Origin of the sequence: Rhodanobacter sp. C06, from assembly GCF_002001105.1 — a bacterium.
In the GTDB taxonomy this organism is placed as follows: Bacteria; Pseudomonadota; Gammaproteobacteria; order Xanthomonadales; family Rhodanobacteraceae; genus Rhodanobacter_A.
Genome location: NZ_MUNP01000065.1, coordinates 1 through 45,404, shown reverse-complemented (window position 1 = coordinate 45,404; position 45,404 = coordinate 1). Strand labels below are relative to the sequence as shown.

At 68.7% G+C, this 45,404-nt stretch carries 42 protein-coding genes, 1 tRNA gene and 1 riboswitch; of the genes, 22 read left to right on the top strand and 21 right to left on the bottom strand.

Features of this window, described 5'->3' with window-relative positions; genetic code table 11:
• Positions 1-448: 448 nt before the first annotated feature.
• Both B0E52_RS14115 and B0E52_RS14110 read right to left on the bottom strand, forming a co-directional pair.
• A complete protein-coding gene (locus B0E52_RS14115) occupies positions 449-4,033 on the bottom strand; it encodes a M1 family aminopeptidase (RefSeq protein ID WP_077484829.1) in 3,585 nt (1,194 codons plus the stop codon).
• Between the two features lie 22 nt (positions 4,034-4,055).
• Positions 4,056-4,940 (bottom strand): ABC transporter ATP-binding protein, encoded by an 885-nt coding sequence (locus tag B0E52_RS14110; protein WP_077484828.1) that lies wholly within the window; start codon positions 4,938-4,940, stop codon positions 4,056-4,058.
• Between the two features lie 215 nt (positions 4,941-5,155).
• Between B0E52_RS14110 and aceF the strand changes: the two genes are divergently transcribed.
• Together aceF and lpdA are read left to right on the top strand one after the other, a co-directional pair.
• Positions 5,156-6,514, top strand: a complete 1,359-nt coding sequence (aceF, locus tag B0E52_RS14105; protein ID WP_256363988.1) for a dihydrolipoyllysine-residue acetyltransferase — start codon at positions 5,156-5,158, stop codon at positions 6,512-6,514.
• Between the two features lie 101 nt (positions 6,515-6,615).
• Positions 6,616-8,460, top strand: coding sequence for a dihydrolipoyl dehydrogenase (lpdA, locus tag B0E52_RS14100; RefSeq protein ID WP_077484825.1), 1,845 nt, complete (start codon positions 6,616-6,618; stop codon positions 8,458-8,460).
• 80 nt (positions 8,461-8,540) lie between these two features.
• Here the strand turns inward: lpdA and B0E52_RS14095 are convergent, their stop codons facing one another.
• The gene (locus B0E52_RS14095) at positions 8,541-9,362 is read right to left on the bottom strand and encodes a hypothetical protein (RefSeq protein WP_139351701.1); all 822 of its coding nucleotides are present in this window, start codon (positions 9,360-9,362) and stop codon (positions 8,541-8,543) included.
• Between the two features lie 65 nt (positions 9,363-9,427).
• On the opposite strand from B0E52_RS14095, the gene dapB reads away from it, so the two are divergent.
• Positions 9,428-10,228 carry a 4-hydroxy-tetrahydrodipicolinate reductase gene (gene dapB, locus B0E52_RS14090; RefSeq protein ID WP_077484822.1) on the top strand — a complete coding sequence of 267 codons (801 nt, stop codon included), beginning with the start codon at positions 9,428-9,430 and terminating at the stop codon, positions 10,226-10,228.
• Positions 10,229-10,243: 15 nt separating this feature from the next.
• On the opposite strand, the gene B0E52_RS14085 is transcribed toward dapB, so the two are convergent.
• From B0E52_RS14085 to B0E52_RS14070, 4 genes are all read right to left on the bottom strand, one after another.
• Complete coding sequence (locus B0E52_RS14085) at positions 10,244-10,939, bottom strand: hypothetical protein (RefSeq protein ID WP_077484820.1); 696 nt, start codon at positions 10,937-10,939, stop codon at positions 10,244-10,246.
• Between the two features lie 95 nt (positions 10,940-11,034).
• The gene (locus B0E52_RS14080) at positions 11,035-11,718 is read right to left on the bottom strand and encodes a hypothetical protein (protein ID WP_077484818.1); all 684 of its coding nucleotides are present in this window, start codon (positions 11,716-11,718) and stop codon (positions 11,035-11,037) included.
• An 85-nt stretch (positions 11,719-11,803) separates the two neighbouring features.
• Positions 11,804-12,271, bottom strand: coding sequence for a hypothetical protein (locus B0E52_RS14075; protein WP_077484817.1), 468 nt, complete (start codon positions 12,269-12,271; stop codon positions 11,804-11,806).
• Complete coding sequence (locus B0E52_RS14070; protein ID WP_077484815.1) at positions 12,268-12,843, bottom strand: sigma-70 family RNA polymerase sigma factor; 576 nt, start codon at positions 12,841-12,843, stop codon at positions 12,268-12,270. Before B0E52_RS14070 ends, B0E52_RS14075 begins: the two co-directional genes overlap by 4 nt.
• Before the next feature lie 118 nt (positions 12,844-12,961).
• On the opposite strand from B0E52_RS14070, the gene B0E52_RS14065 reads away from it, so the two are divergent.
• From B0E52_RS14065 to B0E52_RS14050, 4 genes are all read left to right on the top strand, one after another.
• Positions 12,962-13,288: a DUF6249 domain-containing protein gene (locus B0E52_RS14065; RefSeq protein WP_077484813.1), complete on the top strand. Its 327-nt coding sequence runs from the start codon at positions 12,962-12,964 to the stop codon at positions 13,286-13,288.
• A gap of 111 nt (positions 13,289-13,399) precedes the next feature.
• Positions 13,400-14,023, top strand: a complete 624-nt coding sequence (locus B0E52_RS14060; protein WP_077484811.1) for a trimeric intracellular cation channel family protein — start codon at positions 13,400-13,402, stop codon at positions 14,021-14,023.
• 99 nt (positions 14,024-14,122) lie between these two features.
• Positions 14,123-15,088: an ATP-binding cassette domain-containing protein gene (locus B0E52_RS14055; RefSeq protein ID WP_254426806.1), complete on the top strand. Its 966-nt coding sequence runs from the start codon at positions 14,123-14,125 to the stop codon at positions 15,086-15,088.
• On the top strand, positions 15,085-16,401 hold the full coding sequence (locus B0E52_RS14050) for an ABC transporter permease (protein ID WP_077484807.1): 1,317 nt from the start codon (positions 15,085-15,087) through the stop codon (positions 16,399-16,401). The genes B0E52_RS14055 and B0E52_RS14050 overlap by 4 nt, the downstream gene beginning before the upstream one ends.
• A 22-nt stretch (positions 16,402-16,423) precedes the next feature.
• Here B0E52_RS14050 and dinB read toward each other — a convergent pair whose 3' ends face one another.
• Positions 16,424-17,503: a DNA polymerase IV gene (gene dinB / locus B0E52_RS14045; protein WP_077484806.1), complete on the bottom strand. Its 1,080-nt coding sequence runs from the start codon at positions 17,501-17,503 to the stop codon at positions 16,424-16,426.
• A 160-nt stretch (positions 17,504-17,663) separates the two neighbouring features.
• Here dinB and B0E52_RS14040 point away from each other — a divergent pair, with 160 nt between their 5' ends.
• Positions 17,664-18,143: a nuclear transport factor 2 family protein gene (locus tag B0E52_RS14040; protein ID WP_077484804.1), complete on the top strand. Its 480-nt coding sequence runs from the start codon at positions 17,664-17,666 to the stop codon at positions 18,141-18,143.
• A 50-nt stretch (positions 18,144-18,193) separates the two neighbouring features.
• Here the strand turns inward: B0E52_RS14040 and B0E52_RS14035 are convergent, their stop codons facing one another.
• Together B0E52_RS14035 and B0E52_RS14030 are read right to left on the bottom strand one after the other, a co-directional pair.
• On the bottom strand, positions 18,194-18,544 hold the full coding sequence (locus B0E52_RS14035) for a gamma-glutamylcyclotransferase family protein (RefSeq protein WP_077484802.1): 351 nt from the start codon (positions 18,542-18,544) through the stop codon (positions 18,194-18,196).
• On the bottom strand, positions 18,544-19,440 hold the full coding sequence (locus tag B0E52_RS14030; RefSeq protein ID WP_174575571.1) for a hypothetical protein: 897 nt from the start codon (positions 19,438-19,440) through the stop codon (positions 18,544-18,546). Before B0E52_RS14030 ends, B0E52_RS14035 begins: the two co-directional genes overlap by 1 nt.
• Before the next feature lie 11 nt (positions 19,441-19,451).
• Positions 19,452-19,527: riboswitch (S-adenosyl-L-homocysteine riboswitch) on the bottom strand.
• 141 nt (positions 19,528-19,668) lie between these two features.
• Here B0E52_RS14030 and B0E52_RS14025 point away from each other — a divergent pair.
• Positions 19,669-20,433, top strand: a complete 765-nt coding sequence (locus tag B0E52_RS14025; protein ID WP_077484798.1) for a TMEM165/GDT1 family protein — start codon at positions 19,669-19,671, stop codon at positions 20,431-20,433.
• Positions 20,430-20,636 carry a hypothetical protein gene (locus B0E52_RS14020; protein WP_077484796.1) on the top strand — a complete coding sequence of 69 codons (207 nt, stop codon included), beginning with the start codon at positions 20,430-20,432 and terminating at the stop codon, positions 20,634-20,636. The genes B0E52_RS14025 and B0E52_RS14020 overlap by 4 nt, the downstream gene beginning before the upstream one ends.
• Here B0E52_RS14020 and B0E52_RS14015 read toward each other — a convergent pair.
• Complete coding sequence (locus B0E52_RS14015; RefSeq protein WP_077484794.1) at positions 20,633-20,959, bottom strand: hypothetical protein; 327 nt, start codon at positions 20,957-20,959, stop codon at positions 20,633-20,635. The genes B0E52_RS14020 and B0E52_RS14015 overlap by 4 nt on opposite strands.
• Before the next feature lie 111 nt (positions 20,960-21,070).
• On the opposite strand from B0E52_RS14015, the gene B0E52_RS14010 reads away from it, so the two are divergent.
• The gene (locus B0E52_RS14010; RefSeq protein WP_077484792.1) at positions 21,071-22,402 is read left to right on the top strand and encodes an amino acid permease; all 1,332 of its coding nucleotides are present in this window, start codon (positions 21,071-21,073) and stop codon (positions 22,400-22,402) included.
• Between the two features lie 57 nt (positions 22,403-22,459).
• Positions 22,460-24,583, top strand: a complete 2,124-nt coding sequence (locus B0E52_RS14005) for a beta-galactosidase (RefSeq protein WP_077484790.1) — start codon at positions 22,460-22,462, stop codon at positions 24,581-24,583.
• Here the strand turns inward: B0E52_RS14005 and B0E52_RS14000 are convergent.
• On the bottom strand, positions 24,504-25,727 hold the full coding sequence (locus B0E52_RS14000) for a YbfB/YjiJ family MFS transporter (RefSeq protein WP_077484788.1): 1,224 nt from the start codon (positions 25,725-25,727) through the stop codon (positions 24,504-24,506). The two genes, B0E52_RS14005 and B0E52_RS14000, sit on opposite strands and share 80 nt — an antisense overlap.
• A 93-nt stretch (positions 25,728-25,820) precedes the next feature.
• Here B0E52_RS14000 and B0E52_RS13995 point away from each other — a divergent pair, with 93 nt between their 5' ends.
• From B0E52_RS13995 to ligB, 3 genes are all read left to right on the top strand, one after another.
• On the top strand, positions 25,821-26,744 hold the full coding sequence (locus B0E52_RS13995) for a LysR substrate-binding domain-containing protein (protein WP_077484786.1): 924 nt from the start codon (positions 25,821-25,823) through the stop codon (positions 26,742-26,744).
• Between the two features lie 3 nt (positions 26,745-26,747).
• Positions 26,748-27,524, top strand: a complete 777-nt coding sequence (locus tag B0E52_RS13990) for an NRDE family protein (protein ID WP_077484784.1) — start codon at positions 26,748-26,750, stop codon at positions 27,522-27,524.
• A 95-nt stretch (positions 27,525-27,619) separates the two neighbouring features.
• Positions 27,620-29,302 carry an NAD-dependent DNA ligase LigB gene (gene ligB / locus B0E52_RS13985; protein ID WP_077484782.1) on the top strand — a complete coding sequence of 561 codons (1,683 nt, stop codon included), beginning with the start codon at positions 27,620-27,622 and terminating at the stop codon, positions 29,300-29,302.
• 103 nt (positions 29,303-29,405) lie between these two features.
• Here the strand turns inward: ligB and B0E52_RS13980 are convergent, their stop codons facing one another.
• The 6 genes from B0E52_RS13980 to dinG all read right to left on the bottom strand — a co-directional run bounded on the left by B0E52_RS13980 (position 29,406) and on the right by dinG (position 34,064).
• Positions 29,406-29,807 carry a YchJ family metal-binding protein gene (locus tag B0E52_RS13980; protein ID WP_077484832.1) on the bottom strand — a complete coding sequence of 134 codons (402 nt, stop codon included), beginning with the start codon at positions 29,805-29,807 and terminating at the stop codon, positions 29,406-29,408.
• A gap of 38 nt (positions 29,808-29,845) precedes the next feature.
• Positions 29,846-30,442 carry a DUF938 domain-containing protein gene (locus tag B0E52_RS13975; RefSeq protein WP_077484831.1) on the bottom strand — a complete coding sequence of 199 codons (597 nt, stop codon included), beginning with the start codon at positions 30,440-30,442 and terminating at the stop codon, positions 29,846-29,848.
• Between the two features lie 10 nt (positions 30,443-30,452).
• Positions 30,453-30,650, bottom strand: coding sequence for a hypothetical protein (locus B0E52_RS13970; RefSeq protein ID WP_077484780.1), 198 nt, complete (start codon positions 30,648-30,650; stop codon positions 30,453-30,455).
• Between the two features lie 97 nt (positions 30,651-30,747).
• Positions 30,748-31,326 carry an NnrU family protein gene (locus B0E52_RS13965; RefSeq protein ID WP_077484778.1) on the bottom strand — a complete coding sequence of 193 codons (579 nt, stop codon included), beginning with the start codon at positions 31,324-31,326 and terminating at the stop codon, positions 30,748-30,750.
• A 68-nt stretch (positions 31,327-31,394) separates the two neighbouring features.
• Positions 31,395-31,946 (bottom strand): HutD family protein, encoded by a 552-nt coding sequence (locus B0E52_RS13960; protein WP_077484776.1) that lies wholly within the window; start codon positions 31,944-31,946, stop codon positions 31,395-31,397.
• Between the two features lie 3 nt (positions 31,947-31,949).
• A complete protein-coding gene (gene dinG / locus B0E52_RS13955) occupies positions 31,950-34,064 on the bottom strand; it encodes an ATP-dependent DNA helicase DinG (protein WP_077484774.1) in 2,115 nt (704 codons plus the stop codon).
• 194 nt (positions 34,065-34,258) lie between these two features.
• Between dinG and B0E52_RS13950 the strand changes: the two genes are divergently transcribed.
• Both B0E52_RS13950 and B0E52_RS13945 read left to right on the top strand, forming a co-directional pair.
• Positions 34,259-37,210 carry an EAL domain-containing protein gene (locus tag B0E52_RS13950; RefSeq protein WP_077484772.1) on the top strand — a complete coding sequence of 984 codons (2,952 nt, stop codon included), beginning with the start codon at positions 34,259-34,261 and terminating at the stop codon, positions 37,208-37,210.
• Positions 37,211-37,575: 365 nt separating this feature from the next.
• Entirely contained in the window at positions 37,576-40,524 is a 2,949-nt protein-coding gene (locus B0E52_RS13945) for a GGDEF domain-containing protein (protein WP_077484770.1), read from the top strand.
• A 30-nt stretch (positions 40,525-40,554) separates the two neighbouring features.
• Here B0E52_RS13945 and crp read toward each other — a convergent pair whose 3' ends face one another.
• Positions 40,555-41,250: a cAMP-activated global transcriptional regulator CRP gene (gene crp, locus B0E52_RS13940; RefSeq protein ID WP_077484768.1), complete on the bottom strand. Its 696-nt coding sequence runs from the start codon at positions 41,248-41,250 to the stop codon at positions 40,555-40,557.
• Between the two features lie 431 nt (positions 41,251-41,681).
• Between crp and speD the strand changes: the two genes are divergently transcribed.
• Both speD and B0E52_RS13930 read left to right on the top strand, forming a co-directional pair.
• Positions 41,682-42,467: an adenosylmethionine decarboxylase gene (gene speD / locus B0E52_RS13935; RefSeq protein WP_077484766.1), complete on the top strand. Its 786-nt coding sequence runs from the start codon at positions 41,682-41,684 to the stop codon at positions 42,465-42,467.
• A 36-nt stretch (positions 42,468-42,503) separates the two neighbouring features.
• Positions 42,504-42,833, top strand: a complete 330-nt coding sequence (locus tag B0E52_RS13930) for a low molecular weight protein tyrosine phosphatase family protein (protein ID WP_077484764.1) — start codon at positions 42,504-42,506, stop codon at positions 42,831-42,833.
• A 10-nt stretch (positions 42,834-42,843) separates the two neighbouring features.
• Here the strand turns inward: B0E52_RS13930 and coq7 are convergent, their stop codons facing one another.
• Positions 42,844-43,485, bottom strand: coding sequence for a 2-polyprenyl-3-methyl-6-methoxy-1,4-benzoquinone monooxygenase (gene coq7 / locus B0E52_RS13925; protein WP_077484762.1), 642 nt, complete (start codon positions 43,483-43,485; stop codon positions 42,844-42,846).
• Positions 43,486-43,683: 198 nt separating this feature from the next.
• Between coq7 and rplM the strand changes: the two genes are divergently transcribed.
• From rplM to B0E52_RS13910, 3 genes are all read left to right on the top strand, one after another.
• A complete protein-coding gene (rplM, locus tag B0E52_RS13920; protein WP_077484760.1) occupies positions 43,684-44,112 on the top strand; it encodes a 50S ribosomal protein L13 in 429 nt (142 codons plus the stop codon).
• A gap of 9 nt (positions 44,113-44,121) precedes the next feature.
• On the top strand, positions 44,122-44,514 hold the full coding sequence (gene rpsI / locus B0E52_RS13915; protein WP_077484758.1) for a 30S ribosomal protein S9: 393 nt from the start codon (positions 44,122-44,124) through the stop codon (positions 44,512-44,514).
• A 54-nt stretch (positions 44,515-44,568) separates the two neighbouring features.
• Positions 44,569-44,642: transfer RNA gene (locus tag B0E52_RS13910), tRNA-Gln, on the top strand.
• Positions 44,643-44,879: 237 nt separating this feature from the next.
• Here B0E52_RS13910 and B0E52_RS13905 read toward each other — a convergent pair.
• Positions 44,880-45,290, bottom strand: a complete 411-nt coding sequence (locus tag B0E52_RS13905) for a hypothetical protein (protein WP_077484756.1) — start codon at positions 45,288-45,290, stop codon at positions 44,880-44,882.
• Positions 45,291-45,404: the final 114 nt, after the last annotated feature.

Here is a 45,404-nt window from a genome sequence, read left to right as displayed (position 1 = left end):
TCCCTCCCCTGCACGCAGGGGAGGGAGACGGCGAACCGCGAGCCTGCAGTGCTCTGCTGTTGCTGTTGTTGTTGCTTCTGGCGCGCACGACGCGCGCCTGCTTTTCCGGGGCCCCTGGGCGGCGGCGAAGCGGGGACGACCAGGCCGAGCAGTGGGCGAGCCCATGTAAGGGCTCGCCTTTTCGCGCGGGCAGGCGACGGCATGGATGCCGGAGTTGAGGCAACGCAGGAGCGGTTGCCCGAGCCTGCTCGAAAAGCCCGGCACCGCTTCACGAACTTTCCGTCCATGGAAGGACGGAAATCGCCAACCGGGGTGGCCTTCTCTTTGGGTTACTTTTCTCTTGGCCACGCAAGAGAAAAGTAACCCGGGCGCCGACAGACGCTCGAAACCGCTTTGTCGATCGCGACCTGCCTCGTGATCCGGGCGCGCGCGCCTCAAGTCGCCAGCCCTATTGCAGCGTCACCGCCTTGCGGTTGTCGTCGGGCACCCGGTCGATCAACTCGTTGTACGGGTCGATGCCGGCGATCGCGGGCTTGCCGTCCACGGTGACGGTGATCGTGCTGTCGCCGTCGGGCAGCAGGCGCTTTTCGAGGTACAGCGGCTTGCCATCCCTGCCGTCGCCGGGCGAGGCGGCGAACACGCCGATGGCGATCGGGATGTTCGGGGCGGCCTTGGTCTCCTTGCCCTTGCCGTCGGCGTACATCATGCCGGCGTGCACCTTCATCGTCACCTCGTACCTGCCGTCGGGCAGCTGCTTCGCGCTGGCGTCGAGCATGCGGTCGTCGAACAAGGTGATCTTCCAGAAGAAGTCGTCCAGCAACGGCTGCCACTTCGGTCCCAGCGTGGCGGACAGCGCGTCGACGAATTCCTTCGAGGTGGTGTAGGGCGGTTGCTGGAAGCCCTGGTCGAGCAGGAACTGCTTCAGCACGGCATCGAGCTTGTCCTCGCCCACGTAGTCCTGCAGCGCGTAGAAGACCAGCGAGCCCTTGTTGTAGTGGATGTACTGCTCGTTCTCCACCTTTGCCAGCGGCTCCTCGGCCACCTTGTCGCTGGCGCGGCCCATCAGGTACCTGTCCAGCTCGTACTTCAGGAACTTGCGCATCTGGTCGGCGCCGTACTTGTGCTTCATCACCATCAGCGCGCTGTACTGTGCCAGCGATTCGCTGAGCATGGTCGAGCCCTGCATGTCCGCGCCGATCACCCGGTGCGCCCACCACTGGTGCGCCACTTCGTGGGCGGTGACGTAGTACACGTAGTCGATCCTGCTCTGGTCGCGCAGGTCGGCGATGAAGCCGATGCTCTCGGAGAACGGAATGGTATTGGCGAAGCTCTGCGCGAAGGACATGTAGCCGGGGAACTCCAGGATGCGCAGCTGCTTGAACTGGTACGGCGTGTAGTGGCTGTCGTAGTACGCCAGCGAATCCTTCGCGGCCTCCAGCATGCGACCCACGTTCCAGGCATGCGCGGGGTTGTAGTACACCGACACCTTCACGCCGGCCGCGTCTTCGCTCTTCACCGCATAGCGCGCGGACAGCCAGGAGTAGAAGTTCAGCATCGGCTGCTGCATCGCGTAGTGGAAATAGCGGCGGCCACCCGCGGTCCATTCCTTCTGCAGCGTGCCGGGCGCCAGCGCGATCTGGTCGGCGGCGGTGGAGACGGTGGTGTCGAAGCTGATCCAGTCGGCGTCATTCGAGATATAGGTGTTGGCGCGTGCGGCCTCGTCGCCCAGCGGCGGCATGCGCGGCACGTCGAGCTTCAGTCCGTACTTGCGGCGGTCGTTGCGGTCGGTGAGCTGGTTGTCGGGCTGGTAGCCGAGTTGCGGCAGCTTGCCGCTGTTGAAGAACGTGCCGTTGTGCACCAGGAAGGTTTCGCCGCTGTCGTTGGTGAAACCCTTCGGCGCATAGTCGATGTCGAAGTCGAACGGCATCGAGGCGCCGGGCGCCAGCGGCGTCTTCAGCTTGTAGATCGCCACGCCGAGGCGACGGTCGAAGCTCACGGTGTCGTGCGGCGCGAAGGCCAGCGCCTGCGGCACGAAGTGGTCGGCGTAGTTCACCAGCAGCTCGGTCACCGGCACCTCGTGCCGGTTGACCAGGGTGTAGTGCGCGCGGATGTGCAGCTTGCGCCGGTACGGGTAAATGTCCACGTCGGCTTGCACCGCGGTGATGCGCGGCTGCGGCAGCCCGGCGTATTGCGCGTACTGCTTCTCGTAGTCGGCGCGCTCGCGCTTCTGCGTCGTACCGCTCGCGTAATGGTTGAGCACGTTGGCGTTGTAGTAGATCCAACCGCCCAGGCCCGCGAATCCGAGCAGCGCGGCGGCCAGCACCGCCGCGAGCGCGGGACGCAGCCGCGCACGCGCCTCGCGCAGCCGCTCGCGCCAGCCCTGGCCGGTACCGCGCACCCACAGCAACGCGGCCAGCACCAGCAGCGCCAGCGCGAGGCAGGCCCAGTAGGCGTCGAACCACAGCGCGCCGACGAGAAAGTGGCCGAAGCCGTTCAAGTCCGAATACGGCACGTCGGGCGCCGCGGCGTAGTTGTAGAGGTTGTGGTCCCAGTGCAGCCAGGGGAAGGCGAGCTGGCAGACGAACCAGACGATGACCAGCAGGTAGCCGAGGTAGCGGTTGTCGGTGGCCACCTGCAGGAACAGCGCCAGCACCGCCAGCAGCGCGAACGGGATCGCCTGCAACGCCAGCGTGCCGAGATACAGCCCCGGCTCGATATGGGTGTAGCCGTGGGCCAGCTGCCAACCGATGCCGAACACGGCGCCGGCGAGCAGGTACGTCACGATCACCGCCAGCAGCGCGCCGAGCTTGGCGGCCAGCGCGATCCAGTCCGGCAGCGGTAACGCGTCGCTGACTTCGGCGCTGCGCTGTGCGCGCTCGCGCCACACCAGCTCGCCGGCGTAGAACATCACGATGATGTACAGCAGCCATTGCGAGCTGCCGGCGATCAGCTCCAGCACGCCGTGCGTCACCGGATACGTGGCGGTGCCGTAGATGCGCCCGGACAGCGCCAGCGAGAACGCCAGGTTGACCAGGCCGAACACCAGCATCACCAGGAACGGTACGCCGCGCAGCACGCCGGCCGTGTCGAACGCCAGCAGCCGCCACAGCTGCACCAGGCGTGCGCGCCAGTCGGCGGACAATCGCACCGCGGGCAGCGTCAACGTGGTGGCGGTGGCGGCCGGCCGCAGCAGCGGTGGTTCGGCACGCTGCACGCGCCGGCGCAGCCGCAGGCCTTCGCGGTCGGCGCGGAACAGCGCGAACGCGGTACCGGCCAGCAGCAGCGCGACACCGCTCCACAGCAGCCGGTTGAACAGCAGCAGGCCGACCAGCGGTGGCAGCTGGCGGTTGATCTGTTCCGGCGCCCAGTAGCGCGTGACGATCTGCAGCGTGCGGCCGCCGAACGGATCGAGGATCGCCGCCAGCGCGTGGTTGTTCACGTCCTGGGTCAGCAGCCTGGCGATCGAGAGCAGCACGATGAAGGCGATCACGCCGATCAGCGTGGCCAGCAGCGAGCGCGTGGCGGTGGCGAGCAGGAACAGCACCGCGGCGATGAACAGCAGGTTCGGCAGCACCATCACGCCGAACGCCCAGGCGTAGCCGTGCCAGTTCGATGGCCCCAGCCGCGCGGCATCGACCCAGGGCATGCTGCCGCCCGCGGCCAGTCCCAGCGCGCACAGCAGCATGATCGCCACCATCACCAGGTAACCCGCCGCGAAGCGTCCGCCCAGGTAGGCACGCTTGCGCAGCGGCGTGGCGAACACCAGCTCGGCGGTGCCGTGGTCGAAGTCGCGCAGTGCGGCACCGGCCACGAAGGCCGCTGCCAGCAGCAGGCACAGCGGCGCGAGGTTGTCGAGCAGGCGCACGATCACCAGCGGCGCGTTGCGCAGCACGTTGCCGCTGGCGCCGCCGACCACCACCGCGTCGGTGCTGGCGAACACGAAGGCCAGCGCCGCGAACACGAAGGCGATGATCCAGAACAGCGGCGCCTTCAGTTGCTGGCGCAGCTCGAAGCGGAGGATTTCGAGAAACATCGCTCGTCCCTGTCGTCGGCGGTCAGGCGGCGCGCGCCGTGGCCTGCGCGCGCAGGCGGCCGAAATACACGTCCTCCAGGTCGGGGGCGACCGGCTCGAAGCCCGTCTCGGGCAAGCCGTCGGCCAGCACATGCAGCAGGGTGCGGCCGCCGGCGAGGCGGGTGGAGAGGATGTTCATGCGGGCGCGGTAGCCGTCCAGTTCGGCCTTGTCGATCGTGCGCCGCCAGACCCGGCCCTCCAGCGCGCGGATCGCCTCGCGCGGCTCGCCGGCCAGCAGCAGCTGGCCCTGGCCGATGATCGCCATGCGCTGGCAGAGGTCGGTGACGTCTTCCACGATGTGGGTGGACAGGATCACCACCACGCGCTCGCCGATCTCCGCGAGCAGGTTGAGGAAACGATTGCGTTCCTCCGGGTCGAGGCCCGCGGTGGGCTCGTCCACGATCACCAGGCGCGGATCGCCGATCAGCGCCTGGGCGATGCCGAAGCGCTGGCGCATGCCGCCGGAGTAGCTGCCCAGCTTGCGCTTGCGCACATCCCACAGGTTCACCTGGCGCAGCAGCGCCTCCACCAGCTCGCGCCGCTCGCCCTTCGCGGTGACGCCCTTCAGCACCGCGAAGTGGTCCAGCATCGCCTCGGCCGAGACCTTCGGGTACACGCCGAATTCCTGCGGCAGGTAGCCCAGCAGGTGGCGGGTGGCCTGCTTGTCGGCCATGAGGTCCATGTCGTCCAGCCGGATGCTGCCCTCGTCCGGCTCCTGCAGCGTGGCAATCGTGCGCATCAGCGTGGACTTGCCCGCGCCGTTCGGGCCGAGCAGGCCGAACATGCCGTTCGGGATGTCCAGCGAGATGTCGCGCAATGCGCGCACGCCGTTGGCGTAGGTCTTGGACAGCTGGCGGATGCGGAGCATGGCTTCCTTGTGCCGTGGCGGCGATGGCAGACAGGCACAGTGTGGACGAGCCGGTCCGGCTACCGCATGGGCCTCACGTCACGGGACTTTCGTCACGTGACGCATACGCATGCATACGTATGCGCATGCATCTCGGATGGCCTTGAAAGCTGCCGCGACGGCGCCCCGTTCGCTATGATGGAAGCCTTGCGGCCGCCCCTGTCCCCCCGCGCGGTCTGCCCTCGCCATTCGCAGGAGACACCATGGCCGACATCCAAGAAGCCCGCGTACCCGACATCGGCGGCCACGACAACGTGCCGGTGATCGAGGTGATGATCAAACCCGGCGACCGGGTGGAGAAGGAGCAGGGCCTGGTCACGCTGGAGTCGGACAAGGCCACGATGGAAGTCCCCGCGCCGTTTGCCGGCACCGTGAAGGAAGTGAAGCTCAAGGTCGGCGACGAGGTCTCCGAGGGCGCGCTGATCGCGCTGATCGAGGGGGCGGACGGCGGTGCGGCCGCGCCGGCCCCAGCGGCACCGGCGCCGGCCAGGACGGAGGCCCCGATGGCGGCGGAAGCGCCTGCACCGAGTCGTCGCGCCGAGCCGGGCCATGCGCCGGAAGGCGACGTGCCGCCGCAGGCGCGCCCGCCGTTCGACGCGAACATCGTGATGCCGGGCGACGCACCCTACGCCAGCCCTGCGGTGCGCGCCTTCGCGCGCGAGTTGGGCGTGGACATCCATCAGGTGAAGGGCAGCGCGCGCGGCGGCCGCATCGTGCGCGAGGACATCAGCGCATACGTCAAGCACGCGCTGGCCTCGGGCGCTCGCCCGGTCAGCGGCGGCGCCGTGGCGGCCGGCGGCGGGCTCAACCTGCTGCCGTGGCCGAAGGTGGACTTCGCGAAGTTCGGCCCGGTCGAGGAGAAGCCGCTCTCGCGCATCCAGAAGATCTCCGGCGCCAACCTCGCGCGCAACTGGGCGATGATCCCGCACGTCACCCAGCACGAGGACGCCGACATCACCGAGCTGGAGGCCTTCCGCAAGAAGCTTGGCGAGGAGAACAAGGAGCTCAAGATCACCCCGCTGGTGTTCCAGATGAAGGCGGTGGTGGCGGCGCTGAAGGAATACCCGCAGTTCAACGCCTCGCTGGACGAGACCGGCGAGAAGCTGATCCTCAAGAAGTACTTCCACGTCGGCATCGCGGTGGACACGCCCGACGGCCTGGTGGTGCCGGTGATCCGCGACGTGGACAAGAAGGGCCTGCTCGACCTCGCCCGCGAGCTGGGCGAGATCTCGAAGAAGGCGCGCGACAAGAAGCTGGGCCCGGCCGACATGTCCGGCGGCTGCTTCTCGATCAGCTCGCTGGGCGGTATCGGCGGCACCGCGTTCACGCCCATCGTCAACGCGCCGGAAGTGGCCATCCTCGGCGTCTCCAAGGCTTCGATGAAGCCGGTGTGGAACGGCAAGGAATTCGCGCCACGCCTGATGCTGCCGCTGTCGCTCAGCTACGACCACCGGGTGATCGACGGCGCGCTCGCCGCCCGCTTCGCGGTGTTCGTGGCCAGGCAGCTCGGCGACATTCGCCGCCTGCTGCTCTGACGCCCTGCTTTTCCCTCTCCCCGGCCGGGGAGAGGGCAGGGTGAGGGGCGGGTGCTCGCGGCACCGCTCCATCGAGCGAAAAGATTGACGAAGGATTCCCCATGGCGAACACGATCGAAGTGAAAGTCCCCGACATCGGCGGCCACGACAACGTGCCGGTGATCGAGGTGCTGGTGAAGGCCGGCGACACGGTGACCAAGGAACAAAGCCTGATCACGCTGGAGTCGGACAAGGCCACGATGGAAGTGCCATCGAGTGCTGCCGGCACGGTGAAGGAACTCAAGGTGAAGGTGGGCGACGAGGTGTCCGAGGGCGCGGTGATCCTGCTGCTCGAAACCGCCGACGCCGCTTCTGCCTCCACATCCGCCGCGAATGCCGCCGCTCCACTCCCCTCTCCCTCCGGAAGAGGAGCCGGGGGGGAGGGTTCGGCCTCGCCGAGCGCTTCCGCAAGCCCCGCCCCCTCACCCCAACCCTCTCCCCAGAGGGGAGAGGGGGCAAAGGCGCCGCAGCCGTCCGCGGCGTCCGGTAAGAAGGCCGATATCGAGTGCCAGCTGGTCGTCCTCGGCTCCGGCCCCGGTGGTTACTCCGCCGCGTTCCGCGCCGCCGACCTCGGCCTCGACACCGTGCTGGTGGAGCGCTACGACACGCTGGGCGGCGTGTGCTTGAACGTGGGCTGCATCCCCTCCAAGGCGCTGCTGCACGCTGCCGCGGTGATCGACGAGGCCGAGGCGATGGCCGCGCACGGTGTCAGTTTCGGCAAGCCCAAGCTCGACCTCGACAAGTTGCGTGGCTTCAAGACCAAGGTGGTGGGCCAGTTGACCAGCGGCCTCGCCGGCATGGCCAAGCAGCGCAAGGTGCGCACCGTGGTCGGCACCGGCAGCTTCGTGTCGCCGCACGAGATGGAAGTCCAGACGGCCGAAGGCGTGAAGCTGGTCCGCTTCGAGCAGGCCATCATCGCCGCGGGTTCGCAGGCGGTCCGCCTGCCGATGTTCCCGTGGGACGACGAGCGCGTGATGGATTCCACCGGTGCGCTGGAAATGAAGGACGTGCCCGGCAAGCTGCTGGTCGTGGGCGGTGGCATCATCGGTCTGGAGATGGCCACGGTGTATGCCGCGCTGGGCAGCGAGGTGACCGTGGTCGAGTTCATGGACCAGATCATCCCCGGCGCCGACGCCGACCTGGTCAAGCCGCTGGCCAAGCGCCTGGGCAGCAAGGTCAAGGGCATCCACCTGAAGACCAAGGTGGTCGCCGCCAAGGCCACGAAGAAGGGCATCGAGGTGGGCTACGAGGGCGAGAGCGTTCCCGAAACCACCGTGTTCGACCGCGTGCTGGTGGCGGTGGGCCGCTCACCGAACGGCGGCAAGATCGGCGCCGAGAAGGCCGGCGTGGCGGTGACCGAGCGCGGCTTCATCAACGTCGACACCCAGCTGCGCACCAACGTGCCGCACATCTTCGCGATCGGCGATCTCGTGGGTCAGCCCATGCTGGCGCACAAGGCGGTGCACGAGGCGCACGTGGCGGCCGAGGTCGCGGCGGGCCACAAGGCGCACTTCGACGCGCGCGTGATTCCGTCGGTGGCGTTCACCAATCCCGAAGTGGCCTGGGTGGGCGTCACCGAACGCGAGGCGAAGGAAAAGGGCCTCAAGGTCGGCGTGGGCAAGTTCCCGTGGGCGGCCTCCGGCCGCGCGATCGGCATCGCGCGCACCGAGGGCTTCACCAAGCTGATTTTCGACGAGGCCACCCATCGCATCGTGGGCGGCGCCGTGGTCGGCGTGAACGCCGGCGACCTGATCTCCGAGCTGGCACTGGCGGTGGAAATGGGCGCCGAAGCAGCGGACATTGCGCTCACCGTGCACCCGCATCCCACGCTGGGCGAATCGGTGGGCATGGCGGCCGAGGTCTACGAAGGCACCATCACCGACCTCTACATTCCGAAGAAAAAGTAAGGCGCGCGCTCTTTCCCGAAACGAAAAAGCCCGGCTTCGGCCGGGCTTTTTCGTGGGCTCATGGCCCGTGACAGCGAGGCTCAGTGCGCCGGCACGGCGGATGTCGCTGTGACGAGGCCAGGCAGCTCATGCCCGAAAGCCCGTTCCATGGAATCCAATGCAATGACCGTATCGCCCAGCGAGGAGACCATGGAATTCACGGTATGCATGACTTCGAGTGGCTGGAGGGTGCCGGCCTTCAGGTCGGCGTCGATGTCGTTCATCCTCGCGCCTTGCAGGTTGACGCTGGTGTTGAACGAGACGCGCCGTTCGAAATCGCTCTGGTAGGCGTAGATCGTGGCGTAGTGACGCAGCTTGCCAGCATCGATCCAGCCGGCCGCCTGATTGGCGACGGCCACGTCCCAGGCTTCGTGGCGCAGTTTCGGCAACTGCAGTCCGAGAGAGAAATCGCCTTCCATTTGCGTGTCGATATGCTGCGTGATCGTGTCGGCACCGGTGCCGTCCTTCACCGCCTGGACGAGGTAGTTGTCCAGTTGCGTCAGCAAGGCCAGGCGCTTTGCATCGGCATTGCGCATCCGCTGGATATCGGCGAGGTTGGTCTGCAGTTCCGCCTCGATTTGCGCGCTGGCCATGGCTGCCGCGTGGGTGCGATGCGTGTGCTCGATCCACGCCTCCAGCCCCAGCGCGGTAAGGATGCTGAGCACGATCATCAGATAATGCTTGGCGAAGTCCCTGAAGGATGTCAGTTCGGCGTGCGGTGGTTCGAGATGCATGATCGCTCCAGCGAAGGCGGGACCGCACGAGCGTAGTGGATCACCGGATTCCGGTCTGCGCCGGTCGCGCGTTGGGCGCGGGTGGAGAGTATGACGCCGGGTGTCTGCGTGGGTACCATCGGCTTCCATATTCCAGATAAATCAGTGATTGCCGTGCCGCGTTCCGGCGTGGCGCATGGATCTGCGAGGTGACCATGTCGTTGAAGGTATGTCTCGCCGGCGCCACCGGCTGGGCCGGATCGGAACTGGCGCGCGGCATCGCCATCAGTGCGGACTTGCAGCTGGTGGCCGCGGTATCACGCCGGCACGCCGGCCACGCGCTGGGTGATGCGCTCGGCGATGCGGCCATCACCACGCCGGTGTTCGCCAGCGCGGCCGAGGCGCTGGGCGTGCCCTGTGACGTGTTCGTCGAATACACCCATCCCGACACCGCGCGGGCGAACATCCTCGCCGCGCTGGAACACGGTGCCCACGTGGTGGTGGGCACCTCCGGCCTCGGCGACGCGGACTACGCCGAGATCGACGCCGTGGCGCGCGAGCGCGGCCGTGGCGTGCTCGCCTGCGGCAACTTCGCGCTCACTGCGGTGCTGCTGATCAAGTTCAGTGAGATGGCGGCGAAGGTCCTGCCGCAATGGGAAATCATCGATTACGCCTACGCCGGCAAGCCGGACGCGCCCAGCGGCACCGTGCGCGAGCTGGCCACGCGCATGGGCCAGGTGCGCCAGCCACGCCTGGAAGTACCGCTGGAGGAAACCCGCGGCCTGCGCGAGGCGCGCGGCGGCACCTTGGCCGGCAGCCAGGTGCATGCGGTGCGTCTGCCCGGTTTCGTGCTCGGCGCCGAAACCATCTTCGGCCTGCCGGACCAGACCCTGACCATCCGCCACAACGCCGGTGGCAGCGCCAAGCCCTACGTGGACGGCGCGCTGCTGGCGATCCGCAAGGTGTCCACGTTGACCGGCCTGCACCGCGGGCTGGATGCGGTGCTGGAGCTTTGATCCGGCCGACCTCGATCAGGCGTGGGTGGCGGCTCTGGTCTTGTCCGGCGATGCGAGTGGCAATGCGGCGCCGAGCTGCTTCTCGAGCGCCCGCAGGTTCTGCGTGGTCTGGTCCAGCATCGCGCGCATCTGGCTGATCACGTGCAGGAACTGGCGCGGCTGCACCTCGTCGGTGGCCAGGTCGGCGATGGTGTCCACCATGCCCGTGCCGTTCATCAGGATCGCGGTGTCCTCGCGCATCATGTCGACGCTGTCGCGCTCGTTGGCGTAGGCCGCCGAGTAGCGCTGCATGCGGGCGCGCTCGATCCAGCTGGCGGACTGGTTCGCCACCGCCACGTCCCAGGCCTCGTGGCGCAGGGTGGGAAACTGCATGTGCAGGTCGAAGTCGACCTTGGTCAGCGCGAGGATGTGCTGGCGCACCGCGTCATCGGACGCGTGCGACTTGAGGTCCCGGATCACCGCGTCGCGGATCGTGTCCAGCTTTTGCAACTGCCTGGCGTCGCGTCGGGCGTCGTCGGCGACATCGGCCAGGTTGCTGCGGAGCTCCGCCTCGATCTGCGCGGTGGCTGTGGCCGCGGCATGCGCGTGCTGGGTGTGCTCGATCCACGCCTCCAGCCCCAGCGCGGTGAGGATGCTGAGCACGATCATCAGGTAGTGCTTGGCGAAATCCTTGTAGGTCGCCAGCCGGGTGTTCGGCGGTTCAATGTGCATGGGGAGCTCCGACGCAAGTTGGATCGGCTGCGAAGCGTAGCGGATTGCCTCGCCGGGGGCGTCGTGCGCGACGCGATGAGGGGGCCGCGGCACGCTCAGCCGTGCGTCCCGCTTTCCGCGTCCTTGCCGAGCGCGGTGACGAGGTGGCTTTCCAGTTGTTGCAGGTGGGACTGGGTTTCCGCGGAGGTGTTGATCATCTGCCGCGCGGCATTGACGAAGTCGAGCGGGTCGACGGTGGCGCCGAGGGCGATGCGCGTGCGCAGCCGCTCCACGGCTGGCGCGTCGATCAGCAAGGTGCCGTCGTGGCTGATCCAGTCCGAGGTTTCGCGCAGGTCGGCGTAGGCCACGGAATAACGGCGCAACACGGCGTCATCCATCCAGCTGGCCGACTGGTTGGCCACGGCGACGTCCCACGATTGCGAGGCGAACGTCGGCCAGTTGATGCTGAGCCGGAAGTCCTCCTTGTGCGCCTGGATGTACTGGTTGATCGTCCCGGCGGGCACGCCGTCGCGAATGTCCCTGGCGACGGCGTCGTCGAGCTTCCGCAAAGGGGTGACCAGGCCTTGATTGGTCTTGATCGAGGTGCGCACGTCGGCCAGGTTCGCCTGCAGTTCGGTGCGGATGTGCAGGCTGGCCGCCTCGGCGGCATGGACATGGTGCGCATGCTCGATCCACGCCTCCAGCCCCAGCGCGGTGAGGATGCTGAGCACGATCATCAGGTAGTGCTTGGCGAAATCCCGAAGGGACGCCAGTCGGGTGTTCGGCGGTTCGAGGTGCATGGGGGGGTCTCCGACGCAGGCGGGGAAAGCGGCGAAGCGTAGCGGATCGTCCGGTTCCGTATCGTGCGGGTATCTCGACGGAGGCTCAGGCAGCCGGGCCGTGCGTGTGCCGCTGCCACAGCCCGAGCAGCCAGGACGCGCCGATGCAACCGCCGAGCGCCAGCAGCCAGCCCGTGGCCGGCGTGCCGAGGGACGGCAGCAGGTCGCGAAAGGCGGGCAGCCAGGTGTTGCCGTAGTACGCGAGCACCACGCCGCCGGCGACCACCAGCATGACGACGAGCGTGCTCGCCAGCGTGGATTCGAAGCGCGTGCCGGCGGCCTGCCGTCGGGACGGCGCGGCGGCGACTTGCGCGGCCATCCGCCGTGCGAAATCCGCCGGCAACGCCACGGGCATGGGTTCGCGCAGCGCGCGTGCCAGCAGGCGGTAGCGACGCACGCGGGCGTCGTCGGCGGCGGGGTCGAGGCCGTGGCGCTCGGCGTCGAGCGCACGTTCCTGCGCCTGCCATTCGTGCTCGCGGGCAGGGTCGTCGAAAGGAGGAAGATCGTGGTTCATGCGGCAACTCCCGTCCGGGTTTCCAGCGCCTCGCGCAGGCGCAGGCGCGACCGGAACAAGTGGCTCTTGATGGTACCGCTGGCCAGCCCGGTGATGTGGGCGATCTCGGGAATGGTGTTTTCCTCGAGGTAGTACAGGGTCAGCACGGTGCGCTGCAGCGGCGGCAGCGCCTCGATCGCGCGGTGGAGCTGCTGCGCGGTTTCCGCATCGGCCCAGGCGGCTTCCAGGTCGAAGTCGTCGGCCACGGTTTCGACCAGCGGCGCGCCGTCGTCGTCGTGCGCGTCGGCCAGCGGGATGCGCTTGTGCTGCAGGTGGCGCAGGGCGATGGTGTAGGCCACGCGGCCGATCCAGGATTTCAGCGCGCTCTCGCCGCGGTACTGGTGCAGGCACTGGTGCACGCGCAGGAAGGTGTCCTGGCACAGCTCGCGGGTGTCCTCCGGGTTGCGCACCATGCGCTGGATGATGTGCCAGCACAGCCCTTGGTGCTCGCGCACGAGACGTTCGAACGCGCCTGGCCGGTTGGCCAGCACGGTGTCGACCAGGGCGCGGTCGGAGGGGTGAGCGTCATCCATGGCACATGGGATACAGGCAGGCGCGAAACGGTTGCAACGCTTCGACTGCAACCGTTGACCGGTGGGCGGTATCCATGTTCCCGAAACCCGTCATTTCCAACCCGTCACGGAGGTGCTCATGAATCCCGGCATAGTGGTCCCAGTCGCACTGTTTGTCTGCATTACCTACGCCATCAAGGTCTGCGTGGACGCGATGGCGCGCCGGCGCATGCTGGAAGCCGGCGGCTCGGCCGAACTGGTCACCTCGGTGCTGCGCGACGAGGAGTTGCGCCGCCGCCATTCCTCGCTGCGCTGGGGCATCGTGCTGCTGTCGGTGGCGCTGGGCTTCGGCCTGATCCAGTGGTTCGGCTGGCAGGAGGTCACCCCCGGCATGGTCGCCGTGCTGGCGGGCGCCACCGGCCTCGGCAACCTGGTGTTCTTCGCGATCTCGCGCCGGCTGGGCTGAGCGCCGGGCCCGAAGTCTGCGGCGCGCGGCGGCCGGAACTTCGAGCCAGCCGGAAAACTGGTTCAATGGCGGGCATCGCCGCACCGTCGGCATGCCCGCCGAGCCGGCTGCATGAACGAGCAACTGCTGTTCAACCTCGTCGATCTGGCCGGCACCTTCGCGTTCGCGATCAGCGGAGCCATCGCGGCGCGGCGCCGCAACCTCGACCTGTTCGGCATCCTGGTGATCGCCTTCGTCACCGCCTGCGGCGGCGGCATCGCACGCGACGTGTGCATCGGCGCGATCCCGCCCGCGGGCCTGTCGGACTGGCGCTACCTGTTCACCGCGGTGATCGCCGCGCTCGCCACCATCGTGGCCTATCGCGAGGTGGAGCGGCTGACCTACCCGGTGCGCCTGTTCGACGCGATGGGCCTGGGCCTGTTCGCGGTGTACGGCGCGCACAAGGCGCTGCTCTACACGCACAACGCCGAAGTGGCGATCCTGCTCGGTATGGTTACCGCGGTCGGCGGCGGCCTTGCGCGCGACGTGCTGCTGGCGCGCGTGCCCATCGTGTTGCAGAAGGAAATCTATGCCTCCGCCGCCGGCGTCGGCGCCGCGCTCGCGGTGATCGGCGAGCGGCTCGGCTGGCCCGCGCTGTGGGCGACCTGGCTACCGATCGCGCTGTGCTTCGCGCTGCGCTTCGTCTCGCTGCGCTACGGCTGGAACCTGCCGCGCTTCGGGGGCAAGCACGACTGAACGGCGCGAGTGACCAAGGGCAGGCTCGCCCTCGGCATCCGCATGCTATGTTGCGGCGCTTCGGGCCGGGGAGGCCCAGGCAGCGAAGGGGAATCGCACGTGTCCACGCCCAGCGTAAGCGTCGAATCGGTGACCAAGCGGTTCGCCGGCCATGTCGCGGTGAGCGGCTTGTCGTTGCAGGTGCCGTCCGGCGGCATCTACGGCCTGCTCGGCCCCAACGGCGCCGGCAAGTCCACCACGATCCGTCTCATCATGAGCATCCTCGAACCCGACGAGGGGCGCATCGCGCTGTTCGGTGCCAGCGCGAACAGCCGCGACCTGTCGGCGCGCATCGGCTACCTGCCCGAGGAGCGTGGCCTGTACAAGAAGATGAAGGTGCTCGATCACCTGATCTTCCTGGGCGAGGTGAAGGGCGTCGCGCGCAACGACGCGCGGCAGCGCGCGCAGGCGTGGCTGGAGCGCCTGGAAATCGCCGGTTGGGCGCAGAAGAAGGTGGAGGACCTCTCCAAGGGCATGCAGCAGAAGGTGCAGTTCGCCGGCGCCCTGCTGCACGAGCCGGAGCTGATGATCCTGGACGAGCCGTTCTCCGGCCTCGACCCGATCAACGCGCAGGTCATGAAGGACATCGTGGTGGAGCTCGCCGCCAGCGGCCGCACCGTGCTGTTCTCCACGCATGCGATGGAGCAGGCCGAGCGCATGTGCGACCACGTGGCGATCATCGCGCGCGGCAAGCTGGTGGCGAACGGCACGGTGGCGCAGGTGAAGGCCGACTTCGGTGGCCGCCACGTGGCGCTGGGCTTCAGCCACGACCGCGAGCGCGCGAGTGCCGTGCTGGCCGATCCCCGCCTGGTCGCGCGGGTGGACGACTACGGTGCCAGTGCAGAGTTGAAGATGGCCGAGGGCGCCAACCCCGAGCAGCTGCTGGCCGCGCTGGTCGGTGCCGGCGTGGGCCTGCGCCGCTTCGAGGTGGTGGAGCCCTCGCTGCACGCCATCTTCGTCGCCAAGGTCGGTGTCGACCCCGACGCCATTCCCTTGCCCGCCGCCGTCGCCGGAGCCACCGCATGAACAAGACGTTTGCCGTGATCCGCCGCGAGTACGTGGAGCGCGTGCGCACCAAGGCCTTCCTGATCTCCACCATCCTGCTGCCGGTGTTCATGCTGGCGATGGCGGTGCTCCCGGCGCTGCTGATGAGCGGCGGCGACCACACCAGCCGCGTGGCGGTGGTGGACGCCTCCGGCAGCGGGCTGGGCGAGCCGGTGACGGCCGCGCTCAAGGCCGCCACCATCGGCGACGGCAAGACGGCCACGCCGCGCTACGTGGCCACGCTGTTTCCCGCCGATGCCGCGAACCTCGCGCCGGTGCGCGACGGCCTGATCGCCAAGGCCGGCTTCGCCAGCGACAAGGCGCACGACGGCTGGGACGGCGTGCTGGTGCTCGACGCCGAGACCCTCGCCAGCGGCAAGCTGCACTACTACGGCGACAACGTCAGCTCGCCCGAAGGCATGAGCCGGCTGCAGCGCGACATCTCCAAGGCGCTCGCCGGCGTGCGGCTGGCGCATGCCGGCGTCGACCCGGCGCTGGTGACCAAGGCGATGGCGCCGGCCGACATGGACACTGCCAAAATCACCGACGGCAAGCTCACCGGGCAGAGCGGCGACGCCTCGTTCGCCCTGGCCTACGCGATGGGCTTCCTCCTCTACATCGCCATCATCTCCTACGGCAGCCGCACCCTCACCTCGGTGATCGAGGAAAAGAACTCGCGCATCATGGAGGTGCTCACCTCCTCGCTGACCCCGTTCCAGATGCTGATGGGCAAGGTGCTGGGCGTGGGCCTGGCCGGGCTGACCCAGATGGCGATCTGGGTGGGCACGGCCTTCGTGCTCGGCAGCCAGGGTCCGCACCTGGCCGGCGCGTTCGGCATGGGCGCCGCCGCCGCGGGCAAGTTCGCCATCCCCGGCATCCCGCCGGCGCTGCTGGTGGTGTTCCTGCTCTACTTCGCGCTGGGCTTCCTGATCTACGGCTCGCTGTACGCGGCGATCGGCGCGATGTGCAACACCATCCAGGACGCCCAGCAATACGCGGTGTTCGTCACCATGAGCATCCTCGTCGGCTTCATGTCGATGTTCGGGCTGATCAACAACCCATCGGGCGCGCTGGGCACCACGATGTCCTTCATCCCGCTCTTCTCGCCCTTCACCATGCCGGTGCGCTGGTCGATGACCGCGGTGCCGCCGCTGCAGCTCGCGCTGTCGCTGGGCCTGATGGTGATCGGGCTGCTCGCCTGCGTGTGGCTGGCCGCGCGCATCTACCGCACCGGCATCCTGATGTACGGCAAGAAGCCGACGTGGGGCGAGCTGTGGCGGTGGATTCGCGCCTGACCGGCAGACGGTCGCGACCGGTTCAGTCGAACAGGTCGCGCTGCGTCGCGTAGTTGTCGGCATCGACGAAGCCGGCAAGACCCACGCCGACGAGGCGGTACCGGCTGTCGGCGGGACGCTCCACCCGTTCGCGCAACGCGCAGGCGATCTCGGCCAGTTCGTGTTCGGAGGCGGGGCGCTGCGAGGGCGTGAGGCTGCGCGTGAGCGTGTGGAAGTCGGCGGTCTTGAGCTTGAGCACCACGGTGCGCGCGATGCGGCCTTCGTCGGCCTCGCGCTGGTGAGCGGCCCACGCCTTGGCGGCGAGCCGGCGGATGTGCGGTTCCAGCTCGTCCAGCGTGAGGTCGTGCTCGAAGGTGTCCTCGGCGGATACCTGCAGGGTGGGGCGGTCGGGCGTCACCGGGTGGTCGTCGATGCCCAGCGACAGTTCGTGCAGGCGTCGCCCCCAGCGTCCGAAGCGTTGTTCGAGTTCCGCCGCCGCGAACGCACGCAGCTCGCCCACGGTGGCCACGCCCAGCGCGACGAGCTTGCCTTCCATCACCTTGCCCACACCGGGCAGGCGGCCGATCGGCAATGGCGCGAGGAAGTCCAGCACCTCGCGCGGGCGCACCACGAACAGACCGTCGGGCTTGCGGAAGTCCGAGGCGATCTTGGCGAGGAACTTGTTCGGCGCCACGCCGGCGGAGGCGGTTAGCTGCGTTTCCGCGCGGATGGCGGCGCGAATCGCCTCGGCCGTGGCGGTGGCCGAGGGCAGGCCGTTGTCCGTCGCGGTGACGTCGAGGTAGGCCTCGTCCAGCGACAGCGGCTCGATCAGCGCGGTATGCCGCGCGAAGATCTCCCGCACATGGCGCGACACCGCCTTGTAGCGGCTGAAGTCCGGCGGCACGAAGATCGCCTGCGGGCACAGCCGCTCCGCGCGGATCGCGGGCATCGCCGAGCGCACGCCGAACTTGCGCGCCTCGTAACTGGCCGCGCACACCACCGAGCGCGCGCCCTTCCACGCCACCACCACCGGCTGGCCGCGCAACGAAGGATCGTCGCGCTGCTCCACCGACGCGTAGAACGCGTCCATGTCGACGTGGATGATCTTGCGGGGTGTGGGCACAGGGTATGCGAGCGGTGACGTGCGGCAATTCTAGGGCGCGCGCAATGGCGACGTCAGCGCGGGAGGCCGTGCCTGATCCCCCGGGAAGTTCACTGGTGCAAGAAGTGCCCCATATGTACGCTGATCGATACCGTGGTTGGCTCATGAGAGGAATGGCGATATGCGCACAAAGGGCTTGCCGCTGATTCTGGCGGTGACATGCATGGCGCTCACCGGCATCGCATCTGGATGCAGGGCAATGGGACAAGCCATCGACGCCAATGACATGGCCGGCATCGCCAAGCTGCATCGCGGAGACGTCGCCGCGACCCTCAGTCAGGATCCTGATGCGCTGGCCGCGCTTTGGACGAAGGATGGCGTGCTGTTCGGCGAAGGGGATCGCCCTGTCGTCGGTCGGCAGGCGTTGCGGGAGGCATATGCGAAAGGCGGATGGAAAGTGCTGAGCTACACACCGCATATCCTGGATGTGGCCGTCGATGGCGATGCCGCAGTGGAATGGGGTCGGTTCGAGGTGAGCTTCCGGACGACAGGTACGCGGCAGGCCGAGGAACTGCACGGGCGCTTTCTTCGCGCCATGAAGAAACAGCCCGATGGAAAGTGGAGGTTCACGCGGATCATGTGGCAGAAGGATCCGCAATAGCACACAACGCATGCGGCACTGGCGATTGCCAGTGCCGCATGTACGTTCCCTCATTCCGCGCGCACGTACATCCACGCCCGCAGGCCGGAGGCGAGTTCGACGGCAAGGCGGTGGTAATCCTCCACCTCGTAGGCGTCCGCCTGCGCCAGTTCCTGCGGCGTGAGGCGGAACACCATGCCGCGCACGCGATCCGCCGCGTCCTCGCTGCGCACCGCAATGGGGTGGTGCGTGGCGCCGCTGGTGGCGACGACCCGCGCGTCGCGGATCGCCAGTTGTTCGAGACGGTAGCCGGGCAGTGCGTCCGGCGCGCCGGCCAGGCGGCGGCCGAAGGTGGCGAGCTGCACGGCCTCGCTTTGCAACGTGCCGTAGGAGAACAGCCACTCGTCGGCGCGGTTTTCCATCAGGCGTTCTCCGGCGTGCGTGGGGCGCACCGTGCCTGCAGTCGCGCGACGACGGCACGGGCGAAGCGTTCGGCGGCGTCAGGCCGTCCGGCGAGGAACAGCGAGGGCTCGATCAGCTCCAGCTCCATCAGCAGGAAGCGGCCGTCCGCGACCACCCCGTCCACGCGCGCGTAGACCGCTTCGTCCAGATCAAGCCGCGAGCAGGTCGCCAGCGCGTGCCTGGCCGCGGCCAGCGTGGCGGCATCCGGCTCGGCGGCCCCGGTGCGGCCGCCATGCTCGTTCTGTACGCGGTAGTCGCCCGCGGCGGGACGTTTGACGACGGCGTGGCTGAACGCGCCGCCGAAGAACAGCAGCGACCATTCGCCGTCATCGACGATCTCGCGCACGAACGGTTGCAGCAGGTAATCGCCGGAGGGCAGTTCCGCCACCGCCTGCTCGAACGCGGCATCGCCCGCCGTGCCGCGCACCGTGCGCCACGCACCGCCACTGACGCTGGGCTTGACCACCACGTTGCGGTTCGCATGCGTCGCCAGGGCCTCTCGCAAATCGGCGTGGGCAACGAAGCGGGTGGGAATGACCGGCACGCCCAGCGCCTCCAGTTGTTCCAGGTAGCGCTTGTCGCTGTTCCAGCGCAGCAGGGCGCTGTCGTTGATCGTGGGCACGCCCAGCGCGTCGAGCCGGTCCAGCCAGTGCTGGAATTGCGAATAGTGCTTGAAGTAGTCCCACACGGTGCGGATCAGCACGGCGTCGTAGCGCGTCCAGTCCACGGCGGGGTCGTTCCACACGCAGGGCGTGGCGTGCACGCCGAGGCCTGCGAGCGTGGCGACGGCATGCGTGTCGTCGGGGTGGACGCCGGGATGGTCGGCGTCGGTGGCAAGGGCAAGCTGGATGGACATAAGAACCCTCTGCATGGAGGGCGCCCTTGTCTCGAGGATCGCGGGCCGAGCGTGGCGGATCGCTCCGTCGCAGCACCCCTCGGCCCGGACTGCGCGGCGCAGATCGCCGGCGCAACAGGGAAGCATCGCGCAGGCGATGCATGGCGCGCATTCTTCGGCGTGCGCGGGCGGCTGTCAATCGCGCGGGCGTATGCTGCGCCCTGTACCCGCCTCGCGACGGAGCCCAACATGCCGATCGACTGGACCCATGCCGGCGCCACTGTGCTGGCGGCGTTCCTCGCCTCACTGGTGGAATGCGTGGAAGCCTTGACCGTGCTGCTGGCGGTGGGCGCCACGCGCGGCTGGCGCAGCGCGCTGGCCGGCGGCGCGGCGGGCCTGCTGCTGTTGCTGCTGCTGGTAGTGCTGCTCGGCCACGCACTCGCCCGCATTCCCCTGCACGGCTTCCAACTGGTGGTGGGCGCCTTGCTGTTGCTGTTCGGCATGCGCTGGTTGCGCAAGGCGGTGCTGCGCGCGGCCGGCGTGCTCGCGCTGCACGACGAGGAAGCGATCTACCAGCGCAAGACGCAGGCCTTGCGCGGGCAGCGTGGCGCAGGGCCCGGCCTGGACAAGCTCGCGTTCGCGGTGACCTTCAAGAGCACCATGCTCGAAGGCCTCGAGGTGGTGTTCATCGTGCTCGCGATCGGTGCCGGCCGCGTCGAGCTGTTGTGGCCGGCCAGCCTCGGTGCGCTGGCCGCGCTGCTGCTGGTGGCGGTGCTGGGCGCGGTGGTGCACCGGCCGCTGGCGCGGGTGCCGGAGAACACACTGAAGTTCGTGGTGGGCGTGCTGCTGTGCGCATTCGGCACGTACTGGGCCGGCGAGGGCATGGGCTACGCCTGGCCGGGCGGCGACTGGGCCATCCCCGGCGTGGCCGGCGCGTTCCTCGCGATGGCCGCGCTGTGTGTACCGTGGTGTCGCCGCCTTGCGTCCATCGGCGCGCAGGAGTCCGCGCGATGAACGGCTTGCGCACCGTGCTGGCCGAACTCTGGGGCCTGTTCGTCGACGACGGCCGCTACGCGCTCGCCATCGTGGGCTGGCTGCTGCTGGCGTGGCTGGTTCTGCCGCTGCTGCAGCTGGGCGGCGGCTGGAATGCGGTGGTCCTCGCCGCGGGTCTGCTGGCGATCCTGGTCGAGAGCGTGTTGCGCCGCGCACGGCATTAGTCGCCGTCCCAGAACACCTCGACCGCGTCGGGATTCATCAAGCCCCAGATCGGCGTGCCCAACCGCACCAAACCGTTGCGGATGCGGTGGGTGGTTTCGTCGTAGGCCGAGATGCGGTAGACCATCTGGTACTTCGAGGTGGTGAACCACATCGACAGCGGCATAGCCAGCCAGAGGGCATTGGATTTCGCATGCAGGATGCGCAAGCCGTTGGCGGCGGCCCAGTCCTGCAGCAAGGCCTTGGCATTCGCGTAGTGGCGCCAGCTCAGCCAGATCGCCGCGGCGATCAGCAGCAGGAACAGCAGCGTCGTGGTTCTGGTCATCGCGCCCCCAATGGATTCCCAGCGCGCAGCGTGACTCGGGTCTTGCGGGCGGGCAAGCCCCCTGTCGACGGGGACTGGTCGAACCCCCGTCCGCCATGCCAAGGTTGCCGGATGACGACGACTGACAGCTCCCCTTCGTACCTGCGCCGCCTTGGCGTGTGGGACGGCGCGATGATCGTGATCGGCGGCGTGATCGGCGCCGGCATCTTCCGCACGCCGGCCACGGTGGCCGAGCGCACGTCATCGGGCCTGCCGCTGCTGGCGTTGTGGGTGCTGGGCGGCCTGCTGACGCTCACCGGCGTGCTGTGCTACGCGGAACTCGGCTCGCGGCGGCCGCAGGCGGGCGGCATCTACCTCTACCTGCGCGAAGCCTTCGGCATGCTGCCGGCCTTCCTGTTCGGCTGGACGATGGCGCTGATCAACTACCCCGGCAGCGTGGCAGCGGTGGCCACCACGTTCGCCGATTACTTCTGCAAGGCGGTGGACCTGCCGCTGCTGTGGGTGAAGCCGGTGGGTGTGGCGGCGATCGTGTTCATCGTGGGCGTGAACCTGTTCGGCATCCGCGCCGGCGCGCTGATGCAGAACGTCTTCGCGGTGCTGAAGCTGGCGGCGATCGCGTTGCTGGTGGCGGTGGGGCTGGCGCTGGCGCACGGCCACTTGGGCGGCGTGCTGGCGGCGGATACCGCGCATCCGGTGCCCAGCGGCGCCTTCGTGGGTGCCTTGCTGCCGGTGCTGTTCACCTACGGAGGCTTCCACTACCTCAACGACCTCGCCGGCGAGGTGCGCGACCCGCAGCGCACGCTGCCGCGCGCCCTGCTGCTGGGCATGCTGGGCGTGGTGCTGGCCTATGTGCTGGCCAACATCGCCTACCTGACCGGCCTGGGCCACTCAGGGCTGGCCGCGAGCCAGGCACCAGCGGCCGACCTGATGCGCCGCCTGTTCGGCGAAACCGGCGCGAAGGTGATGGCGGTCGGCATTGCCTGTTCCACTTTCGGCTATTGCAGCATCGCCATCGCCGGCGGCGCCCGGGTGCTGCAGACCATGGGCGCGGACGGCATGCTGTTCCGCGCGGTAGGCTACATCGACCCGCGCACGCGCGCGCCGCAGGTGGCGCTGGCGCTGCTGGGCGCGTGGACGGTGGTGCTGATGCTGTGGGGCAACTTCGGCCAGCTGGTGGACTACACCACGGTGGGCGAGTGGCTGGGTCACGCGTTCGGCATCGGCACGCTGTTCTGGTACCGCTGGAAGTTCGTGGACGAGCCGGCGCCGTACCGCGTGCCGCTGTTCCCGCTGCTGCCGCTGGTGTTCGTGGTCACGGTACTGGGCGTGATCGTCGCCACCGCCGTGGCCTCGCCGCACGACGCGGGCATGAGCCTGCTGATCATCGCGCTCGGTGCGCCGGTGTATTGGCTGTGGCGGCGCTGGCAGCTGCGCGCGGCTTGATCGCACTTCAGTCGGGGCGAGGCATACTGGACGCCTCCCGGTCGTCATGAGCGTGCCATGAAACGAGTCTGGCTGTTCGCCGTCGCGGCGTTGTTCGCCGGCCACCTGATGGCGGCGGAAGTGGCCGACCTGGCGGCGGCATCGACACGTCCCGACCTGCAGCACGTCGTGCGCGCCGCGGCCACGGAAACCGCACGGGACGGCGTGAAGCAGCAGCGCTACACCTTCCAGCCTGGCGCGCAGCCGCAGATCGTGGTCAGGCCCGCGCAAGGCGCGTGGAACTGGCAGGGGCAGGGCGAGTTGCGCCTGCGCGTGCAGAACGCGATGCCGTGGGCGGTGACCCTGGTGGTCGATATCGACGGCGCGGATGCGAAACAGCACCTGCATGCCGTGGTGGATCTGCCCGCCGGCCCCGCGCAAACCCTGGCGGTTCCGCTGCGCGCCGTCTCGCCGCTGGCTTTCGGCATGCAGGCCGGGCCGACACGGCCGTTCGACGATGGCGGTGGGCGCCTGCTGGTGGCGACCACGGTGGAGGGAAAGCTCGACCTTTCCGCCGTGCGCGACGTGCGCCTCGCCATGCCCGCGCCGCAGGCCGCGCAAGCCATCCTGTTCGGCCGGATGGATGTGCTGCCGGGCGAGGCCGCGCTGCACGACGCCTACGCCGGCATCGTGGATCGCTACGGCCAGTCCACGCGCGAAGACTGGCCGGAGAAGGTCGCCGACGATGCCGCGCTGCGTGCCGCCGTGAAGCAGGCGCCGCCCGTCGCGTCGGCCAGCGGCGAAGATCGCTACGGTGGACGTATGGACGTCCGTTTGCAGAAGACCGGATGGTTCCATGCGCAGAAGGCGGATGGCCGCTGGTGGCTGGTCACGCCGGACGGCCACGGCTTTTTTTCGCTGGGTGTGAACACGGTGAAGGCCGACGACACCCGCACCTATGTGCAGGGTCGCGCATCCATGTTCCGCGACCTGCCGGCGGACGGCGGCGTCTGGGCCGCGTTTTACGGCGCGGGCGACAACCGCAACGCGCAGCAGGGCGCGGGCGCCGGCCGCTGCTGCGACCACGGGCAATGGTTCGACTTCTATGCGGCCAACCTGTACCGGGTGGACGGCAAGGGTTGGCTCACGGCGTGGCGCGCACGCACGCTGGTGCGGCTCAAGGGCTGGGGCTTCAACACCATCGCCAACTGGAGCGATCCGGCGCTGGGCGCGATGCACCAACTGCCGTACACGCGCGAGCTGGACATCCGCGGCGAGTTCGGCAACGTCGCCACCGGCTACGACTGGTGGGGGCGCATGCCCGACCCCTTCGATCCGCGCTTTGCACAGGCGGCGGACGCAGCGGCCGCGAAAGCCGCGCAAGGCGTGCGCAACGATCCCTGGCTGCTGGGCTATTTCGCCGACAACGAGTTGTCGTGGGCTGCTTACGGGCCGCAGGGCCGCTGGGCGCTGGCCGTGGGTACCTTGCACGGCGAGGCGAGCAGCGATGCGAAGCAGGCCTTCATCACCGAACTGAAGAAGGAGTACGGCGCGCCGGACAAGCTGGCCGCTGCATGGGGCATCGCCCTGTCGTCATGGAGCGCGCTGGATGCAGCCAACTTCCCGGCACCCGCGCCCAGCGAGGCGCATCCCGCCATCGCCGCCGACTACAGCGTATGGCTGACCCGCTATGCCGAACGATTCTTCCGCATCGTCGCCGCCGCCATCCGCCGCCATGACCCGCACCACCTCTACCTCGGCAGCCGCTTCGCGGTCAGCACGCCGGAAGCCATCGCGGCCTGCGCCAGGTACTGCGACGTGGTGAGTTTCAACATCTACGCCGACGAGCCGCAGCACGGCTTCGACGCCGCGGCGATGCGCAGGCTGGACAAACCCGTGATCATTTCCGAATTCCACTTCGGCTCCGGCGACTGCGGCCCGTTCGGCAAGGGCGTGGTGAGCGTGTGGAACGAAGCGCAGCGTGGCCCGGCCTATGCACGCTACCTGCAGGCGGCGGCGAGCGATCCGGACATCGTGGGCGCGCACTGGTTCGAATACGTCGACGAACCGGTCACCGGCCGGCTGCTCGACGGCGAGAACGGACATTTCGGCCTGGTCGGCATCACCGACATTCCGTTCGCGGGCTTCGTGGAGACGGTGCGCAAGACGAATCAGCAACTTCGGCACGCCGCGGCGCATTGAGCTTGCCGCCGCGGCGCAGCCGCGACAGCGCGATCGCCAGCGCCAGCACAGCTGCCAGTGCGGCCAGTTCCAGCGGCGCGGCGAAGTCGTGGCGATGCGCGGCCAGCGTGGCGGCCACCGGCGGCCCGACGATCTGGCCGATGCCGAAGGCCACGGTCAGCGCGCCGATCAGCCGGGTGGGATCGCGCGGCGCCAGCCATGCCGCCTCGCGCATGGTGAACATCACCACCGGCGTGATCGCCGCGCCTTCCAGCACGGTGCCCAGCGCCAGCCCGGCGCGGCTGGGCCAGTACAGGCACAGCGCGGTGCCGAGCAGCATCGACAGGCAGCAGCCGGCCAGCCCCGCATAGTTGCTGCGCGGCGCCGGCAGCGCACCCAGCAACAGGGTGGCCAGTACCGTGGCCACGCCGTACAGCGGCCAGAACCATTCGCGCAGCGCGGGCAGATGCAGCTGCGCGTCGGCGATCAGTGGCAGGAAGGTGGCGGGGATCACGTAGCCGAAACCGAACAGGCCGTAGATCGCCACCAGCGGCCAGGTGGGGCCGGCGCCGCGCACACCATCCTCCCTCGCCGCCGTGATGGCCGGGGCGGCGGCTGCGTCCAGCGTGCGCCAGATCAGCGCGGTGACCACGAGGCTGGCCACGCCGAACGCCAGCCACCAGCGCGCCGAATCCAACTCCGCGCCGTGCAGCGCGGCCACCAGCGTGCCGCTGGCGATGATGCCGACGCCGGGACCGCTGTACAGCACGGCCTCCAAGCCCACCCGGCCGTGCGCGCGCAGATGCGCGCTGCACCAGGCGATGCCGTGCACCATCAGCATCGCGGCGGCCACGCCGGCCACGAAGCGGCACAGCAGCCACAGCGCCAGCGAGGGTGCCAGGCCCATGCCCAGCGTGCCCAGCGCCACCAGCACCAGCCCGCCGCGCAGACTGGCGCGTTGCGGCAGCGCCAGTGCGGTGCACAGCAGGGCACCCAGCAGGTAGCCGATGTTGTTGATCGAGGCCAGCCAGCCGCCGCCGACCAGGCTCAGGCCGGCATCGGCCTGCATCAGCGGCAACAGCGGGGTGAGCAGGAAGCGCCCGATGCCCAGCGCGAGGGCCAGCACGGTCATGCCGGCGAAGGTGAGCGGAACAGGGGGGCGCATGGGCGTGCTCCGGCAAGGATGCAGCCATGCTAGACGCGGCGTATCATCGTATAAAGCGAATAATTGCGAATGAAGCCATCGAGGAAATCGAACATGGACCTGCGCGCGCTCGAAACCTTCCAGGCCGTGGTGGCGGCCGGCGGCATCGGCCGCGCGGCGACCAAGCTGCATCGTGCCCAGTCCAGCATCACCAGTCGCATCCACCAACTGGAAACCTCGCTGGGCGTGCAGCTGTTCCATCGCGAGGGCCAGCGCCTGCGGCTCACCGCGCCGGGCGAGGAACTGGTGGATTACGCGCGGCGCATGCTGGAACTGGCCGAGCAGGCCCGCGTGGCCGTGCGCAGCGGCGAGACCGGCGGCGCGCTGCGGCTCGGTTCGATGGAGAGCGTGGCGGCGAGCCGGTTGCCGTATCCGCTGGCGGCGTTCCACCGCGCGCACCCGCAGATCTGGGTGAACTTGCACACCGCTTCCTCGCGCGGCCTGGTGGCCGACGTGCAGGGCGGCGCGCTGGACGCGGCGATCGTGGGCGAACAGGTCGACAGCGAGCGCTTCCGCAGCGTGCCGTTGTACGTGGAGGAACTGGTGCTGGTCGGCGCGCGCGACAGCGTGATGCTGACCGAGCCGAAGCGGCTGGCCGACGGCACCGTGCTGGTCTACCACAGCCAGGGCTGCATCTATCGTCGGCGGCTGGTGGAGTGGCTGGACGCGCAGCGCATCGTGCCGGCGCGCGTGCTGGAGTTCGCCTCCTACCACGGCATCTTCGCCGCGGCGGCGGCCGGTGTGGGCGTGGGCCTGGTGCCGCGTTCGGTGCTGGAGACCTATCCGCAACGCGGCACGCTTTCCGTCCGCGAAATGCCTGCACGACTCGCACGCATCCAGACCGCGCTGGTGATGCTGCGCACCACCCACTTGCCCGCGTTGACCCGGTTGGAGGAATGCCTGCGCAAGGACGCTGTCGCTGCACGCGACAAGGCGACATCGCGTCCACGCCGTACCTCCACGCGCAAGGTGGCCTGAGCCATGTGCCTGATCGCCTTCGCCTGGCAGGCCCATCCGCGCTGGCGCCTCGTGCTGGCCGGCAACCGCGACGAACTCCACGCACGGCCCAGTGCGCCGCTGGCGCGCTGGGACGATTTGCCGATCACCGGCGGCCGCGACCTCGAAGCCGGCGGCACTTGGCTGGGCGTCACCGACGCCGGGCGTTGTTGCGTGGTCACCAACGTGCGCGACCCGCGCGATCCGCAGCTGGGCGCCTCGCGCGGCCTGCTCGCCACCGACTATCTCGTGGGTGCCGACGACGCCACGGCGCATGCGCAGGCCTTGCTGGCGACGGCGGCGAGCTATCGCCCCTTCAACCTGCTCACCTTCGATGCGCACGCCGCGTTCTACCTCGGCAACCGTCCCGAGGCACGCGCGCAGGCTGTGAGGCCCGGCGTGCACGGCCTGTCGAATGCCGACTTCAACACGCCGTGGCCGAAGACGCGTGCGCTGATGGCGCGGCTCGCCGCATGGACCGGGACCGGCGACGCGGACGACTTCGCGCCGCTGTTCGCCGCACTCGCCGACGAGCGGCAGGCGCCGGATGCCGAGTTGCCCGACACCGGCATCGGGCTGGAGCGCGAGCGCTGGCTGTCCGCGGCCTTCATCCGCGGCACCGACTACGGCACCCGCGCAAGCACCGTGGTGGCGATCGCCCATGATGGGCGCGGCGTGATCGAGGAGCGCCGCTTTGGCCCCGAAGGGCGCTTCCTCGGTGAACGCCGGCTGAGCTTCGGTCCGCGCGCCGCCGCGGATTGACGCCCCGCGCCTACATGCTGGCGCGCGCGAGACTGTCCGACGCCGTGCGGTGGCACGGTTAGCGTCGACGACGCCATCCACGGTGGGAGCGTCACATGCGCACGGTTTGCCTGTTGCTGCTGCTGGTCATGTCGGGTGCCGGTCTCGCGCATGCGGCAGACTGCCCCGGCTGGTCGCCCGAACAGGCCCGCCGGGAGCTGGCTGCGCTGCACGACAGGCTCGACGGCTGGAACCACGCCTATCGGGTCGATGGCCACTCACCGGTGAGCGACGCCGTTTACGACCAGGCCGAGCAGCAGCTTGCGGCGTGGAGCCAGTGCTTCCCCGAGCAGGCGCCAGCGCCGCTGGCGCACCTGGGCGATGCCGGTGGCCGTGTCGGTTCGCCGGTGGCACAAACCGGGCTGTCCAAGTTGCCCGATGCCGCCGCGGTCGAGGCGTGGATGCATGCGCGCGGCAACCGCGACCTGTGGGTGCAGCCCAAGGCGGATGGCGTGGCGGTCACCCTGCTCTACGAACACGGCCGCCTGCGCCAGGCCAGCAGTCGTGGCGACGGCTTGCACGGTTCGGACTGGACCGCGCTGGCGCAGGCCATCGCCGCGATACCCAAGCACCTGCCGCACGCACCGGCCCGCGTGGTGCTGCAGGGCGAACTGGTGTGGCGCCTGCCCGGCCACATGCAGGCCGAGGACGGCGGCGTCAACGCGCGTTCGGCGGTGGCCGGCGCGTTGGCGCGCAACACGCTGGATGCCGCCACCGCCGCGAAGATCGGCCTGTTCGTGTGGGACTGGCCCAGCGGCCCGGCCGACATGCCGTCGCGACTGGCCGGCCTTGCCGCGATGGGCTTCGCCGACAGCGCGGCGCTTGCGCAGCCGGTGGCAAGCCTCGACGAGGTGAAGCGCTGGCGCGAGCAGTGGTATCGCCACGTGTTGCCGTTCGCCGCCGACGGCACGGTGCTGCGCCAGGGCCATCGTCCGGCGGCCGACATCTGGAAGGCACAGCCGCCCGATTGGGCAGTGGCGTGGAAATATCCGGCCGCCTCCGCGCTGGCCGAGGTGCGTGCGGTGAACTTCACCATTGGCCGCAGCGGGCGCATCACACCGGTGCTGGAACTGGCGTCGGTGCAGTTGGACGACCATCGCGTGCAACGCGTCAGCGTGGGTTCCTTCAAGCGCTGGCAGGCGCTGGACATCCGCCCCGGCGACCAGGTCGAGGTGGCGCTGGCGGGGCTCACCATTCCGCGCCTGCAGTCGGTGGCCTGGCGCACCGCGCAACGGGCCGCGGTGGAGGCGCCCGATCCCGCGCGCTACGGCCCGCTGAGTTGCTGGCAGACTGCGCCGGGTTGCGAACAGCAATTCCAGGCGCGACTGGTCTGGCTGGGCGGCCGGCAAGGCTTGCGGCTCAGCGGCGTCAGCGCAGGAACCTGGCAAGCGCTGGTGGATGCCACCCTGGTTCACGGCCTGCTGGACTGGCTGACGCTGACGCCCGAGCAACTCGCCGCGGTGCAGGGTCTGGGTACGAGTCGGGTGACGGCATTGACGCGGACGTTTGCCGATGCACGCGGGCGACCGTTCGGCGACTGGCTGCATGCGCTCGGCGCGCCGGATGACGCGGCGGATGCCGGTGGCGATTGGGCCACGCTGGCGGCGCTGGGCGAAGGCGACTGGCGTGCGCGTGGCGCCAGTGCGGCACATGCCCGGCAACTGGCCACCTTCTTCGCTCATCCGGAGGTGCGTGTTCTGGCCGAACAACTGCGCGTCGCCGGCGTGCGGGGTTTTTAGGTCTGTAGGAGCGCACCCCGGGATCAAGTCCGGGGCAGGCTCTGTGCGCGAATGCTTTGATGCTTCGATCAGAGCGAAAAGCCATCGCGCACAGGGTGCGCTCCTACATCAGCTCGCCGTCGACGTAGTACCAGCGGCCCGCTTCGCGCACGAAGCGGCTGATCTCGTGCTGGCGGTGCGCCCGGCCGCCGCCGAGGCGGTAGCGGGCCACGAATTCCACCACCGCATGCGCATCGTCGATGCACTGCTCGCGGCGCACGTCCAGTCCCAGCCAGGTCGGCGCGGGCTGCTGCGCGGCCAGCCGCAGCGAGGCGGGGCGGGTGTCGGCATGCCAGCTGGCGAGCAGGTAATCCTCGCGCTTGAGCACATAGGCGCTGTAGCGCGAGCGCATCAGTTGCGCGGGGCTGGCGGCGACCACGTTGCCGTCATGCAGCGGGCCGCAGCAGGCGGCGTAGCCGGCGGGATTGCCGCAGGGGCAGGGGGTGAGCGTGTCGATCGCCTTCATGCGGCCTTTGTACCCGGTCCGGCGGCGGTGTGCAGAGTTCAGCGCCGGCCGCGGCGCCACACGCGGCAGCGATTGTTGGCCGGCATAGCCACGTCGTCGACCAGCGCGAAGCCCGCCGCCATGGCCAGCGCGTCCACGGCCTCGGCGTCGCGGATGCCCATGTGCGTGTCGCGCGCCTTCAGCCACTGGTCGAACACGGCATTGCTGTCGCTGGTGTAGCGGCCGCCATGGTTGAACGGGCCGTAGATCGCCAGCCGCGCGCCGTCGGCCACGACGGCCGGCAGCTGCGCGAACAGCGCCTCCACTTCGTGCCAGGCCATGATGTGCAAGGTGTTGGCGCTGAACACCGCGTCGAACGGACCGGATGGCCACGGCCCGGCCACGTCGAGTTGCAGCGGTGCGGGCGTGTTCGGCAACGCTGCCTCGTCCAGCCAGGCGCGGATGCCCGGCAGGTTCTCCGCGCGATCCGAGCATTGCCAGTCCAGCCAAGTCAGGGTGGCGGCGAAATGCACGGCGTGCTGGCCGGTACCGCTGCCGATCTCAAGTACCCGCCGCCGGTCGGCAAAGTGCCGGCGCAGGACCTCGAGGATGGGTTCGCGGTTGCGTTCGCACGAAGGGGCGTGGGGTTTGTCCACGCCCGCGTGGTCAGGCCGGGCGACCACGCAGCGCGCGGGCGGGCAACATCAGCAGTGCGCCGAGGAAGGCGAACACCGCGCCCACGGTGATGCCGACCAGCCGCAGCGGCAGGCAGAGCAGCCACACGATCGGATAGAGCACCAGCGCCAGCAGCGCGAGCGGCCAGCAGAACACCAGCAGCAACAACCAGAGCAGGAAGGCGGCCATGGCACGACCTCACGGGGGATGGGTGACAGCACTTTAGCGCGATCCGCCGCCGCCGCGCAGGTGGCTTTCGGCACATCGGCGGCGTGTCGCCACGAGGCTACATCACCGGCTTCACGCCGATCAGCAGTGCATGCAGCCAGAAGGCGAAGATTGCCCAGACCACCACGCCGATCACCACGGTGATGGCGGTGTCCTTGGCCGTGCCGGGCGGGTATACCGTGCCCTCGCGGCGGTCGCGCCGGCGCGAGGCGAGGAACAGCACGACGGCCCATAGCAGGAAGGCGCCAAACAGCACCACGTCGTGCAGCATGCCGGTGGCGAGCAGATGGCCGAACGCCCACACCTTCACCGCCAGCAGCTGCGGATGGTGCAGGCGCGCCTTGATGTTGTTGCGCGGTGCCCGCCCCGCAATGAACAGCACGAAGGCGACCAGGGTGAACAGCGCATTCAACCGCACCAGCCACGGCAGCGGCGTGTACAGCGGCACGGGATGATGCCGCGCCAGCCCGAAGCCCCAGCAGATCAGCACGAAGCCGACCAGCGACGCCAGCGCGAACAGGCCTTTCCACTTCTTTTCGCCCAGCCGCGCGATCTGCCGCTTGCGCCAGCCGTCGGCGAAGATGCGCAGCGAGTGCACGCCGAGAAACAGCACGAGACCGAGGATCAGCACAGGCATGGCAGGCGACTCCGGGGGCGGTTTGCCGGAGTATAGGCAGCCCGGGCCGGCGCCACGAGTGACGGTCGTCAGGTAACCGCTTCGACGCGCACGGCCAGCGCCAGCGTGTTCTCGTGCAGCACGAGCGCGCCGGAACCGGGGCGCCAGGCGTCGCCGGCCTGCAGCACGCCGTCGCCGGTGTCGATGTGACCGCGCATGCAGTACACCAGCACGATGGCGGCATCGGCTTGCCGCGCACCCGCCGTGCGCCACACCTCGATGCCGCCACGCACTCGGCCGCGGCGCAACATCAGGTTGAAATCGCGGCAGGGGCCGCCGGCCAGTGCCACGTCCACGCCGGCTTCGCCGGGGAACGCAAACGGCACACCGAGCGTGGTGAGTGCGTGCGTGCGACCGTCGTCGAGTTTCATCGTGAAACCGTCGCCGGCCAGCAGGACGATCACGCGGTCGATGCCCGGAAACGCGGAGAACGGCGCGGCGCTCTCCACCTCGGCGACGCTCACCCGCCACAGGAAATCGTCCATGCCCGCGCCGGACGGATGGATGGCCATTTCGCGGGTGCGGCCCAGGCCGTTCTTCCATGGCTTGGCCGGGCAATCGGCGAGGCGGAGGATGCTCATGCGCTATCTCTCGATCACGCGCCGGAATGGCGGCAACGCCCGCAGCATCCCGGCACCGTAGCGCTTGGTGACCACGCGCCGGTCCAGCAGCACGATGCGGCCACTGTCGCTCTCGTTGCGGATCAGGCGGCCGCAGTACTGGGTGAGCAGGCGGGTGGCCTCGGGGATGCTTACCTCGATGAAGGGGTTGCGCCCGCGCGATTCCAGCCATTCCGCGTAGGTGGCGCCCACCGGGTCGGTGGGCACGGCGAACGGCAGCTGGGTGATCACCACGGTCTCGCACAGCTTGCCGGGCAGGTCCAGGCCTTCGCCGAAGCTGGCGAGGCCGAACAGCGTGCTGCCGCGGCCCGATTCAACGTCCGTGATGTGCTCGGCGATCAGCTGCGTCTTGCCCAGCGAGCCCTGCGCGCGCACCTTGCGTACCTTGTCGATGGGCAGGCGCTGCAGCACGCGGTCGAGCTTGGCGCGCGAGGTGAACAGCACTAGGTTGCCGGCGTCCCAGTCGAGGTGTTCGGCCAGCCAGTCGCTGATCGCTTGCGCGTGCTCCTCGCGCGCGTCGGGCAGCGCGTCCATCGCCGGCACTTCGAGTTGCGCCTGCGCGGCGAGGTCGAACGGAGAGGGCAGGCTGAGCGTCACCGCGTCGTCGGGCAGGCCCACGGCGTCGGCGTAGCCGCGGAAGTTGCCGCCCGCGCTCAGCGTGGCGGAGGTCAGCACCACGCCGCTGGCGTTGCCCCACAGCACGTTGCGCAACAGGCCCGCGGCGGACACCGCCGAGGCATGGCAGACCAGTTGCTGGTCGCCGGTGAGCGTGACCCAGCGCGCCAACGGCGGCGCCTGGTCGGGATCGTCCACCGACCAGGCCTGCCAGCAGGCGGCCTGCTTGCCGACGCGCTCCAGTGCGATGCCCAGCTCGCGCGACAACGCTTCCTGGGTGGGGCCGCCATCGGTCATCTCCACCACGGCGCGGCGCACCGCGGCCAGCCAGCGCTGCACTTCGCCGGCCTGCAGGCCGAGCAGGCGCGCGTGTTCCACCCAGGCCTCGGGCAGGCGACCCAGCGAGCCGCGGTACATCGGTTCGCTCTCGGCGGGATCGGGCAGCCAGCCGAGGCGGATTTCCTTTTCCAGCGCCTCCAGTGCGTCGGAAAGTTCCTGCAACTTGGCGTCGCCGGCATCCAGCGAGAGCTTGCCGAGGTTTTCCTTGTCGGTGAGCGAATAGGCTGCATGCACCTGGCGGCCGAGCCGGCTCAGCTGGCGCACCGCGTTGGCGAGATGCACCTCGGCGGCGCCGCGGTCGATCGCCTTGCCGGGAATGTGATGGGCCTCGTCGAACACGTACAGCGTCTCGTCCGGACGCGGCAGGATCACGCCGCCCCATGCCGGATCGGGGCCGCCGTCGCCGTCGCCCGGCATGGTGAGGTCGGCGAGCACCAGGTCCTGGTTCGCCACGATGATGTCGGCGTCATCCACCGCGCGGCGTGCGGCGAAGAACGGGCAGATCATGAACTGGCCGCACTTGCGGTTGGTGCAGCCGCCGGCGCTGGTGGTGAGCATGGGGCGCAAGAGGTCGCTCACCGGTTCGGGCGCGCTGTCCATGTCGCCGTTCCACTCGCCGGCGTCGAAGGCCTGGGCGAGTTTCGACAAGGCCTGCTTGTCGCGCTCGGCGGGTGGCCTGGCCCACAGCGCGAGGTCGGCGTCGAAGCCCGCAAGGCCCATCTGTGTTGAACCGGCGAGGCTGTTGCGCGCCATCGCCAGGTTGCGCGGGCACAGGTAGCGGCCGCGACCCTTGGCCAGTGCCACCTTCGCCACGTGTCCGGAAAGCTGCAGGTACAGCGGGATGTCGCGCTCCACCAGCTGCTCCTGCAGCGCCACCGTGGCGGTGGCGATCAGCAGCTTCTTCTTCTGCGCGCGCGCCACCTCGTGGCCGGCGATCAGGTAGGCCATCGACTTGCCGGTGCCGGTGGGCGCCTCGATCGCCGCGACGCCGCCTGCGCCGGCCAGCGCCTTCGCCACCTCGGCGATCATCTTTCCCTGCGAGGCGCGCGGGCGGAAGCCGGGCAGACCGTCCTTCAGGCGCGAGTAAGCGGCGCGGATGGCGGCCTTGGTAGGGTTAGTGAGCATGCCCGCATTCTACCGGCAATGCGTTTTCGGCCCGATACTTGCATGGCATCCGGGACGGCGGGAGCTCAAGATCAGATGGCTGCTGCCGAAGCCGGGAATGGGGTGAGCCACCATCCCCCCTGGTTTTCCCGACCCACTCGCGTGGGTGAACCGGCGGCCAAGCGGGATCCCTCGAGGCTCCCCACGGAGGCAACATGAACGACCCGCACGCCAGCGTGCCGGTCCATGAAGATGGCGCGATCGCGTTCTGGCTGACCCGACTGGTGCGGGCAGTCGATCCGGGCGACGTCGCGCGCGTGGTGGCGGCGCTTACGCGGGCGCAGCCGGGCTGCGCGGGCGCGCAGGTTGCGTGGCCGCATGTACTGCCGGCACCGGCGCCGGCTTCGCCATCGCTGACGATGGTGCGAAGCCGGCTCGAGCGCGCCGGCCTGCCACATGTGTCGTTCGGCGACGTGATGGCGTTGCGCCTGCTGCCCGAGGGGCGCGCCACGCTGCTGGTGGAGCTGGATCGCGGCGCCGATCAAGGGGCGCTGCTGGCCGCCCTGCACCCCTACCTGCCGCTGATCGCCCAGGCGCTGGAACGCTCGCTGCGGATGTGCGAACTGGAGGACTCGCACCGCCAGCTGAAGCGCTCCGAGTCGCTGCAGCGCGCGCTGTTCGCCATTTCCGACCTGGCCGGCTCCGAGCTGGAGATGGCCGAGGTGCTGCGCCGGCTGCACGGCATCGTCAGTACGCTGATGTATGCGGAGAACTTCTTCATCGTCCGCTGCGACCCTCAGCGGCGCACGATGCGCTTCCTCTACTACGCCGACACCGAGGACACCGATGTGCCGCCGCTGAACGTCGATCATCCGCTGGACGGCGGGCGCGACACGCTCACCTGGCACCTGCTGAGTGGCGGCAAGCCGCTGATGGGAAGCATCGAGGAAATCGGCCGGCAGATCACCGGCGAATTCGCGCCGATCGGTCCCGACGCGCTGGACTGGCTGGGCGTGCCGATGACGCGCGACGGAGAGGTCCATGGTGGCCTGGTGGTGCAGAGTTATCGCCAGGGCATCGGTTACACCGCGGAGGACCGCGCGCTGCTCGAGTTCGTCGGCAACCACGTGCTGACCGCGCTGGAGCGCAAGCAGAGCCGCGACGAACTGGAGGACCGCGTGCGCCGTCGCACGCAGGAGCTGGCCACGGCCAACCTCGACCTGCAGCAGGAAGTGCTCGAGCGGCAGCGCGCCGAACGGCTGCAGGCGGCGCTGTTCCACCTTGCCCAGCTGGCCACCGCAGACATCGACAAGGACGAGTTCTACAGGCGCACCCATGCGGTGGCGGGCGAACTGATCAATGCGGAGAATTTCTTCATCGCGCTGCTTTCGGCCGACCGCCAGAAGCTGGAATTCCCTTACTACGTGGACGCCGGCGTGCGCCGCACGCAGGAGCGCGCGCTCGGGCGTGGCCTGTCCGAGTACGTGTTGCGCAGCGGCCGGCCGCTGCTGGCCCTGGAAGAGGACCTGGCGGCGCTGGCCGCGCGAGGCGAGATCGACCCGGAGCGCATCGGCCGTCCGGCGGTGTGCTGGCTGGGCGTGCCGCTGCAGGTCGCCGAGGAAGTGATCGGCCTGGTCGCGGTGCAGAGTTATACGCCGTCGGTCACCTACGATCAGGCCGACCGGGAGCTGCTCAGCTTCGCCGCGCTGCAGATCGCCAACAGCATCCACCGCCGCCGCGCCGCCGTATCGCTGCAGCACGCTTACGCAGAGCTGGAACAGCGCGTGGCCGAACGTACCAAGGAGTTGCGCCAGGAAATCGCCGAGCGCGAGCGCGTCGAGGAGCAGCTGAAGCACGAGGTGATGCACGACGCGCTGACCGGCCTGCCCAACCGCAGCCTGCTGCGCGACCGGCTGGAACGCATGCTGATCACGTTGCAGCGCGAGCCGGAGCGCCGCTGCGCGCTGCTCTACCTGGACGTGGACCGCTTCAAGGTCATCAACGACAGCCTGGGCCACCTGGCCGGCGACATCTTTCTGAAGGAGATCGCATACCGTCTGCGCAGCTGCGTGCGAGAGCCGGACGTGGTGGCCCGCCTGTCCGGCGACGAGTTTGCCATCCTGCTGGAGGAGGTGGCCTCGCCCGACGCCGCCACGGCGGTGGCCAGGCGCGTGCTGGACGCACTGGAGGCACCCATGCAGCTGGCCGGTCGCGACCTGGCGCCTTCGGGCAGCATGGGCATCGCCATCGGTGGAGGCGCCTACCTGAGCGCCGACGAGCTGCTCCGCGACGCCGACACCGCGCTGTATCGCGCGAAGGAAGGCGGTCGCAAGCGCTACGAGTTGTTCGACGAGACGCTGGCCCGGAATGCGGTGGACGAACTGGCGCTGGAGGTCGAGCTGCGCCACGCCCTGCTGCATGGCGAGTTCGTGCCGTACTACCAGCCGATCTTCCGGCTCGACAACGGCGACGTAGTCGGCCACGAGGCCCTGCTGCGCTGGAACCACCCGCGACGCGGCCTGCTGCTGCCCGGCGATTTCGTGCGCGTCGCGCAGGACTGCGGCCAGCTCGAGGCGATCGACTGGCAGCTGTTCAGCCAGGCCTGCGAGCGCATGGCGCAGCCGGACGCCGGTACGGGCTTCGTGACGATCAATGTCTCGCCGCAGCACCTGCGCCATGCGCATTTCGATCGCCGGCTGCTGCAGTTGCTCGGGCGCAGCGGGCTGCCACCCGCGCGGCTGCTGATCGAGCTGACCGAAGGTGCGCTGCTGGAGGACCCGGTGCTGGTGCGTGCCACGCTGGAGCGCCTGCGGGCCACGGGTGTGCAGGCGGCGCTGGACGATTTCGGCACCGGCTATTCCTCGTTGAGCTACCTGCACTCGCTGCCGCTGGGCAAGCTGAAGATCGACCAGGTGTTCGTGCGCGAACTGGACGCCGCCGGTGGCGCCGGTGCCGACACCGTGGTGTCGGCCGTCCTCGCACTGGCCCGCGCACTCGGCATCGGCGTGATCGCCGAGGGCATCGAGACCGAGGCGCAGCGCGATGCGCTGCTGGCGATGGGTTGCGAGTTCGGGCAGGGTTTCCTGCTGGGGCGACCGGGCCCGTTGCCCCGGCGCGCCACGGTCGACCTGGCCACGGTGCAGCAGGACGCACCGGGGCACGCCTAGCGTGTGCCGCGCACCACGATGGTCTTGCCGGACACGTCGATCATGCCCTGCTCCTCTAGCTGTTCGTGCAGCGCCACGGCGGTGGTGGCGACCAACAGATTCTTTTTCTGCGCGAGCCACCTTGACCGGCCAGCGCCTTCGCCTCCTCGGCGATTATCCATCCCTGCGAGGCGCGCGGGCGAAGGTCGGGGAGGTCGTCTGTCAGGCGCCAGCAGGCTGTGTGGAGACGGCCTTGGTGGTGCCGGCGGACCCGTGAGGATCCAGATCGAAACCCTCATTCCTGGCGGCCAGGCAGTGCCCGGGGCGGATGCTGTGCGCTGCCGCGGTCGCGCGCTACCATCGGTCAGGGGGAAACCATCGGCGCCATGAACCAGTTCGGCAGGTCGCATGTCACGATTCCGGACGAAACCGACCAGCTGGCTTGGCTGGGCCGGCTGATCGGCGCGTCCACGCCGCAGGCGGTGGGCGAACTGGTGGTGGAACTGGCCCGTGGCTGCGTGGGCTGTCGCGATGCCCGCCTGCTGTGGCTCGAGCGGGGCGAGTGCCGTGCCGCGGACGGCCCCGTCGACGCGCCTGCGCGGGCGCGAATGCTGGCGCTGCTGCGCGACGAGGAGGCCGCGTCGACGGCCGTCGACGGCGAACTCGCGATCTGGCTGGCGCCGGACGTGCCCGCCGTGCTGTTGCTGGCGCCGGAGGACGCGGCAGTCGCCACGCGGCTGGCCGCGGCGCTGGAACCTTGCCTGGTGCTGGCCGGTCGCCAACTGCAGCAGTTGCTGGCGCTGGCCGAGCTGCACGGCTCGCATCGCCAGTTGGAACGCTCGGAAAACCTGCAGCGCGCCCTGTTCGCGATCTCCGACCTGGCCGGTGCCGATCTCGACATGCCCGAGCTGTTGCGCGGTATCCACGCCATCGTCGGCACGCTGATGTACGCCGAGAACTTCTACATCGTGCGGCACGACCCCGAGCGCGGCACGCTGCGTTTCCTGTACTACGCCGACTCGGTGGATGCCGAAGGTCCCGACATCGCTCGCGAGGAGCCGCTGGAGGAGCGGCGCGGCCAGCTCACCTGGTATCTGCTGACCCGTGGGCAGCCATTGATGGGTAGCGCCGAGCAACTGGCTGCCCAGATCGGTGGCCCGTTGCAGGTGATCGGCCCGGACAGCGTGGACTGGCTGGGCGTGCCGATGCTGCGCGAAGGGCGCGTGCATGGTGCGCTGGTGGTGCAGAGCTATCGCCAAGGCGTGGGCTATTCCGACGAGGACCGCGCGGTGCTGGGCTTCGTCGCCGCGCACGTGCTCACCGCGCTGGAGCGCAAGCAGAGCAAGGACGAGCTGGAACGCCGGGTACTGCGGCGCACCCGCGAACTCGCCGCCGCCAACCGCGAGCTGCAGCAGGAAGTGCTGGAGCGCCAGCGCGCCGAACGCCTGCAGTCGGTGCTGTTCCGGCTGGCCGAACTGGCCACCGCCGACCTCGACGAGAAGGCGTTCTACCAGCACGTGCACGCGGAGGTGGGCAGCCTGCTGGACGCCTCGAATTTCTACATCGCCCTGCTGGACGAGCAGCGGCAGCGGTTGGATTTTCCGTATTACGTGGACGCCGGTGTACAGAGTGCCTTCAGCCTGCCGCTGGAACGCAGTCTCACCGCCTACGTGCTGCGCACCGGCCGGCCGTGGCTGGGCAGTCGGCATGAGCTGGACGCCTTGGCGCAAGCGGGCGAGGTGGTGCCCCACCACATCGGCACGCCGTCCGCCTGCTGGCTCGGCGTGCCGCTTCGCGCGGGCGACGCGGTGATCGGCGTGGTCGCCGTGCAGGGCTATGGCGACGAGATGCGCTTCGGCGCGGCCGACCAGGAACTGCTGGGCTTCGCCGCGCTGCAGATTGCCAACAGCATCCACCGCCGCCGTGCCGCCACCGACCTGCTGCAGGCCAACCTGCAGCTGGAGCACCGGGTGGAGGCGCGCACCCGCGAGTTGCGCGAGCAGATCGCCGAGCGCGAGCAGATCCAGCGGCAATTGCGCCACGAGGTGATGCACGACCCGCTTACCGGCCTGCCCAACCGCGGCTTCCTGCGCGAGCGGTTGGGCGAGCGGCTGGCGCGGCAGCCGTCGGGCGCACTGCCTTGCGCGCTGCTCTATCTGGATGTGGACCGCTTCAAGGTGATCAACGACAGCCTCGGCCACCTGGCCGGCGATGCCTTCCTGCAGGCGACCGCGAGCCGCCTGCGCGCCTGCGTGCACGAACCGGACGTGGTGGCGCGGCTGGCCGGCGACGAGTTCGCGGTCCTGCTGGATGCGGTCGCCGAGCCGGCCGTCGCCGAGCGCATGGCGCAGGGCGTGCTGCAAGCCCTGCACCAGCCGCTGTCGATCGGCGGCCGCGAGCTGCAGCCCTCCGCCAGCGTGGGCATCGCGATCGGCAACGAGCGCCACGTGCAGGCCGACGCGCTGCTGCGCGACGCCGACATCGCCCTGTACCGCGCCAAGCAGCTGGGACGCGGCCGCCACGTGATGTTCGACGAGACGCTGGCCCGCAATGCGGTGGACGAGCTGGCGCTGGAGGTCGAGCTGCACCATGCCTTGCAGCACGGCGAGTTCGTGCCGCACTACCAGCCGATCTTCCGGCTCGACAACGGCGCGGTGGTCGGCCACGAGGCGTTGCTGCGTTGGAACCATCCGCGGCGTGGCCTGCTGCTGCCCGACGATTTCGTGCGCATCGCGCAGGACTGCGGCCAGCTCGAGGCGATCGACTGGCAGCTCTACGAAGAGGTCTGCGCACGCATGGCGCGGCCGGATGCCGGTGCGGGTTTCGTGACGATCAATGTCTCGCCACAGCACCTGCGCCATGCGCATTTCGACCGCCGGCTGCTGCAACTGCTCGAACGCAGCGGCTTGCCGCCCACGCGGCTGCTGATCGAGCTGACCGAAGGCGCGCTACTGGACGATCCGGAACAGGTGCGCACCATCCTGGAGCGCCTGCGCGCCGCAGGCGTGCTGACGGCGCTGGACGATTTCGGCACCGGCTATTCCTCGCTGAGCTACCTGCACTCGCTGCCGCTGGGCAAGCTGAAGATCGACCGGATCTTCGTGCGCGAGCTGGATGCGGTCGGCGGCGCCGGCACCGACTCGGTGGTGGCGGCGATCCTCGCGCTGGCCCGCACGCTGGGCATCAGCGTGATTGCCGAAGGTGTCGAAACCGCGAGGCAGCGCATGTCGCTGCTGGCGATGGGCTGCGAATTCGGACAGGGCTTCATGCTTGGCCGGCCGGAGCCGTCGCCCTGCCTTCCCGCGGCCGCCGCGGGCGCGGCAAGGCAGCGGTGATGCGGCTCGCCCGCCGGCGGGCGTGATGGCCTAGCGCGTGCCGCGAACCACGATGGTCTTGCCGGACACGTCGATCATGCCCTGCTCCTCCAGCTGCTTGAGCACGCGGCCGACCATCTCGCGCGAACAGCCCACGATGCGGCTGACTTCCTGGCGCGAGATCCGGATCTGGGTGCCTTCCGGGTGGGTCATCGCGTCCGGCTCGTCGCACAGGTCGAGCAGGGTGCGCGAGATGCGGCTGGTGACGTCCATGAACGCCATCCGGCTCACCTGGCGCGAGGTGCGCAGCAGGCGGTTGGTGAGCTGGGAGCCGATCGCGAACAGGATCTTCGGGCATTCCTCCTGTAACGGGCCCTTCATCAGCTGGAACAGGCGCTCGTAGCTGATCTCGGCCATCTCGCACACGGTGCGCGTGCGCACCACCGACTCGCGCTGGGACTGCTCCACGAACAAGCCCATCTCGCCGATGAACTGGCCGCGGTTGATGTAGGCGAGGATCAGCTCGCGGCCCTGCTCGTCCTCGGTGCACACCGCGAGCGAGCCGTCGATGACGTAGTACAGCGTGTTGGCCGGGTCGCCGGGGCGGATGATCGCGGTCTTGCTCGGGTAGCGGCGGCGATGGCAGAGCGCGAGGAAGCGTTCCATCGAGGCCGGGTCCGGCGCGAAGGCGAGTGGCGCCTGGGAACGTTCGAAGGCCTGCTGAAGCTGGTATTTGAGTAGCGCCACGGTGTCTGGTTCCCCTTGAATGGTGGCCCTGCGAGCCTTCCATGGGCCGACGGGCTGCATCGATCAGCTGGCTGTCGCACGCCGTTGCCGGCGGCGGGTTCACGCGGGACGCACGCAAGCGATGGAAACTTGCGCGGCATCCGGCAGGTCATCGTTGCGCTCGGGGCTGGCCTTGGCGAGCGCCCCGGCTTGCCGCGAGTTCGGCCCCGACCCTCCCCGATCCCCCATTATGGCAAACCCGGATGAATTGACGCAGGTTCAGTTTTTCCCGATTTTGCCCCATACTTCGCAGTCTTTCGCCCTCGGCCCATGGCCGCGGGCCGTTCGCCGGGTCGCGGGAGACAAGGGTCCCCGCCACCCGAATTCCCGCGGGGACCCTTGGTGCTAACCCGCCTCATCTGCTGACCGTGATCCGGTCATGGAGAGTCGCCGTGGTCAAGCCGCTTCCGCGCCTGCGCCTGCAGGGCTTCAACAACCTCACCAAGGCCCTGAGCTTCAACATCTACGACATCTGCTACGCGGTGTCGGAAGAGCAGCGCCAGCGCTACATCGAATACATCGACGAACAATACGACGCCGATCGCCTCACCCAGATCCTCACCGACGTGGCCGAGATCATCGGCGCGAACATCCTGAACGTGGCCCGCCAGGATTACGATCCGCAGGGCGCCTCGGTGACCATCCTGATCTCCGAGGAGCCCATCGTCGAGAAGCTGGGCCGCGACTCCATCGCCGGCGCGGTGGTGGCGCACATGGACAAGAGCCACATCACCGTCCACACCTACCCCGAGACGCACCCCCACAACGGCATCGCCACCTTCCGCGCCGACATCGACGTGGCCACCTGCGGCGTGATCTCCCCGCTGAAGGCGCTGAACTACCTGATCGACAGCTTCGAGTCGGACATCGTGGTGTGCGACTACCGCGTGCGCGGCTTCACCCGCGACGTGAAGGGCAAGAAGCACTTCATCGACCACAAGATCAACTCGGTGCAGGACTACCTGGCGCGGCACATCCGCCAGAAGTACGAGATGTTCGACGTCAACGTGTACCAGGAAAACATGTTCCACACGAAGATGCACATCAAGGACTTCGACCTCGACACCTACCTGTTCGAGGCCCACGCCGACGATCTCTCGTTCAAGGAACGCCAGCGCATCGAGTCGCTGCTGCGCCGGGAGATCGAGGAGCTGTTCCACGGCCGCAACCTGATGTGACGAAAAGCCCGCCGAAAGGCGGGCTTTTCCTTGTCCATGGCGCTGCGCGTTCTATTCGTCTGCAGTCGTAATCGCCTGCGCAGTCCCTCGGCGGAGGCTGTGTTCGCCAGCGTGCCCGGCGTGGAAACGGATTCCGCCGGCTTGGCGCCTGACGCAGAGGCGATACTCGATGCGGCGCAGGTGGACTGGGCCGGCCTCATCGTGGTCATGGAGCGCCAGCACAAGGTGCGGCTGGTGCGGAAGTTCGGCGCCCAGCTCAAGGGCAGGCGGGTGGTGTGCCTCGATATCCCGGATCGTTACGGCTACATGCAGCCTGAACTGGTGGCGTTGCTGGAGCGGAAGGTCGGTCCGTTGCTTGCCGGTTGAGCGGCGGGCTTCAAACCCGATACGCCACCGTCTTCATCACCATCGAACTGGCCTGCATCAGTTGCGGGATCGGGAACGGCAGGGCTATGCCGCCGCGCGCCTGCGCGGCCTGCGCGTGGCGCACCTCGTCGGCCTGCATCTGCGCGAGCACGACGCGCGAACGTTCGTCCTGCGCGGGCAGTCGTTCCAGATGCTCGGCCAGGTGCGCTTCCACCTGGCGCTCGGTTTCCACCACGAAGCCCAGGCTCACCGCGTCGCCGACCAGTGCGGCCAGCGCACCGATCGCGTAGCTGCCCGCGTACCACAGCGGGTTGAGCAGGCTGGGGCGGCTGTCCAGTTCCTGCAGCCGCTCGCCGCACCAGGCGAGGTGGTCGGTTTCCTCGGCGGCGGCGTGCAGCAGGTGTTCGCGGTTCTCCGCGTGGCGCGCAAACGCGGCCTGGCCGTCATACAGCGCCTGCGCGCAGACCTCGCCGGTGTGGTTCACGCGCATCAGGCCGGCGGCGTGGCGGCGCTCGGCGTCGTCCAGTTCTGCGTGGACGACACCGTGCGCGGGCGAGGGGCGATTCGCCTCCGGCGCGCCGGCCACCGTCTCCAGTGCGCGTTCGATGCCGGCCAGCAGGCGGTCCAGCGGGCTGAGCGTGCGGGCATTCATGGGCGATCCTCCGGTGACGGGCGGCGACGCAGGTTCGGGGACTATGCAAGCGTCGGGCGCCGCATGCTATCATTGCCAGCTCACAGGCCACCTGTCGGTGGACTTGCGCCAGTGATGACGGCTCCGCTATCATCTCGCGCCTTTGCTTCACCGATTATTGTGCAACCGCCCTCGCCGGCGGCAGACGGGTATCTCGAAATGAAAACTTTCAGCGCCAAGGCAGAAAGCGTCAAGCGCGACTGGTTCGTGGTCGACGCCACGAACAAGACGCTCGGTCGCCTGTCGACCGAAATCGCGCGTCGCCTGCGCGGCAAGCACAAGCCGGAATACACCCCGCATTGCGACACCGGCGACTACATCGTCGTGGTCAACGCGCAGAAGGTACACGTCACCGGCGCGAAGCTGGACGACAAGATGTATCACCGCTTCACCGGTTACGTCGGCAACCTGAAGACCACCAGTCTGAGGGACCTGCTGGCCGCCCATCCGGAGCGCGTGATCGAGATCGCCGTCAAGGGCATGCTGCCGAAGAACGCGCTGGGCCGCGAGATGTATCGCAAGCTCAAGGTGTACGGCGGCGCCGAGCATCCGCATGCTGCGCAGCAGCCCCAGGCGCTGGAAGTTTAAGGAACCATCATGGCGATTCAGCAGAATTACGGCACCGGCCGCCGCAAGACCTCCGCCGCCCGCGTGTTCCTGCGCAAGGGCACCGGCGCGATCGAAGTCAACGGCAAGACGCTTGACCAGTTCTTCGGTCGCGAGACCTCGCGCATGATCGTGCGCCAGCCGCTCGAACTGACCCAGAACACCGATAAGTTCGACATCAAGGTCACCGTCGAAGGCGGCGGCATCACCGGCCAGGCCGGCGCGATCCGTCTCGGCATCGCCCGCGCGCTGATCGAGTACGACGAAAGCCTTAAGTCGTCGCTGCGCAAGGCCGGCTTCGTGACCCGCGACGCCCGCGAGGTCGAGCGCAAGAAGGTCGGCTTGCACAAAGCCCGCCGCGCCACCCAGTTCTCGAAGCGCTAACCGCGCTTCGACGTGCGGCGCTCCAGGTCAGAGCGCGCCGCCACGTCCGGGTTTAGGGAGATCGTCTAACGGTAGGACAACAGACTCTGACTCTGTTTATCTAGGTTCGAATCCTAGTCTCCCTGCCATACGCAAAAAGCCCGCCGCAAGGCGGGCTTTTTGCGTATGGCAGGGAGACTTCCCGGACTTGAACCTGTGTTCGACAATTTTGCCAGGAGCAAAATTGGACAGCGCGCAGCGCTGGCCCCGTAGCGCGCAGCGCGGAGGGGTGAGCCCCATGGATGGGGCGAACAATCCTAGTTGGTCAATTGGCCTCGCTGCCTAAGACTTAATTGACCGGTGCCGCGAGATGGTGCCGGCTTGACCTACCACTCTTCGCCCGTTTCCCCGAAGTGTTTCTTTGCGCTCCAGCGCTCAAACTCGTCATACATTCCATCGTCTGCAAACGCGGCGTAGTTGTCACCGTATTTTTTCGACAGAAACGTATGGCTGGCCGCGTCACTGTTCCTCTGCTTGCGATGACTGTTGACTCGCTCTGCGCGGAGTGCGTCGGCAATTGGATGACACTCGGCATGACACAGAACCTGTAGGTCGCTTGGTCGCTCATTGCCAAGTCTGTCGTAGTTGAGGTGGTGGACATCCAATTCCCCGGGGTGAAACACCTTCTTGCATCTTTGACAGGTGAAGTTGGCGTACTTCTTCATGGCAGCCGAGATGTTGTGCCATTTGGCGGAGTGCAAGTACTTCTCGTAGTTGATGGGTCGCGAAGAAGTCATGTGTGATGCCCTTTCGATTGGAGCAGATTCCATTGAAGTTGCCTCACCTCATCAGACGTCCTAGCCCTCACACCAACACCGTCGCCACCCCAAACCCCACCGCCATCACCACCC

Excerpts from the sequence above, each read along its gene's own strand:
- B0E52_RS14115 (WP_077484829.1), bottom strand. The coding sequence starts at position 4,033 with ATGTTTCTCGAAATCCTCCGCTTCGAGCTGCGCCAGCAACTGAAGGCG.
- B0E52_RS14110 (WP_077484828.1), bottom strand. The coding sequence starts at position 4,940 with ATGCTCCGCATCCGCCAGCTGTCCAAGACCTACGCCAACGGCGTGCGC.
- lpdA (WP_077484825.1), top strand. The coding sequence starts at position 6,616 with ATGGCGAACACGATCGAAGTGAAAGTCCCCGACATCGGCGGCCACGAC.
- B0E52_RS14095 (WP_139351701.1), bottom strand. The coding sequence starts at position 9,362 with ATGGAAGCCGATGGTACCCACGCAGACACCCGGCGTCATACTCTCCAC.
- dapB (WP_077484822.1), top strand. The coding sequence starts at position 9,428 with ATGTCGTTGAAGGTATGTCTCGCCGGCGCCACCGGCTGGGCCGGATCG.
- B0E52_RS14085 (WP_077484820.1), bottom strand. The coding sequence starts at position 10,939 with ATGCACATTGAACCGCCGAACACCCGGCTGGCGACCTACAAGGATTTC.
- B0E52_RS14080 (WP_077484818.1), bottom strand. The coding sequence starts at position 11,718 with ATGCACCTCGAACCGCCGAACACCCGACTGGCGTCCCTTCGGGATTTC.
- B0E52_RS14075 (WP_077484817.1), bottom strand. The coding sequence starts at position 12,271 with ATGAACCACGATCTTCCTCCTTTCGACGACCCTGCCCGCGAGCACGAA.
- B0E52_RS14070 (WP_077484815.1), bottom strand. The coding sequence starts at position 12,843 with ATGGATGACGCTCACCCCTCCGACCGCGCCCTGGTCGACACCGTGCTG.
- B0E52_RS14065 (WP_077484813.1), top strand. The coding sequence starts at position 12,962 with ATGAATCCCGGCATAGTGGTCCCAGTCGCACTGTTTGTCTGCATTACC.
- B0E52_RS14060 (WP_077484811.1), top strand. The coding sequence starts at position 13,400 with ATGAACGAGCAACTGCTGTTCAACCTCGTCGATCTGGCCGGCACCTTC.
- B0E52_RS14050 (WP_077484807.1), top strand. The coding sequence starts at position 15,085 with ATGAACAAGACGTTTGCCGTGATCCGCCGCGAGTACGTGGAGCGCGTG.
- B0E52_RS14040 (WP_077484804.1), top strand. The coding sequence starts at position 17,664 with ATGCGCACAAAGGGCTTGCCGCTGATTCTGGCGGTGACATGCATGGCG.
- B0E52_RS14035 (WP_077484802.1), bottom strand. The coding sequence starts at position 18,544 with ATGGAAAACCGCGCCGACGAGTGGCTGTTCTCCTACGGCACGTTGCAA.
- B0E52_RS14030 (WP_174575571.1), bottom strand. The coding sequence starts at position 19,440 with ATGTCCATCCAGCTTGCCCTTGCCACCGACGCCGACCATCCCGGCGTC.
- B0E52_RS14025 (WP_077484798.1), top strand. The coding sequence starts at position 19,669 with ATGCCGATCGACTGGACCCATGCCGGCGCCACTGTGCTGGCGGCGTTC.
- B0E52_RS14020 (WP_077484796.1), top strand. The coding sequence starts at position 20,430 with ATGAACGGCTTGCGCACCGTGCTGGCCGAACTCTGGGGCCTGTTCGTC.
- B0E52_RS14015 (WP_077484794.1), bottom strand. The coding sequence starts at position 20,959 with ATGACCAGAACCACGACGCTGCTGTTCCTGCTGCTGATCGCCGCGGCG.
- B0E52_RS14010 (WP_077484792.1), top strand. The coding sequence starts at position 21,071 with ATGACGACGACTGACAGCTCCCCTTCGTACCTGCGCCGCCTTGGCGTG.
- B0E52_RS14005 (WP_077484790.1), top strand. The coding sequence starts at position 22,460 with ATGAAACGAGTCTGGCTGTTCGCCGTCGCGGCGTTGTTCGCCGGCCAC.
- B0E52_RS14000 (WP_077484788.1), bottom strand. The coding sequence starts at position 25,727 with ATGCGCCCCCCTGTTCCGCTCACCTTCGCCGGCATGACCGTGCTGGCC.
- B0E52_RS13995 (WP_077484786.1), top strand. The coding sequence starts at position 25,821 with ATGGACCTGCGCGCGCTCGAAACCTTCCAGGCCGTGGTGGCGGCCGGC.
- B0E52_RS13990 (WP_077484784.1), top strand. The coding sequence starts at position 26,748 with ATGTGCCTGATCGCCTTCGCCTGGCAGGCCCATCCGCGCTGGCGCCTC.
- ligB (WP_077484782.1), top strand. The coding sequence starts at position 27,620 with ATGCGCACGGTTTGCCTGTTGCTGCTGCTGGTCATGTCGGGTGCCGGT.
- B0E52_RS13980 (WP_077484832.1), bottom strand. The coding sequence starts at position 29,807 with ATGAAGGCGATCGACACGCTCACCCCCTGCCCCTGCGGCAATCCCGCC.
- B0E52_RS13970 (WP_077484780.1), bottom strand. The coding sequence starts at position 30,650 with ATGGCCGCCTTCCTGCTCTGGTTGTTGCTGCTGGTGTTCTGCTGGCCG.
- B0E52_RS13965 (WP_077484778.1), bottom strand. The coding sequence starts at position 31,326 with ATGCCTGTGCTGATCCTCGGTCTCGTGCTGTTTCTCGGCGTGCACTCG.
- B0E52_RS13960 (WP_077484776.1), bottom strand. The coding sequence starts at position 31,946 with ATGAGCATCCTCCGCCTCGCCGATTGCCCGGCCAAGCCATGGAAGAAC.
- dinG (WP_077484774.1), bottom strand. The coding sequence starts at position 34,064 with ATGCTCACTAACCCTACCAAGGCCGCCATCCGCGCCGCTTACTCGCGC.
- B0E52_RS13950 (WP_077484772.1), top strand. The coding sequence starts at position 34,259 with ATGAACGACCCGCACGCCAGCGTGCCGGTCCATGAAGATGGCGCGATC.
- B0E52_RS13945 (WP_077484770.1), top strand. The coding sequence starts at position 37,576 with ATGAACCAGTTCGGCAGGTCGCATGTCACGATTCCGGACGAAACCGAC.
- B0E52_RS13930 (WP_077484764.1), top strand. The coding sequence starts at position 42,504 with ATGGCGCTGCGCGTTCTATTCGTCTGCAGTCGTAATCGCCTGCGCAGT.
- coq7 (WP_077484762.1), bottom strand. The coding sequence starts at position 43,485 with ATGAATGCCCGCACGCTCAGCCCGCTGGACCGCCTGCTGGCCGGCATC.
- rplM (WP_077484760.1), top strand. The coding sequence starts at position 43,684 with ATGAAAACTTTCAGCGCCAAGGCAGAAAGCGTCAAGCGCGACTGGTTC.
- rpsI (WP_077484758.1), top strand. The coding sequence starts at position 44,122 with ATGGCGATTCAGCAGAATTACGGCACCGGCCGCCGCAAGACCTCCGCC.
- B0E52_RS13905 (WP_077484756.1), bottom strand. The coding sequence starts at position 45,290 with ATGACTTCTTCGCGACCCATCAACTACGAGAAGTACTTGCACTCCGCC.